Here is a 56,540-nt window from a genome sequence, read left to right as displayed (position 1 = left end):
GCGAGCGACTTTCGGCAACGCCTTCATCAGGTACTCCATGTACACGGTGCGGAACGGACCGAACACCGGCGTGGAGAATTCCGAGACGACGAGCCTGCCGCCGGGCTTGGTGACGCGGGCGATCTCGCGCAGGCCTGCGTCGAAGTCGGAGACGTTACGGAGGCCGAAAGAGATGGTGGCGGCGTCGAAGCTGGCGTCGGCGTAGGGCAGTGCCATCGCGTCGCCTGCAACCATCGGCACACCTCGCTGCAGTCCGGCTTGCAGCATGCCCTTGGAGAAATCGGTGGCCACACACCAGGCTCCGCTGCGACCGAGTTCGACGGTGGAGACGCCGGTGCCTGCAGCGAGATCGAGTACCCGCTCACCGGGTTTGAGATCCAACGCTCGACGCGTCAGCTTGCGCCAACTGCGGTCCTGCCCGAACGACAGAACCGTGTTGGTGATGTCGTATCGACGGGCGACGCCGTCGAACATCGACGCCACCTCGTGGGGCTCTTTTGCCAGGGTTGCGCGTGATGTCTGGGCCACACGGTCCAGACTACTCAGGCAATCTTTTGCACCCGCGGCGCTGTGATGCCTTGCACGTCGTAGTAGTGCGAGATCAGCTCGTCGCAGATTGCGGGCCACGTGCGGTGCAGCACCGATTTGCGGGCTGCGTCGCCGAATCGTGCCCGAGTGGTGGGTTCGGCGAGGGCTCCGACGGCACTGGGCAGCAATTCGGTGAACTTGTCGACCGGCAACAGGTAGCCGTTGCGGCAGTGCGAAACGAGGTCGCGTGGGCCACCGGCGTCGGGTCCGATCACGGGAACGCCGCTGGCGAGGGCTTCTTGGACTGCCTGGCAGAAGGTTTCGTGTTCGCCGGGGTGGACGAAGATGTCGAAGCTGGCGTAGGCCCGAGCGAGTTCGTCGCCGCCGAGTTGTCCGGTGAAGATCGCGCCCGGCATCAGGGTCTGCAACGCCGCTGTGTCGGGTCCGCCGCCGACGATCACCAGCTGGATCGACGGGTCGGTGGCCAGTACGGCGAGCCGCTCGACATGCTTCTCGGGGGCGAGCCTGCCGACGAAGCCGACGATCAGCTTCTCGTCTGCTCCCCACTGACTTCTGAGCGTCTGCGACGTGGCCGAGGGCGCGAATCGGACGGCGTCGACTCCTCGCGCCCACCGGTGCACGCGCGGAATGCCGTGCAACTCCAACGCGTCGACGGCCGAGGTGGACGGCGCCAGGGTGCGGGCCGCGCCGCGGTGCAGTCTCCTGGTCCAGCGCCACGCGGCTTTCGAGGTGAGGCCCAGGCCGTAGCTGGCGGCGAAACCGGCGACGTCGGTCTGGTAGACGGCGACCGCGGGTACGTCCAGTCGGTTGGCGGCGGCGAGGCCGCCTGCTCCGAGCAGGAACGGTGACGCCAGATGCACGACGTCGGGGGCGAAGGCGCGCATCGCCGAGACCATGCCGAGGCCCGGTACACCGACGGGCAGCGAACTGACCTTGGGGACCATGATCGACGGCACCCGGTGCACCGGAACGTCGTCGTGCCACGTCGCGGCTCTGGGGCCGGACGGATTGTCCGGGGCGATGACGATGGCGTCGTGCCCCGTCTTGTCGAGGTGTTCGAGGACACGGATCACCGAGTGGGTGACGCCGTTCATGTTGGGCAAGAACGATTCCGCAACGATGGCTACTCGCACGATCCTCAGTGTGGGCGGCCCCGCAGTCGGCCAGGTATGGACAACGTTACGTGTGGGCCAACGTCACACGAATTGCGCGAGCACCCACGACGGATTCGGGTTGGTGCGGTGTTCGGAGCCCGCGAACACCGTGGGAACCGTCTCGTTGCCGTCGTTGACAGACCGCACCCGCGCGGCCGCAGCCGGATCCTGGCGGATGCTCGTCCACACGGCTTTCTTTCCGCGCAGCAACAGCGCCACCCGCAACCGCAAGCAGAAGATGCATCCCGGACGCCAGTAGACCAGCGGCACCGATCTCTCTGTCGCCTGATTGCGCGAGGCGTCCGGCCGGGTCGTTCCGCAGGCTCCACTCCCGATGTCGGACAGGGAACTCGGATACAGCACCGGCGTCATCAGAACGAGAAGGAACACCACGGCAAGCACCATCACCACGATCGAGGACGCGATGTTGCCGAAGTTCACCAACGCGAACCCGGCCACCGCGGCGAGGGCAGCGATGACCCACTGTTTGGCATTACGCATTCTTGGCCTCCTTGCGACGTAACCAGATCAGCACCGGGCCGGCAATCAGCCAGGTGACGACGATGACGGATCCGGCCGGAACGATAGCGACGGTGGCGTCGCGGCCCGCGACGCGAACCAGCTCGACGTCCGGGTCGGCCTTGTAGTACTCGACCTCGATGCGTTGACCCGCGATGAGGTTGGTGGGGTACAGCACGCCGAGCGCCGGGTTGTGTGTCACGCCGTCGGGGGTGATGAAGCTGACGGCCGAGCGCAACTTGCCCGCGGACAGCACCTCGGCTGTGGCGGTGCCCTTGTCGGAATCGATGGTGACGTCGTTGCGCCAGGCTCCGACCACAAGAAGCACGGAAAGGACCGAAATCGCAATGGCGACCACGAGCACGACCAGCCGGGCCCTGTACAGCGTTCGGCTGCCTCTGTCGGTATCGGTCACAGCGATCAGGTTACTTCGCAGCCGACGCGACTCCGCTCGGGTAACGTCTGCACTCATGTCGCGCAGCTTCGAGTTCACCGTCGAATCGTCCAATCCCCCCGCCGACGTGCATGCAGCACTCACCAGTGAAGACCAGTGGATGGCCCGCTTCGCCAAGGCGAAGAAGACAGACGGGTTCGAGCTGACCAAGCACGACGACGGTGGCCTGACCGTCGACATCACCGAAGAAGTCGGTACGTCCGAGCTCCCCGGTTTCGTCACCAAGGTCGTCAAGGGCAAGCTGATGGTCTCGCGCACCGACCACTGGGGGCCACTCGAGGGCGACCGCGCCGAGGGAACGCTGACCGGTGGAACCACCGGTTTGCCATCGAAGGTGAAGGGCACGCTCTCGCTTCGCCCAGACGGCACCGGCGCGAAGCTGATCGTCAAGGGCGAATCGACCGTCAAGATCCCCCTCGTCGGCGGCAAGATCGAGGACCTGATCAACAAGATGATCAAGGACATGATCGACCAAGAAACCGGCCAAACCCTCGAATGGGTTGCGGCGCAACAGAGCTAGCGTCCGCCCCTTGGGGTCGGAAGGCGACTCCGCCTCAGGACGCGAGTATCTGTTCACGAAGGATGTCGGCGTGGCCGCAGTGGTGGGCCAGTTCCCTCAGCACCTGAACATATACCCAGTGCACCGTACGAGGCCCGGAATGATGGCCCGTCACGATGGCATCGAGTGGCACTTCGGCTACTACAGCTCTAGCAGTTGCGCATGCCTGTCTGTGCGCCGAGACGACACCGGCGATGGTGTCACCGTCGTCGACGACGAAGGACTCCGAAGCACTACGAACCAGTCCGAGCGCAACCCTGGACCCACCCCCGACGCATTCCTCGAACCACACCCGCTGCATCCAGGTCACATGCTTGAGCAAGCCGAGTAACGTTGTCGCAGAGGGAACCAACCGTTCACGCGCCTGCTCCTCGGTGACACCATCGACTGTCGCATCGAGCGCTCTCCGGTAGTCCTCGATGAACGCCTCGAGCTGAGTGCGGTCATCGTCCAGCAGTACCTCGAACGCACCCGTCACCGGTTCTCCCCAATACGATTGTCGGCCTCCGTTGCGTGCATGCGTTCCAGACGCGCGCCCGCAGCGATCGTAAACCCCCCCAACGAAATTTCGCGGACAACAACGGCACCGGCGCGACGCTGATCGTCACGGGAGAATCGACGGTGCAGTTCCCACTCGTCGGCGGAAATATCGAAGACCTGATCGACCAGGAAACCTGCAAATGAGTTGCAGCGCAACAGAGCTAGCGGCCTACCACGCGCTACAGCCGCGCCCGAATTGCTGCGTGTAGCTCGCGCAAGCCCGATCGCTCGGTGGTCACTTCCAGCACCCTGATTCCCGTGGCATGGCCGGTGAGTTCGGTTGCCAGATCGGCCAAGTCGACCAGTCGATGCTCCACACGGTAGGCACCGCACAGCGCGCCGAGGTCCATGCCGTGGGGCGTGCCGAACACTCTCTCGAACACACCCGCGTACTGCGGGTCGCCCTGTTCGAGGAGCTCGAAGATGCCGCCGCCGTCGTCGTTGGCGACGACGATCGTCAGGTCGTCCGGACGCGGTTCACCGGTGCCGATGAGCAAGCCCGCGGCGTCGTGCAGAAACGTCAGATCACCGAGAAGCGCTATCGTGCGGCGCTTTCCGGACATCGCGGCACCGATAGCCGTCGAGACGGTGCCGTCGATACCGGCCACGCCGCGGTTGGACAGAACCTTCACGTCCGGGATCGGAGTCGAGACCAGGGCCGCGTCGCGCACGGGATTGGACGCTCCGAGCACCAGCTGGTCTCCGGGCTGCAGCGCGGACATCACCACGTCGGCCACATGCAGTCCCGTCGGCTTGGGATGCTCTCGAAGTTGTTCGTGCACAGCCAGTTCGGCTCTCTCGGACAGAGCGGCGCAACGGGCGATCCAGGCGGGGTCGGGCGCACCGGTGGTGACCGCCCGGGTGCCGGTGGCCAGGACGTTGCCGGAGACGTCGGGCCAGCGCGGTCCCGTGGTGAGCGCGATGACGTCCACTGCCGGGTCGGCGAGCAACGCCGATACCTGCCGGTGCAACGTAGGGCGTCCGGTGATGACGGCCTGCTTCGGCTTCAACTGCGCAAGAGCCAAGGGATGCAACGCGATTCCGTGTAGGGGTGCGGTTGGCTCGGCGACGGTCGGCAGCCCGGCGAGTTCCGGTCGCACGCCGCCGCCGTGACCGGAGACGACGACGGTGTCCACCGACAGGTCCAACTCCACCGGGACGTCGAGCGTCGCCTGGGTGGTCGAGGTCCACGGCAATCCATCGGGCCGACCCTCCGGACGCGCGCCGGGGTCGCCGATCGCAGGCACCAGAGGCTCACGCAACGGGATGTCGAAGTGCACCGGCCCGGCGTTGCCGGAGCGTGCGCCGCGCGCTGCGGCGATGACCCGCGAGACCGCACTGCGCCACTGACTGTTCTGCTTGGGCCCTTCCTCGGCGAGCCCGAGGCTGATCGTCGCGCGAACCTGGGATCCGAACAGGCCGAGCTGCTCGATGGTCTGGTTCGCGCCGGTGCCGAGCATCTCGTACGGGCGGTTGGCGCTGATGACGATCAGCGGAATGCGCGCGTAGTTCGCTTCGAGAACCGCAGGCCCCAGATTGGCGACCGCAGTTCCCGACGTCATCACTACAGGGACGGGCTGACCACTGCCCAGGCTCAGGCCGATGGCCAGAAAGCCGGCAGTTCGCTCGTCGATCCGCATGTGCAACCGCAGGCGGCCGGCGACGTCCGCCTCCTGCAACGCGAACGCCAACGGGGCGTTCCGCGAGCCGGGACACAACACGACGTCTCGGATCCCGCTGCGCGCCAATTCGTCGACGACTGCGGTGGCCTGTGCGGTGGACGGATTCACAGTTTCCAGAGTGTCAGACGCGTCGATAGGACGCCGCAACCGGGCTTTGACAGTATGAAGGTGTGCGTACAGTCTTTCGGCCCGACGAGGTCGCTCCCGGTCGCTTCTACCAGCTCCTGACCGCTTCGGTGGTACCTCGGCCCATCGCCTGGGTCTCCACAATCTCGGCCGACGGTGTGGCGAACCTCGCCCCCTACAGCTTTTTCACGGTCTCGTCGACTGTGCCGCCGGTCGTGCAGTTCACGTCGGTGAGCCGCAAGGACAGTCTTCGCAACATCGAGGCCACCGGCGAGTTCGTCGTGAATCTGGCGACGGCACCGTTGGTCGATCAGGTCAACAGCAGCTCGGCGAGCTTCGACCACGACGTCAGCGAATTCGAGGCCCTCGGGATCGAGAGCGAGCCCAGCACCGTCGTGACGCCACCGCGCGTCGCGGCCGCTCCGATCGCCATCGAGGCGACGCTGCATCGTGTCGTGGAGGTCGGCAACTGCTTCGTCGTCATGGGCACCGTCGTCGCCCTGTCGGTGCGTCCCGAATTTCTGGCCGAGGACGGCCTCCCCGAGTTCGACGCCATCGCCCCGCTCAGCCGCCTCGGCCGTTCCGAATGGGGGTTGCCGCCCGAGGTTCGTGAGATCGAGCGGCCTTCTTGATTCGCTGGCTCCTGCTGGTTCTCGTCACCGTCGGCCTGACCGTCGGTGCGGATGCTCTGGGGATTCCGTCGGCCGCACTGTTCGTCGCGCTGCTCGTGGCGGTGATCTTCGCTCTCGCAGGCTGGGCACCGACCACGGGCACCGAGCGCGCTCCGCTGCCACGACGGCTCGGCATGGTGGCTCAGGCGGTGCTGGGTGTCGAGATCGGGACACTGGTGCAGCGAGACACTCTCAGCTCACTGGGCGACGCCTGGTTGCCGGTGCTGCTGGCATGCGTCGGAACGCTTCTGCTGTCCATTGCCGCGGGAGCACTGCTGGGACTGCGGAAGGACATCGATTCACTGACCGGCGCGCTGGCACTGGTCGCGGGCGGCGCGTCGGGCCTGGTGGCCATTGCCCAGGAACTCGGCGGCGACGAACGCGTCGTGGCGGTGGTGCAGTACCTGCGGGTCGTTCTCGTCACCACAACCCTGCCGCTGGTGGCGACACTGGTGTTCAGTGCACAGCCCGGTCAGTCGACGATGCTCGCCGATTCCGGAGCTCCGCTGTATGTGGACCTGGCCTTCGTGCTGGTCTGCGGCGGGGTGGGAGTCCTGCTCGCACTGGCGCTGCGATTTCCCGCTCCGGCGCTGCTGGGGCCGCTGATCGCCGCCACGTGCGCCGACGTTGCCGGGGTGTCGTTCGACGCATCGGTTCCCACGTTGCTGCTGTGGGCGGCGTACATCGTGATCGGGTGGCAAGCGGGCCTGCGATTCACCGTCGCGAGCCTGAAGTCCATCTCTCGGGTGCTGCCGTCCGCATTGCTGCTCATCATCGCCGTCACCGTCGGGTGCGCGATGCTCGGCTTGTGGTTGGCCTCGGCCACGGGCACCAGCGGGTACGAGGGCTACCTGGCGACCACCCCGGGTGGGGTGTACGCGGTGTTGGCCATCGCAGCATCGACCGGAGCGAACGTGACGTTCGTCGTGGCCGCACAGATCATCCGGGTGTTCATGATGCTGTTCGCGGTGCCGATGGGAGCGAAGGTCGTCCAGCACTGTCGGCGAGAGCGACCCGAGTGAATCGACGCGACCCCATTCGAATTCAGGGTCCACTGATCTCACCGGCATGGCCAAGTACCTCAAACCCGAGCACCCGGTGTTCTACCGTCTGCATGTTCTCGCTGCCGAACGAGTAAGTTCCGGTTTCGTCAGGATCACCCTCGGGGGCGAATCGCTCTCGAACTACCGGTACATGGGCTACGACCAGTGGTTCCGACTGTTCCTTCCGCAACCCGGTCAGCGTGAACCCCGCATCCCCAGCTCGACCTCGAAACTCTGGTACGCCCAGTTATCTGACCTTCTCCAAGGACACCAAGCCGGTGGTCCGCAACTACACCGTCCGTGACTTCCGGCCCGTAGGCCAGGGCCGGTACAGCGAGGGTGCGGAGATGGATGTGGACTTCGTCGTCCACGGTGCCGAACACGGCGGCCAAGCAGGTCCAGCGTCGTCGTGGGCTGCGCACGCCGTTCCCGGGAAGCGCGTCGCGATTCTCGACGAGGGACGCATCTACAACCCGGACACGAATGCCTCGTGGCACTTGCTCGTCGGCGACGAAAGTGCAGCTCCGGCAATTCTCGGAATACTGCGATCCTCGCCCGCGGACCTGCGGGCCGTGGTGTTCCTCGAAGTCCCCACCGAGGCCGACGTCCAGCATCAGGATGTACCGCCGGGCGTCGAGCTGAACTGGATCGTGCGCCCCAACCCGCATGCCAAACCCGGTGATGCGGCACTCGCCGCAGTGCAGAAAGCCGAACTTCCCGGCGGCATCCCGTTCGTCTACGTGGCAGGCGAGCAGGGCTTGGCCACGGGCTTGCGCAGATACCTGGTGAACGACCGCGCAGTACCGAAATCCAGCATCTGCTTCACCGGATACTGGAAGTTCGGTAAGGCCGCCGGATAGCACTCGATTAGTGTCATCTCACATGTCCGGCTTGGGAAAAGGTCACACCGTCGTCACCGACTCGGTCGAGGTCGACGGTGCGTCGTTCGCCTCGCTGCGCGCCCGTCCTCTCCCCCGCGCCGAACGCTACGAACTGGGTCGACGCCTACGCGAGAAGGTACCGATCGCCTCGCTCGGCGATTGGACCCCACCGGCGGACCGACCAGACCCGGTCAAGCAGATCGAATACTCGCACCAGGGCCGGATCGAATGGCTGATACCGACGCGCCTCGAGCGGATGGTCGAGTCCCCGTACGGATTCCTGCGCGGCACGGCCATCGTCATGGCCCGGGACGTGGCGATGCTGCCGTCGACCGGTATCAACCCGGTCATCAGCGGCGACGCCCACCTGGGCAACTTCGGGTTCTACGCCTCCCCCGAACGCGACCTCGTCATCGACCTCAACGACTTCGACGAGGCCCACCCGGGAGCCTGGGAATGGGATCTGCGACGCCTCGCCGCGAGCATCTGGGTGGCCGGACGGCAGAACGGCCGCACCGAGGATCAGTGCCGCGACGCCGTCACCGCCTGCGTGTCCGCGTACCGAATCGAGGTGGCCCGACTTGCCGACGAGCCGCTGATGTCACGTTCGTTCCAGCGTCTGACGGCCGAGAAGCTGCAGCGCGACGCCACCGAGGGGTCGCTGCGCAAGGAGATCAAACGCGCCACCAAGAAGGCGCGTCGACGCACCAGTGACCGCGTTCTGCCGCGTTTCACCGAGAAGCACGACGGCAAGCGCAGAATCGTCGAGGAGCCGCCGATCACCACGCGCATCTCGGCGAGGGACGAGGAACTTCTCGCCGTCGGATTGGACGAGTATCTGCTCACCCTCACCCCGCACTGGCGTCGAGTGCTCGGTGGATACACGTTGATCGACGTGGCGCACCGCGTGGTCGGCGTCGGCAGCGTCGGGCTGCGGGCGTACGTGGCTCTGCTCGAGGGCACCAGCGAGGACGACGTCGTGTTTCTGCAGCTCAAGCAGGCCAGACGCTCGGTGCTTGCGCCGTACGTGCACGGCGAATCGGCCTGGCACGATCATCAAGGGCAACGCGTCGTCGAGTATCAGCAGGATCTGCAGACCGTCAGCGATCCGCTGTTGGGTTGGACGACCATCGCCGGACGGCAGTACTACGTGCGACAGTTCCGCAACATGAAGGGAACGATCGACCTGTCGTCGATCGATGCACCCGCACTGGTCGACTACGCACGGGTGGTGGGCCGACTGCTGGCCAAAGGACATGCGCGCACCAGTGGCGCGTCGATGATCTCGGGATACACGGGCGATTCCGATGCCCTCGAGGTGGCGTTGTGCCGTTTCGCGCAGCTGTACGCGGATCAGACGGAAGCCGACTGGGAGCGATTGAGCGCTACGCGCATGTGAGTGGAAATTCGTAGCAGACTACGAATTTCCACTCACATGCGGCGAAGCCGCTCAGGCGTGCTTGGCGACCAGGTCACCCACGCGCGGCAGCGCCTCGGTGACGTTCTTCTTCGCCGAGCCACGCAGACTGCCGTAGAACTTCTTGACGACGGACTTGTCGGTCTCCTCGATGCGAGCATCGGTGACCGAGAGCAGCGCGTCGGATGCGGCGTCGCCGTTGGCGGTGAGGTAGTCACCGAACGTGCCCTGCGGAGCAGCGTTGTACGACTGCCAGAACGGGTCCAGCTTGTCGACGAAATCGGGCCACAGGGCCGAGACCGCACTGTCGATGTACGACGGTCCGACCTTCTTCACTGCGCCGTATCCCCCCTTGACCGCGAGTCCACTCGCGCCCTTCTTGTCCGCGACCTCGGCGTCGATCAGTGCCAGAACATCGACGCGCAGAGCGTCGGCCTTCGACTCGTCGAGCAGCGAATCCTTGAGTGCAGCAACCACTTCGAACTTCCTCCCAGATGTGACAGCGGCCCCGCGCGGACCGGGCGCAAGACTACCGCAGAAGAGCGTGGCAGCGCCGAACTCGATCGATCCACCACTGCGTGCGATCGGCGTCGGCACCCAGTTCGATCAGCGCCTGAGCATCCGGTTCGAGCGCGTCCGCCGGGTAGGTCCCGTCGATCACCTCCGGCGCGGGCGCGACGTCTCGAACGAACAGGCTGCCCGTACCCAACCCGCAGGCGAATTCGAGGTGCGGCAGCGCAGCTGCTGCGGCCAGCCCGGACGAGATACCCACCGCTGAGTCCAGAGCACTCGACACCACCACCGGCACGCCGTACTCCCCCAGCTCTCCGGCCAGCTCGAGCAGAGCCCGCATCCCGCCGAGCGGGGCCACCTTGAGTACCGCGATGTCTGCTCCGCCGGCTCGAACGACCTTCATCGGGTCCTCGGCTCGGCGAATGCTCTCGTCGGCAGCCACCCGTACTCCCAGCCCGCGAGCCCGCAGCTCGACCAACTCGGGCACCGTTGCGCACGGCTGCTCCGCGTACTCGAGCGGGCCGTCGGCGGTCAGGGCCGTCAGAGCTTCCACGGCCTCGTCGACGCTCCAACCGCCGTTGGCGTCGATTCGTACCCGAGGAACGAATTCGCGGACGGCGCGCACCCGAGCGACGTCGTCGGCGAGGGTCTGGCCCTTCTCGGCCACCTTCACCTTCGCCGTCTGCGCCCCGGGAGACCGACTCAGTACGGAGGCCACCTCGGCAGCGTCCACCGCAGGAACGGTCGCGTTCACCGGGATGCGTCGGCGCAGCGGGCTCGGCGGGCCGTCCCACGCGGCCTCGATCGCCGACGCCAACCACGGAGCCGACTCGACATCGTCGTATTCGGGAAACGGCGAGAACTCGCCCCACCCGGCGGGACCGCGCAGCAGCACGACCTCACGGGTGGTGATGCCGCGAAACTTGGTCCGCATCGGCATCGAGAGCACATGCGCGCCGTCCAGAATGTCGTCCAGGGAAGGTGCCATCACTGCTGCCCGGGGAGCAGCTGCACCATCAGCGCCTCACAGTCGGCGAGCAGATTGCCGTCGAGGTCGGTGAGGCGAGCGTTGATGAACGCCTTGCGTCCCTCGACCCGATCGACCGAGCCCTCGATGATCAGCTCGGTGTTCAGCGGTGTCACCTTGCGATAGTTGATATGCAGGTAGGCCGTGCGGCTGATGGGTCTGCCGTACGCGTGCTGGATCAGGCCGAAGAGGTCGTCGAACAGCAGGGGCAGAGTGCCGCCGTGCGCGGCCGAGTTGCCACCGAGATGGAAGCGTCGAAACATCCCTCGACTGCGTACACCGTCGGCGTCGAATTTCTCGATGATCCACGGCAACAGCAGCAGCGAACCTCGGCCGGGCAGGCGCGGAACTCGTCCAGCGGTCTGGCGTCCCTCGGCCACTACGTGCGGAGTCAGCAGTTCGATCAGTTCCCGAGCCTTCGCCGCCGCTGCCTCGGTCACCTCGGCAGGCAACGAGGTGGACACCGCAAGATCTTGGACGGTCCGCAGCGCCTCGAGCAATTGCCCGTACTCGGGCCCCACCTTCGCGGGCACAAAACGTGGGAATCCCCCGTGGTGGTCGTAATCGCGGTCGAGCTCGATCGGGTCGGTCATGCCTGCACGCTAGCTGCACCAACCGGTCGGCACGGACTGAGGCCCCGCCCCTACTAGGGTGAAGATCGTGACCTTCACTCCAGAACTGTGGCGTCCCGTTCCCGGCTTCGAGGATCTGACCGACATCACGTATCACCGCCATGTGTCCGACGCGACCGTGCGGGTTGCGTTCGATCGTCCCGAGATTCGCAATGCGTTCAGGCCGCACACCGTCGACGAGCTCTACCGCGCCCTCGAACACGCCCGCGTCAGCTCGGACGTGGGAACGGTGTTGCTCACCGGCAACGGTCCGAGCAGTAAGGACGGCGGCTGGGCGTTCTGTTCCGGTGGCGATCAGCGCATTCGCGGTCGCAGCGGCTACCAGTATGCGGACGGGGAGACGGCCGACACCGTCGACAAGGCCCGCGCTGGGCGCCTGCACATCCTCGAAGTACAGCGGCTGATTCGGTTCATGCCCAAGGTGGTCATCTGCTTGGTCAACGGCTGGGCAGCAGGCGGCGGACACAGCCTGCACGTGGTGTGCGATCTGACTCTCGCGAGCCGCGAACATGCCCGGTTCAAGCAGACCGACGCGGACGTCGGCAGCTTCGACGGTGGTTACGGCAGTGCGTATTTGGCGAAGATGGTCGGCCAGAAGTTCGCCCGGGAGATATTCTTTCTCGGCGAGACGTACTCGGCCGAGGAGATGCACCTGATGGGCGCAGTGAACAGGGTGGTCGATCACGCAGAACTCGAGAACACGGCCATCGAGTGGGCTGCGAAGATCAACGCGAAATCACCTCAGGCCCAACGAATGTTGAAGTACGCCTTCAATTTGCAGGACGACGGCCTGGTGGGCCAGCAACTGTTCGCCGGCGAGGCAACGCGTCTGGCCTATATGACCGACGAGGCAGTGGAGGGGCGCGACTCCTTCCTGGAAAAGCGCGAGCCCGACTGGTCACCGTTCCCTCGATATTTCTGAGTCCTCGATGAACACGCCCCAGCAGCGCGGCCCCCTCGGTACCGCCGCGCATGCACTCCGGGCGTGGTTCGTTCAGCCCTACGATTACCACTGGATGGCGGACTTCCAGAACTCTCGGCCCAGCGGAAAAATGGTTCGCTGGGTGCTGGGAATCCTGACCTTCGATTTCGGTTTGCTGGCCTTGGCGGCGTTCTTCTCTCCGGACACCAGACACAGCCCCATAGCTCTTGTGTGGAGGGCGTTACTGCTCATCTCGGTCGTCGTGGTGAGCGCGGCGTGGTTCACCAGACCGTTCCCGGGCCGACGCGGGGTGGTTGCGTTCGCCATCTTCGCCGATGTCGGCAGTGCATCCGCGATCGTGATCAACCCGCCCGCCGAGGCACTCCTCACGTGCGCTGTGTTTGCGGTGATCGGCACCTTCTGCACATTTTTTCTCAGCGCCCGCTGGCTGCTTGCACACTTGATGTTCGCAGTGACATGCACCCTCGTCGCCGCGGCGGTGACTTACGGCTCGGAGGAGATGCACATCGCGACGTTGATCTTCCGGATCATGGTCGTACTCCTGGCCATTTCCGCAGTACCGCTGGTCTCGCACCTGATCGTCACCATGCTGACCGACGATGCCCGCACGTCGTTGCTCGATCCACTGACAGGACTGCTCAACAGACGCGGACTCGGCGCGGCGATGGACGAGGTATGGATATCGGGTCGGCAAGCCGAGCGTTGCACGGCGGTCCTGGTGGTGGACATCGACGGGTTCAAGTCCATCAACGACGAGCACGGCCACGTGGAAGGCGATGCGGTCATCGTCCGGATCGCCGACCGGCTCGGTTCGCACCTGGGCGAATACGGCGTACTGGCGCGCACCGGCGGTGAGGAATACCTCGCCGTGGTGTCGACGTCGCAACTGCACATCGACACGCTGATCCATGGCGTGCGCACAGCTCAGTGCAACCCGGCGGACACCGTCGCGGTGACCGTCAGCATCGGAGCCGCGATCGTGCACTGGAACTCGTCGCTGTGGGACGAGGACATCGACATCGTGCCGCGCGCAATACGAGTGGCAGATTCGGTGATGTACAAGGCCAAAGCCGCCGGCGGCGATCGGATCGTCACGACCGTGCTGTGATCGTAGCCGTGGTATTCATGCGTGGTGGACATCCTCGCTTCTCGGACAATTCTCCGGCCGGTCGACTACGAGAGGACTCTTGCGTTCTACCGTGACGGTCTCTCGTTGGCCGTGTGTCGCGAATACCCCGGCGGGACGGTGTTCTTCGCGGGTCAGGGTCTGCTCGAGGTCGCTGCGCACCATCGCGGCGACGAATCGGGGTCGTTCTCCGGCGCTCTCTGGTTACAGGTACGCGATATCGACTCTGCCACAGAGGAATTGACGGCTGCCGGCATCGAAATTTTGCGTGAGGCCCGGACGGAGCCGTGGGGCTTGATCGAGATGTGGATCGAGGATCCGGACGCGATTCCCATCGTGCTGGTGCAGATCCCGCAGGATCATCCGCTTCGGCGGGACAACCGCTAGCCCTTCGACGCGTCGTCGGCGATCGCGCGCAGCACCGCCGTTGCCGACTGCGGGCGCGACCACAGATACCCCTGAGCCAGAGTGCAGCCGAGCTCGAGCGCAGCGTCGGCTTGTTCGCGGCTCTCGATGCCTTCCACGATCATCGTCAGATCGAGGTCCTTCGCCACTCCGGCCAACGACTTGATCATCGCCCGTCCGGCCACGGTGTCGACGAACCGCGTCAGATGCCCGTCGATCTTGATCCCGTCGGGCTGCAACGTCACCAGTCGTTCGAGTGAGGACCAGCCCGAACCGAAATCGTCCAGCAGCACCCGAAAGCCCAGCCGATGCACGTCGTCGATGTGCCTGCGCAGCAGCGGCCCCGGCGTCACGGCAGTGGTCTCGGTGAGCTCGAGCGAGATCGACGACGGCGACACCCCGGAGGACGCGATGGCACGCTGCAGCTGACTGACGCCGTCGGGATGCGCGAGGTGGCGTCCCGAGATGTTGACGGTCAGCCGCAGGTCCGGACGATGGACGTGCCACTTCTTCATCTCCGCGGCGGCCTGCGCGAGGACACTGAGGTCGACGTCGATGATCAGTTCGCTGGCCTCGGCGAACGGTACGAAATCCGCAGGCACCACCATCCCGCGGGTGGGGTGGTGCCAACGCGCCAACGCCTCGAAGCCGACGATCTCCTCCGTCCGTAGATCCACGATCGACTGGAACCAGGGGACGATGTGACCGTCGGCGATGGAGTCGGCGATGTCGTTGTCGCTACCGAGCCGGATGACGCCCGATCCGACACGACGATGTAGGTCGAGTTGCTCCTCGAGTACCGACGCGAACTGTTCGAGTTCCTGCATCTGCTCACCCGACAGCGAGCGCGGCGTGCGATCGAGCAGGCAGAGGGTACCGATCACCAGGCCCTCTCGCCCGCGCAGCGGAACCGACGCGTAGGACGCGATGCCGTTGTCGTCGAGGATGGCGCGCTGTCGGGTGGTGGCGTGGACGCGTCCGTGCGCCACGACTGCGGGTTCGCCGGAGCGCACCACGTCGTCGCAGAGGGTGTCGGCTCGCACGACCGTGGACACCGGCGGTCCGCCGACGTTGACCAGCGTGTACTGAGTGTCCTCGTCGAGCACGTTGAGTTGGGCGATGGCGAATCCGACGCTGCGTGCGGCGAATTCGACCGTCGATCGCAGAGCAGGCGTCGTCGCCTCGACATCGAGGTATCGACGAGCGGAGTCGCTCTGCCGGCGAGACTGGGAGCGCGCGGTGTCCGCGACCTCACCGTCCACCGGCATCACCTCGCAACGAACAGCCGGGCCCGTTCTGGAACCGGATCCAGGTGAGCTTAACCGTGCCGGATCTCCAGTTTCGACCGATAGCCCATCCGAGAGCGGTCACAACGACGGATAGCGCGTGTGCAGGAGCCGATGCCGCAGTACCGCTGCGGCGAGTCGCTTGCCTTCATCGGTCGCGACCGAGCCGGACGACTGTGATCCGGACGCGTGGCCCGGTTCCGACAACTCGAACGCGCCGAGTGCGCTCAGTTCGGCAACCAGGGTCCGAGCGAGCGGCTCGGCGTGCTCGGCAGCGGGCTCTTCGCCGGAATGGGTCCATCCCTCGGCGCGCAGCAGACGCGCCAGGTCGTCTGCTGTCGCTTCCACGTCGGCGACATCGTGACCGACGATCATGCGCGCCAGAACGACCTCCGCGGCAATCGTGTCCGGATGATATTCGGTGCCGACGATGCCTGCGGTGAGCACGCGCCAGAGCCCGTCGGAGCTGAGCTGCCGAGTTCGGGCTGTCGGTACCAACCGCCCGGCGGAACGACGCAGCAGACGCACCCTCATCAGGAGGCGTCGGACGATCAGCACTTTCTCCGTGTCGAGTTCGCGGCCGACATGCGAGGGACGTTCGGCCGGAGGAAACACGGTGTTCGCGATGCTCGCCACCAGCTCGTCCGGCAGGTACCCGGCGTCGGTCAACGCGACGCCGTCCCCGATGCATCCGATGAAGCTCTCGAGCCTGCGTACACAGCCGTACACCGGCCGGGCGGCCTCGTGCAACGTCTCGCGCAGCCCCAGATACAGCTCGGCCCGCGGTGCGCTGTAGTTGCTCCACAACTCGATGCGGTGGTCGAGAAGCTGTTCGAGCAGGACGGCCTCGGAGTCGTCCTTGCCTCGATCGGTCGTCAGCACAGCATCGGTGACGCCGCGTCGACGCATGGCCTGCGCGTTGGCTCCGAGCGGTCGCCCACCGGGCTTCGACGGCTCGAACTCGCCGGCGATGGTCGCGACTTCCAGTGTCTCGCCGATCTTTTCGACGATAGCCCGCTCGACGCCGGTCGGGGCGTCCTGCCAGGTGACGAGCTCGGTATCGACGGCACCGATGCCCGATTGTTCGGTGGCGGCGCGATAGTGCTGCAACCAGACGGCGTCGTCGGATGTTCGCACGAGCTCCTCGGTGACAGCGCTTCGGGCGATCTCCGCGTATCCGACGCGTCCGAGCCGGTCGAGTAGGTCGCCGAGCGCACGGGCGATGTCGACCGCGCGATCGGGCCCCTCGGCCGCGTGGCGCAGGTACACCCACAGGTAGGTCTGCACGGAATGTTGCGTCGGGCCCGCGGGAGGAGACACGTCGACCAGACCGTCCCACCCCAGGCGCGCATCGGCGGCGAGCGCGGGATCGACGGCATCGAAGTACGACAGAGCCGCCCACGCCGCGTCGTCCATGCCCGATCCCTTCACGATGTTCCACTGTTCCACAGCGACTCGATGTCGGGTGACAACCGCGGGACCGGTAGGTGCGCCCGTCCGCGATCGATCCCGACGACTAGCCTCGAGTCCGTGCTCGAGAGCGTATCCATTCCATCGGGACCGGGAGCGGCGGACATCATGCCGCGGCTGAGCCGCATGCTCGCCGGCGACGGCCCGGCCCTGCTTCCCGTGCCCACCGACGATCCGCGTGAGACCGAGCGCCTGCACGACGCATTGGCACCGGGAACCCCCATCGACGACGGCGTCGCCCTGGTCGTCGCGACCTCCGGGACGACGGGTGTCCCCAAGGGAGCCATGCTCTCCGCGTCCGCACTGGTGGCCTCCGCAACGGCCACCGAGGAGCGACTCGGCGGACCAGGGTCGTGGCTGCTGGCGTTGCCCGCGCACCACATCGCCGGAATGCAGGTGCTGCTACGCAGTGTGCTCGCCGGAACCTCGCCCGTCGTCATGGACGTGTCCGGTGGTTTCGATCCCACCGTTCTGATCGACGCGATTGGCCTGATGTCGGGACCCCTGCGCTACACCTCGCTGGTCCCCGGGCAGTTGGTGAAGGCATTCGAGATCCCCGAGGCGGTCGCGGCCCTTGCCTCGCTGGACGCAGTGCTGCTCGGCGGGGCCGCGACGCCGGTTCCGCTGCGAGAGAAGGCACACGACGCGGGAATCCGGTTGGTGCGAACCTACGGAATGAGCGAAACGGCCGGCGGCTGCGTGTACGACGGGGTTCCGCTGCACAGCACCGTCGTACGCATCGACGACGGCAGGGTCGTGTTGGGTGGAAAGACCCTGGCCTCGGGATACCGCGGGCTGCCCGATCATCCGGCCTTCGCCGAACCGGGCTGGTTCCGCACCGACGACGCCGGAACCATCGTCGACGGGGTTCTGAGCATCTCGGGGCGACTCGACGAGGCAATCTCGACCGGTGGATTGACCGTCGTTCCGCAGGTCGTCGAGGCTGCACTGGCAACACACCCGGCAATACGAGAATGCGCCGTCGTGGGGTTGCCCGACGAGCGACTGGGCCAGAAAGTGGTGGTCGCAGTCGTCGCCTCCGCTCCGGTGACATTGGCGGACTTGCGCTCCCACGTTGCTGCTTCGCTGGACATCACCGCAGCGCCACGAGAGTTGTTTCTACTCGATTCCCTACCGACACGAGGTCCGGGAAAACTGAATCGGGCGGAACTGCGAACCGTGTTGGAGAAGCGCTGAGTTACTGGGGACTCCCATTCGACGCTGCGGCCCTCGGTTGACCGCAAACGCGCGCGCAATTGTCAGGTGCCGCGCGGAATAGTCAGCGAACACGTGGCGAACGTGCGCGCGTTCAGCAAACGCGCGCGCGTTTGCGCCCGAGTGGTCACCCGATCGGCGTGCCTTGGTGGTGCACCAGTTCCCATCCGGTGTCCGTACGCCGCCACAGCGAGGTTCGCCGAGCGCGCAGCTCCGCTGTTCTCGAAATCCATTGCACCAGAACACAATTGGATCCGATCACCCGTCCACTCAGTTCTATCACCTCGATCTCGACGGAGCTTTCGCTGCCGAGCATGTCGAGTATCGACGACTTGTCCCACACCGTGCCCGAGGCTCCGACTTCGGTGAAGTCGTCGGCGAGCAGACTGGCCAGTCTCTCGCGATCGCGTCGACATTCCGCAGTCTGCAGCTCTCGTTCGAGCTCGAGAACCGTCGACAGGTCGTCGTCAGCGCTGAGTCGACCAGCAGAGGAAGGCGGCATGGGGTGCACTGTCTCACGCACGAATGCGCGCGCGTTTGTCAGGTGCGCGCGAATTGGTCGACGAACAGGTCGCGAACCTGAGCGCGTCCGGCAAACGCGCGCGCGTTTGCGGCGGAGTGGTCACCCGAGCAACCGACCAGCCGACGCCTCAGCCCGCCATCTTCTCGTACAACCGCTCCACATCGGCGTCCGTCCAGCCCGGCGGCTCGAGGATGTCGGCCCACATGTTCACCGCGTCGGCTCCGTAGCTGTGGCCGTGTCCGTCGTCGACGTTCGTGGAGAAGACCTGATCGAACGTCAACTGCCAGAAGGTCACGAACGGGAACCACTGCACTCCGGGGTCGACGTCGGCACCGCGCGGTTCTCGTAGCCAGTCGGGCCGGTTCAGGATCAAATCCGGCGACCACCACACGATGGGATCGGATGCGTGCTGCCAGTACACGATTCGGGGCTCCTCCCACGACCCACCGATGTCGAGGTCACCGGAAGAGCTGGCGAATCGAACGTGCTCTGCGCCGTCGACGACGGGCAGGATCTCCCGGGAACCGGCGTCGCGTCCGGCAGTGATGCGCGCCCACTGGGGCGTGAAGTTCGGATTGCCGACCCAGAGGGCACCGTCGATGCGCGCGATCATGTCCTGCGCGCCGCTGAACGCATCCTGCCCGCCGTACGCACCGAGGCTCTCGCCGAACAACACCAGCTTCGGTCGCGAATCCTCGGGGAGCTCGCTCCACACCTCGTACACCGCCTCGAAGAGAGCCCGTCCGGCATCCTGCGGAGTCTGCCGGTCGGCCAGAAATGCCATCGGGCTCGGCAGGAACGAGTACTGCATCGACGCGATCGCCGAATTGCCGTCGTACAGGTATTCCAAAGGGCGAGCGACGTTTTCGTTCACCCACCCCCGTCCGGTGGTCGTCGCGACCGCGAGCACTGCGCGCGAAAATGCGCCGGTACGGTCGAGCTCTGCCACCACCCGCTCGGCAACGCCCTCGACGGTGTCCGCGGACTCCACGCCCGCGTAAGCACGGATCGGTTGCACCGCAGGCCTTCCGGTGAACTCAGTGATCTCGTCCGGCGATACCCCGGACACGACGAAGCGTCGACCCTCCTGCCCCAGGGAATCCCACTCCTCGTTCGAGGCGTCCGAACCCGACAGTTCGGCCGCGGTGGGCTTCTCGACGCCCTCATGGTTGCCGCGGTCTGCAGTCGAGGCCGAACTCTCCGCGACCGCCACGATGCCGCGGATGAGCGCGCCGTTGACGGCGAACACCACCAACAGGGCCACGACAATCACGCTGGCGATCCTCGCGACCGGCTTCGGCACGTACTGCTTGCCCCACCGCGTCAACGCCTGAGATGCCCGCCGCAGCAGACGACCCAACGCCAACACGGCCACGGCAACCACCAGGGAGACCACCAGCACCGCGATGTACAGCGGCCTGCCGGAATCTTCCACACCGACGAGCTTGCGGACGATCTGCTGCCACCACGATCCCAGGATCAGAAACAGCGGAATCGCCACTGCCGCAGCAACAGCCAACGCCCACCACCCGCGTCGACGCCACTGCTCGGACCAATCCGGCGACACCCCACAGAGTCGCACCACCCACGCGATGAGGCATCCGACGCCGTATCCGATCGCGACGCTGATTCCGGTGGCAACAGACTGTAGGTACCAGACGCGGGGCAACAACGATGGAGTCATCGACAGCGCAAAGAACACAACGGCGAACAGCAGGCCGACGGGATGCAGCGCGCGGCAGTACCGATCCCCTCGCGAGCCCCGCCACAACGAACCGATCCTGGCCGTCTGCCGTGTAGTCACTACCCGATCGTATTTCTCCGCCGACTGGGCTGCACCCACTTCGACGTGCAAGCATTCAGTACATGAGTGTCCTGGTTTGCTTTCACGCACATCCCGACGACGAGGTGTTCGGCACCGGTGGCGTGATGCGCCTCGCCGCCGATGCCGGCCACCGCGTCGTCCTGGTCACCGCGACCGACGGTGCCCTCGGCGAGTTCCCCGACGGAATCCTCACGGACGGCGAATCGTTGGCCGAGCGCAGACGCGTCGAGCTGGATCGTTCGGCCGCCGTTCTCGGGGTCTCCCGCATCGTGCGGCTGCACTACGCCGATTCCGGAATGGCCGGTACTCCGGAGAACGCCAACCCCGACGCGTTCTGCAACGTCGACGTCGACGCCGCAGCGCAACGCCTGGCCGACGTCCTGCTCGAGGAGCAGGCCGACGTCGTCACCATCTACGACCCGAACGGTGGCTACGGCCACCCCGACCACATCCAGGTTCACGTCGTCGGCAAGCGCGCCACCGAGATCGCCGAGACTCGTTTCGTGTACGAGACCACCACCAACCGCGATCACATGCGCAAGCTGATGGAAGCCAATCCGCACTGGGGCGAGGAAGCGTCACCGCCGGACATGGAGACCTTCGGCCTGCCGGAGACCGAGATCACGACGGTGGTCGACGTGTCCAGCGTGATGGACGCCAAACGGGGAGCAATGGAAGCCCACGAAACACAGGTCGGCGATTTCGGACCGTTTCTGCAGATGTCTCTCGAGGACCTCGCCACCACGTTCGGCACCGAATGGTTCAGAAAGCTACGCGGCACCGGGGGCGTCGGACTCACGGAGACCTCGCTCCCGCTCTGACCTGGCCGGACAGCGGACGCAAGCGCGACGTACGCGTCGTGCAAGCGCCCGGGGCGATCGTTGGCCCCATGACCACACCAGCAATCGAGGCCCAGAACCTCGTCAAGACATTCGGTAAGCAACGCGCCGTCGACGGCGTCAGCCTGACCGTTCCCACCGGGGCGGTCTACGGCGTCCTCGGTCCCAACGGCGCGGGCAAGACCACGACGGTCCGCATGCTCGCCACCCTCCTGCGACCCGACGGCGGGTCGGCCCGCGTCTTCGGCCACGATGTCGTCGCCGACGCCACCGCCGTCCGGTCACTCGTCGGCGTCACCGGCCAGTACGCGTCGGTCGACGAGGACCTCACGGCAACCGAGAATCTCGTCGTCTTCTCCCGCCTACTCGGGCTCGGTCGCCGCGAGAGCAAGGCCAAAGCCGTCGACCTCCTCGAGGAATTCGGGCTGACCGAGGCGGCGTCGAGACCGTTGAAGATGTTCTCCGGCGGCATGCGTCGACGCCTCGATCTGGCCGCGAGCCTGATCTCGGCACCACCGCTGCTGTTCCTCGACGAGCCGACCACCGGGCTCGACCCCCGCACCCGAGCGCAGATGTGGGACACCATCCGCCGCCTCGTCGCCGAGGGCTCGACCGTCCTTCTCACCACCCAGTACCTCGACGAGGCCGACCAACTGTGCGATCGAATCGCCGTCATCGACCACGGCCGCGTCATCGCCGACGACACCGCCGACGGGCTCAAGTCCTCGGTGGGTACATCCGCTCTCGCACTGACTCTGACCGACCGACACCGGATCGACGATGCACGAGCATTGGTTGCCGAACAGCTGGGCGTCGAGGTGGCCACCAGCCCCGAGTCGGCTCGACTCACCGCACCGATGACCGACACGTCGATGACCCCCGACATCTTGATTCGCCTGCGCGACTTCGGAATCGACGTCAATGAAATCACCGTCACCAAACCCAGCCTGGACGAGGTCTTCTTGACCCTCACCGGCAAGAGCGCAGACGAGGACGCAGCATGACCACCACACTCACCCCGCAGTCTTCGACATACATCGACCCCGCCGACCGACCGGTCGTGCGACACATCGGCCTGGCCCGCACCGCCGCACAGTCCGCCACCATGGGATATCGCGGACTGCTCAAGCTCCGCCACAATCCGGAACAACTCACCGATGTGGTGCTGCTGCCGATCATCTTCACGCTGATGTTCAGCTACATCTTCGGCGGCGCGGTCGCAGGCGACGTCACCTCGTACCTGCCCTTGATCGTGCCGGGAATCCTGGTGCAAACGGTCATCACCGGTTCCGTCGTCACCGGCGTACAGCTACGCGAAGACATGGACAAGGGCGTCTTCGACCGCTTCCGATCGCTCCCGATCGCTCGAATTTCCCCGCTTGCAGGCGTATTGATGGCCGACGCCATCCGCTACCTCATCGCCGCGGTCGTCTGCTTTCTCACCGGATTCGCGATGGGCTATCACCCGGTGGGCGGAGCACTCGGTCTCCTCGGGGCGGTGCTGCTGGTGATGTTCTGCGCCTGGGCGATCAGCTGGATCTTCGCGCTCCTGGGCACCCTGATGAGCAAAGCCTCCTCGGTCCAGGGCATCTCGATGTTGGTGATGTTCCCACTGACGTTCCTGTCCAACGCCTTCGTCGACACCAGCACGATGCCGAGTTGGCTGCGCGCCTTCGCCGACGTCAACCCCGTCTCACACCTGGTGACGGCCGTTCGTGAACTGGCAAACAACGGGCACTTCGGAATTCACGTCGTGTACTCACTCGTCGGAGCCGCAGTCATCGTCGCGATCTTCGCCCCACTGACCGTCAGAATGTACATGCGCAAGGCCTAGACCAACGGAAGCAACCGCAGAATCTCCTGCAGCGCACCATTCCTGGTGAATACAGCGGCCCGAGCGAGCCCGGCATCGACCTCGCGGTCACCGGCGATCGCTCGGGCCGCACTCAGATGCCGATCGATCCGCATCGTCGGGAAGTCCTGCCGACCCACCGCCTTCTTCGACACCGCCAACAACTGCGCCCCCAACGCCCGGTCTCCACTGTGAATCTCGAACGAACCCACCGCACACGCAACCGCGCCGAGCATCGGAATGTCGTAGAAACCACCCGGAACCAATACGTTCCACGGCTTGCGCGTCAACGCGGCCACCGCATCGGCCATGTCCTCGGCACGACCGTGCAAAACGTGCGCACCGACGCCCGCACACACCAGAATGGTCATGAACGGATCACTCGGATCCTCCGACGGCCACCCACCCAACGCCAATGCGCCGCGAAAACCCTCGAGACCCTGCTCGACGGCACCGTCCTCGATATCCGCCGCAGCCCGCGCCGCCGTCAGCGACGCGGAACTCGACCTCTGCTGAGCGCGATCCCAGCGGGCACCGATGTCGTTGTCCGAGGGCGGATCGAGGGTGATCTCCTGCCCCTGCGCCACGGCCTCCAACTCGTCGATCAGTCCGCGTCCCTCGTCCACGCGACCGGCTCCGATCAACGCCATCGCCAGAAAAGTGCGCGTCTGCATGCTCTCCTCGAACGCGTGCATCTCCCACATGACGTCGGCCGAGATTCGGTAGTACTCCACGGCCCTCGCGTGATCACCCGCCAGTCCGTACGAGCTGGCCAGCGTCTGCGACGTCGAGCCAACGGCCCACAGGTCGCCCCGACGCCGTGCGATGACGAGCGCCTGCTCGCCGTCTCGGATCGACTCGTACAGGCGGCCCGAGTTCTGAGCCAGCATCGAGCGAACGACGTACGCGTTGCAGCGAACGTCGTCGTGTTCGGATCGAATGGCAAGGGCCAGTTTTCGGGCCACACCTCGACCCCCGGCGTGGTGGACCAGAACCTCCGAGTTGAAGCGCAGCCCCGGCGATATCCCCGCCCGTCCGTGCAGCAGGCGCCGGAGGTCCACTCGGATGCGAGCTATCCGACGTAGATTCCCGCCGTAGGCGTAGTGCGCCGCCAGCACCAGCAGGGTCATCGCGGCATTGTCGTCGGGCGTGCCGAGCATCCCGCCACGCATACTGGTCTGGACTCTGTCTGCCCAGTTGAGCACCTCCGAATGCGCCCCACGCATGGCCCAGAAGTAGCCCAGTACCGAGAACAACGTGCACACGTTGTCCGAAAACTGTTGCTCGAGCGAATGTCTCATCACCGACAGCAGGTTGTCGTGTTCGGCTTCCATGAGCGCCACCATCTCGGCCGGACGCCCACCGGAGTAGCCGGCGGATACCCGAACCGCGACGGACGTGGACCACTCGCGCAGTCGAGCTGCGACGGCTCGGGCCTCGCCACTGGCGTCGAGCTGCTCCTCGCCGTACTCGCGCACTGTCTCGAGCATGTGGTAACGAATACCGATCGGCGTCTCGACCACGCTGAGCATGGACTGATTCACCAGACCGTCGAGCGCAGCCGAAACATCCTCCACTGCAGCCCATTGCGCCACTCGCCTCGCTGCGTCGAGATCGAATCCCGCTGGAAACCGACACAGCCGACGCAGCGCCGCCTGCTCGGTGGCGTCGAGCAGATTCCAACTCCAGTCGATGACGGCATGCAACGTCCGATGCCGTTCCGGCCTGGTTCGATCCGCCGATCGCAGTAGCGTGAAGCGACGGTCGAGCCTCGCGTCGATCTCCTCGACGCTCATCGACTTGACCCGCGCCGCAGCCAGTTCGATCGCCAACGGCAATCCGTCCAACGTACGGCACAGGCGGGCCACCGCGTCGGGTTCGAGGCGCGCCGACGGTCGGACCGCCCGCGCCCTGATGCAGAACAGTTCCGTTGCAGGCGAATTCGAGCCGGTGACGCCCAATGACGGCAGCGGGAAGACCGACTCGGCCGTGATCCCCATCGGGGAACGCGACGTCGCCAGCACAGTCACCGCGTCGGTCGACGCCACCAGGGCGTCGACCACCACCGCGACCTCGTCGATCACGTGCTCGCAATTGTCGAGAATCAGCAAACCCCGCCGCGTCGAGAAGACATCGACCAGCCGTTCCCGAATCGAATGGATCCGGGTGACCTGAAGCCCACCGACCTTGACGTCGGCCTCGGTGAGCCCGAGGGTCGCTCCGATCGCCGACGCGACGTCCTCCTCGCTGCGCAGCGATGCCAGTTCGACGAAAGCTACCGACATGTGGGCCGCAGCGCGGCGACCGAGTTCGTGTGCGATCCGCGTCTTGCCCGCGCCGCCGGGACCGAGGACAGTGGTGACGCGAGAACTGCCGAGCAGTGCCTCGATCGCGTCGACGTCGTCGCCTCGTCCGATGAGTGCGTTCGGTGCGGCACGCAGACCGATGGTCTGCAGCATCTTCGGTGCGGTGTGTCCCAGGATCTCGGTGTTCAACGCGGTCACGGCCGGCGAGGGGTCCGTTCCCAGACGTTCGGCGAGTTCGGTTCGCAACACCACGAAGACCGTGAGGGCATCGTTCGATCTGCCTGCGCCGTGCAATGCACGCATGAGGTCGGCGGTAGCGAATTCGTCGGTTGGATCTGCGGTGACTCTCGCTCGTGCGAGCGGGATGGCGTCATCGAAACGGCGCAACCCGAGCAGCGCCGCAATCTGTACGGACCTCAGCGCGACCTCGAGCAATTCGGCCTGCACTCGGACCGATTCTGCTGGCTCCCCTCGCCACAGGCTCAGGGCGTCGAGCACACCATCGAGGGCGTCCTGCCACTCCGAAGAAGCGAGTCGACCCTCCGCAGCGCGAGTGTGGACACGCGCGCGGCCGAGGTCGGTGTCCTCGGCGTCGAGAGCCAACCGATAGCCCCCGCGGTCGCTCTCGACAACGCCCGCGGGCAACACCGACCGCAGCCGAGAGATCTGCGTCTGCAGAGCATTCTTCGGCGAGCGGGGAGGCTCGCCGGGCCACACCTCGTCGATGAGGGCCTGCGCCGCCCGCCTCCGCCCCGGTGCCAGCGCCAAGGCCACCAGCAGGGTCTGCGCCCGCGCACCCGGCACCGGAACGAGATTGCTGCCGATTCGGGTCGCGACCACGCCGAGGATCCCCACCACCGGGAGGTCGGTCGTGAGGTGCTTCCTCCGAGGATGCGCGATGTCGATGGGCACTGCCACCAGATCGTAGGCCGATGATGGGACCCCATCGACCTGACCTTCGGATTGTTTCGAGCCTCTAACCAAACCGCGAGACGGTACAGTGTTCACGTCGCCTGTCATGAGGGCGAGTTCTTCAGACCCGAACACCGTCACCGAAATGGAGAGGCCGGAGAAGCGATGCGTTCGTCAGTGGGTGTGTCCCTGGGCACGTGCGGCATTCGTACGGCGCGGACCACCGAAGACGGCGCATGGACCGACGGCACCCAGTTCGACGACTGGCAGCTCTCCCCCACCGCATCCGACGTCGCGCGCGTCGTCCGCGGCATCGTCGACAGTCCGGACGCGCCCCAATCACTCGGCGTCGCCTATCGCACCCCCGAGGAACGCACCGAGATCGCCGACGCGCTGGCCGAGGAGTACGTCTCCGACGTCCACCTCATCGACAAGACCGGCGCGGCAATGGAGTACCTGCGCCCAGGGCTCCCTTCCCACCACCGAACGATCGCGCTGTTCGACGCGGGCGAGACCGGAGTCGACGTCGACATCGTGGACGTCGAATCCGGCCGCTCCTACGGTTCGGCGCGGTCCACCGCCGTGAGCGGTGCCTCCTTCGACGCAGTGGTCCGTGAACACATACTCGGACTCGGCATAGTGCGTCCGCCCCAATCTCCGGACGAAGACAGTGCGCTGACGGCCTTCTGCCGTGGAATCAAGGAAGCACTGTCCTCGCACCTGACCACCAGCACACCCGATGGCGAGCACATCCTGCTCGAGCGGCACATCTTCGAGTTGTCCATTGCGCGCTCCACCGAGGAGGCCGCCGAGACAGTGCGCCGACTCGGCCTCGAAGCCGAGTTCTATCCCGACGCAGTCGTCGCCATCGGCGGCACGTCCAACGTTCCGTTGGTCCGGGCCACCCTCGAACGCTTCCTGCAGCTGCCGGTCATCGTCCCGGACAGGCCCGAGCTGGTCGTCGCCGGTGGTGCCGCGGTGCACGCCACTCATGTCGATGCGACCCACGTGCCGCCCGTCGTCTCGCACCGTCCCGCCCTGGCGCGCCTGGGCATGATCGCGCTACCGATCGCAGGCGTCATCGCCGCCATCGGACTGTTCACCGCACTCGGATCCAGCGACGAGAGTCAACCGCTGAGCACCCCCGCCAGCGTCGGTGAGTCGGTTCCGCACACCACCACGCCTGCCGACACCAGCACCACGACGGCCACATCGTCACCGCTCCCCGACATCCCACCTCCCCCACCGACCACCACCGCACCTCCGCCTGCTGCCGCCGATGCAGCGCCCTACGTGCAGTACCAGCAGCCGCACTACTACCCGCCGGCACCTCCACCTGTCCCTACGGTGCCCCTGCCACAGATTCCTGGTGTCCAGATGCCCGTCATCCCGTTGCCGGTATTGCCGCGCCTGCCGTTCTGACCGGCCGCGTTCTCACCCGTCGGACAGATACGGAAAGATCGTCGCTCATGGCCACCACAGCGCAATGGATCGAAGGTGCGCGACCGCGCACACTCCCGAATGCGATCGCCCCCGTCCTCGTCGGCACCGGTGCGGCCGTGTCGCTGGATGGAGGAGTGTGGTGGAAGGCGCTGCTGGCGTTGATCGTGTCGTTGGCCCTCATCATCGGTGTCAATTTCGCCAACGACTACTCCGACGGAATCCGCGGCACCGACGACGATCGAGTCGGGCCCCTGAGACTGGTCGGCTCGAAGGCCGCGTCCGCCGGGGCCGTCAAGAAGGCCGCCGTCGGTTGCTTCGCAGTAGGCGCAGTGGCCGGACTGGTCCTGGCCGCGACCAGCGCGTGGTGGCTGGTCATCGTCGGACTCGTCTGCATCGCCGGTGCCTGGTATTACACCGGCGGCTCGAAGCCGTACGGCTACAGTGGTTTCGGCGAGATCGCCGTATTCGTGTTCTTCGGTCTCGTTGCGGTTCTCGGCACCCAGTTCGTGCAGTCCGAACAGATCGATTGGGCGGGAGTGTTGGCAGCGGTGGCTGTCGGATCGTTCTCGAGTGCAGTCCTGGTTGCCAACAACCTTCGCGATATCCCCACCGACACCGAGTCCGGAAAGCTCACGCTCGCAGTGCGATTGGGAGACACCCGCACTCGCTACCTGCATCTCGCGCTACTGGTGGTGCCGTTCGCGATGACCGTCGTTCTGATCGCTCGCACCCCGTGGGCACTGGTCGGCCTGCTCGCGCTTCCCCTCGCCGCTCGCGCGAATTCCCCGGTGCGCAAGGGAGCTCACGGATTCGAGCTGATTCCGGCACTGCGCGATTCAGGTCTGGCAATGCTCGTCTGGGGCGCGAGCACCGGCGTGGCGTTGGCCTTCGCCTAACGCTTGTCGGGAACGAACGCGCCCAACAGGAAGTTCACGATCGAGATGATGATCGCGCCCCAGAACGCGGCGGCGAACCCGACGATCTCGAGGCCGTAGCCGGTCTGCGACGACAGCCAACCCGTCAACAACAGCATCAACGCGTTGATCACGAGAGTGAACAGCCCGAGAGTCAGAATCAGCAACGGCAGCGACAGCAGCTTCACCATCGGCTTGATGAACGCATTGACGACCGTCAACACGGCCGCGATACCGAGCAGCACGACGATGTCCCACCCATCGCCGCGTCCCGAGCTGGTAACAGTGATGCCGTCCACGAATTCTTTGGCAACCCAGATGGCAACGGCATTGATCACGAGCCGAATCACAAAGTTCATGGCGCCATCGTAGGGTTCGAAAGCGCTCGGGGCTACGACGTCCGGGAGAGCGAAAGCGTCGACCGCAAGTGCTCGAGCGAACAATGCTGCTGCACCAGTTCGGTGAACCCCGGATCGGCACCGCGAACCAGACCGAGAAGAACATGCTCGACGCCTATCTCACGGTCCCGTCGTTCGACGGCCTCCTTCAAAGTCAGCTTCAACACTTCCTTTGCCGACGCGGCGAAGGGCAGGTGCGATGATCCGCCGCCCTGTACCCCCTCGAGCGCACCGGGACCGAGCGTGGAGTCGATCGTCGACACGACGGTGTCCAAATCGATTCCGAGAGACTTCAGTGCACGCGCGTCGCGGAACCGGGCGTCCGCGAGTGCACCGTCCAGGGTCAATCCCGCCTCGGCCAGCGCACTCTTCAACGGCTCCTCGGCGTACTCGAGGGCACCAACGAACAAGTGAGTGGGCTCGATCCGCGTCGAATGCAGCGCCCGTGCCTGCCCCTGAGCGCCGACGACGACAGCTCTGGCAGATTTGGTGAATCGCTCGAACATGTTGCTTACCTTCCGTTTCCGCCGTGCTTCTTGTGGACTGCCTGCCTACTGACTCCTAGCGAATCGGCTATTGCCTGCCAAGACCACCCCTGATTTCTGGCATTGCGAACCTGAACGGCCTCGAGCCGCTCGAGCAATCGACGGAGGGCCGCGACCGCACGTAGCCCCTCCCCCGGATCGGGACTGGCGGCTGCGGCTGCAAGTGCAGTGGCTTCGGTCATGATGTCAATGTAGGTTGACAGCGATCGGTTGTCAACGCTAGTTGACAGCGCGGTCCACAACTGCGACCGGAGAAATGGCATCGAGAACAGGAATCGGTGGGTGCCGCGCGCAGGCAACTCGCCCGTGCTGTGGAACGGTTGGGCGATTCGGTGGAGTCACTGCGCGTGGGATCTGCACCGGGTCTCCCTCGTCGCGACTGCGTCGAATCGTTGATCCGACGCGCCCGAGAGTCTCGTGTGGACGTCGACGTGACGAACACGATCGACATGGCCGACCTGCCCGAAGCAGCGCACACCATCCTGCTTCGCCTCCTGCAGGAAGCACTCACGAACGCGAGCAAGTACTCCCCCGGTCGCCCGATCACCGTCGAACTCTCGGAAGACGATGCGAATCTGGTAGTGCACGTGAGCAACCCGATCGCCCACCCGCCCCTCATCGATCGGAGCACCGGTATCGAATCTCTGAGAGCCCTTCTGCGCGAGAGCAACGGCGATCTGACAATCGACACGACCGAGAACTCTGATTGGCCTTTTCGTAGACTCAGCGATCCAAGTCGATGTCGACAGTCACTCGCCCACGATCGTCACGAGTCGCCATGGCAAGGCCGGAGTGATGGACGCCGCCGAGATCGACATCGACCCGACCGCCGTCGCTCTCGAAGTTTCGCCACCAGTTCTTCTTGTCCGGCACGGCCACAGCAACTTTCACGTGATTGCCCGTTCGCTTGTAGGCCACTGGCAGTGAGAACTCCTTGCCGGATTTTCGGCCGGTATAGGTCAGGATTCCCATCGACCGTCCCAGCACTCTGTCGAGCACCGGTGCCTTCATGACGACCACGAAAACCTTGTTGAACGCTGCTGCCGATCTCTGGAAGGTGTTCACTGTGCCGCCTCCGGGGTTGCCCTGCACGTGACGCCGAGCGTAGCGGCGTTGCAGCTCGATGGAGTTGTCACTGCGAGGACACACCGTCCTCCATCGACTCGGCCAGAACGTCCAGGGCTTCGAGGACTCGCTCCCGTCGCGCGCCCAATGCGTCGAACAATCGGCCGTGAGCCGCAAGCTCGCGTGGAAAGACCTCGTCCACAACATCTTTGCCCGCATCGGTCAACGTGATCGACGCAGACCTCCGATCCTCGGCATTCTGCACGCGTTCGAGAAAACCGCGGCGTTCGAGCTTCCCCAATGCCTTGCTGACTCCGGCGCGAGTCATGCCGAGCAGTTCGGCCAATCGAACTGCCGTCACAGGTTCGGTGCCGTAGCGCAGCGGCACCATCAGTTCGACCTCTGCGACCGTGACGCCGGCCTCGGCATAGATCGGTTCGACGGCCAACTCGAGGAGCGCGACGATGCGCTTGATCTGGGCAACCACCTGCATCGGCGAGGCGTCGAGGCCTGGGTTGGACTCGGCCCACCGTACGCAGGTCAGCTCACGAAGCGAAGCATCGGTCATCGTCACCACCAATATTGTTAACCAGTTGACAGTTCTGCTACGTTCGCAGCCTAGTCCATCGCATCGACCCGTTCCCGAGGAGGCATCTTGACGTACGACACAGTGGTGATAGGCGGCGGCCACGCCGGACTCAGTGCCGCAACACTGTTGGCTCGCGCACGGAGACGGGTGATCCTGGTCGACGCCGGGCGTCCACGCAATGCGCCTGCCGATCATGTTCACGGCTTTCTGTCGCGCGATGGCGCATCGCCGCACGAACTACGCGAGGTCGGCCGCGACGAGGTCATCCGATACGGCGGCGAGATTGTGCAGGGCAGCGTTACTCGCATCGAGGACGGTTTCGCAGTGCACCTCGAGAGTGGATCGGTCCTGGATTCGAGGTCGATGTTGGTGGCCACAGGTCTCCGCGACGAACTGCCCGACATTGCGGGCGTACGCGAGCACTGGGGCTCAGGGGTCTTGCATTGCCCGTATTGCCACGGCTACGAGGTGCAAGACCAACCCATTGCCGTGATCGGCGGCTCGAATCGACCGTTCACCGTCCATCAGGCCTCGCTGATTCGCCAATGGTCGTCGGACGTCATCTTCTTCACCAACGGGATCGAACTGACCGAAGACGAACGGATCGGACTCGACGCCCGATCCGTCGGAATCGTGGACGTCCCCGTCTCTCGGCTCGTCACGGAAGACGGCATCGTCGCCGGCGTCGAACTCACCGACGGCAGCGTCGTTCCCAGAGCTGTCGTCTTCGTCGGCCCGACATTCGTCCCCAACGACGGTCTGCTCACCCGGATCGGTTGCGCGCGACTGGAGAACGGATGGGTGGCAACCGACCCGACCGGCCGCACCAGCGTGGACGGCCTGTGGGCAGCGGGCAACGTCTCGGATTCGCCGGCACAGTTGATCAATTCGGCGGCAGCAGGCTCTCGGGCTGCGATCGACATCAATCATCACCTGCTGGCTCTCGATGTCGCCGTGGCTGTTCGCTCACGCTGAGTGTCTCGGAATCAGAACTTGTCGGAGGCCGGTTCTACACTTCTCGGCAACGGGTCGAATGCGTGTTCGACCATTAGTCGCTGGGGGGTGACATGGGGTTACGCGAGTCGACGTGGATGGCTGACGATCACTCTGCACTCGCCGACGTTCTCGGTGCGCGCCGGACGAGCAACGCCGCTGCCGCATCGGAACTGGCGCTCATGGACGACTACGTTCACGGCCGAACGGCATGCGCCTCGCCGTGGGACACAGGAGTGACCGAAAAGGATCTCTACAGCTCGGCGATCTGCGAGCTGGCTGCGGCAATGTCGTCCACCTTCGCCGCCATTCACAACAAGCTTCAGATGTGGCGGCAGCTGCGTCCCCTCGTACGGAGCAGTTTCATCAACGGCTCACTCGACAAAGATCGGGTCAAAACGATCCACGACCATCTGCTTCATGCGCGTCCGGAAACAGTCGTCGCCATCGAAGCCGAGGTTCTCAAAGCTGCCGGAGAAATGGCGCCGGGCACCCTGGGGCGCGAGATCGACCGACTGCTCATCGAGGCCGATGCCGAGTGGGACCGCGCAGTACGCAAGCGTGCCGCGCGCACGGAGAAGCGCATCCGGGTTCGTCGACGAGCACGAGGGCTGTCGAGCCTCACCACGGTGATGACCGACGGCGAAGCAGACGAACAGCTTTCGCGAATCGATGCCGAAGTCACCCGCTTGCACCCCGAGGATCCACGTTCGGACGATCAACGACGGGGCGACGCACAGACAGCACTGATGCGTGGCGAGACACTGGTGTGCGAGTGCTCGACGTGCCTGACCTCCCGCGGTGACGTCGCGATTCCCGAGACCGCGGAGCCGCAGCCACCCGGCGCGACCGAGACTTCCACCGCGAGTTCGGAATCCGCGCCGCAGGGGCCGGTGCGGCCGATCAGGCAACTGCCACCGGACGCAACACCACCCGAGGACACCGCGCCACCCGACGACGCACCGCGATCGAGACCGGGAGGAGGGACGCTGATCGAGCGTTGGCGGACCATCGTCGAGAGCAATCCCCTCGCCGTGCACGCGCTCCACCCGGACGGACACGGAGGCATGACGGTTCCGCCCCCGGGGGCACTGTCGTACAAGCCGAGTAGGGCACTCGCGACGCAGATTCGCGCCGACCATCCGTACTGCCTGCATCCTGGATGCGACGTGCCTTCGGACCGGTGCGACCTCGACCACATCGTCGAGTTCGATCGGCAGAATCCGGAGCGAGGGGGCTGGACGATCCCGACGAACATCGGCCCGCGCTGCCGACTCCACCACAACCTCAAAACGCGCAAACTCTGGCGCACCGAACTACTACCGGAAGGGGTGCTGCACATCGTCGACCCACTCGGACGCCACTACTTCACTGCGCCGACCCTGTGAAAACGAATCGCATAGGGTTGGTTCGGTGAGCACCGCGAATCTGACCCGGACCGAGACTCGCAGGCGATCGCGCCACATCGGCGGGGTGAACTATCGCGTTCACCTGGATCTTCTGCGCGCAAAGGACGCGGATCTCGACACCTTCGAGACCGTGACAACCATCGAATTCGACGCGACCACGGCTGCGACATGGGTGGATTTCATCGGTGCAGCAGTCGACGAAGTCACCGTCAACGGCATCGACGCGGCGGTCGATTACGACGGCTCACGGATTCAACTCGTCGGGCTCGCCGAGCACAACATCGTCCGCATTCGCGCGCGGGGACGGTACAGCCGGTCGGGTGAGGGACTGCATCGGTTCGTCGATCCCGTCGACCACAACGTCTATCTCTACACGCAGTACGAACCGGCCGATGCACGCCGGGTGTTCGCGAACTTCGAGCAACCGGACCTCAAAGCCCCGTTCACCCTGACGGTCACGGCTCCACCGACGTGGACCGTGCTGTCGAACCGTGAGGGAGTCACCGCCGACACGGTCACCACCTTCGCGCCGACCCTGCCGATATCGACCTACATCACCGCAGTTGCGGCCGGTCCGTATCATCGCGTCCAATCGTCCTGGACGCGAGGCGAACTCACCGTCCCCCTCGGCGCGTACTGCCGGGCGTCGCTCTCCGAATACTTCGATGCCGAGGACATCTTCGAGATCACGAAGCGGGGCCTGGACTTCTTTCACGACAAGTTCGACTACCCGTACCCGTTCGGAAAGTACGACCAGATCTTCGTGCCCGAATACAACCTCGGCGCGATGGAGAATCCCGGCCTCGTCACGTTCACCGAATCGTATGTATTCCGTTCTGCGGCAACCGAAGCCCAGTACGAGGCCCGCGCCAACACGATTCTGCACGAGATGGCGCACATGTGGTTCGGCGACCTCGTCACGATGCAGTGGTGGGATGACCTGTGGCTCAAGGAATCCTTCGCGGACTTCATGGGTGCGTTTGCGTCGGCCGAGGCGACCCGATTCACCGATGCCTGGGTCAGCTTCGCCAATCGACGAAAAGCGTGGGCGTACCTGCAGGACCAGCTCCCGACCACGCACCCGATCGTCGCCGACATCACCGACCTCGAGGCCGCCAAGCTCAACTTCGACGGCATCACCTACGCCAAGGGGGCGAGCGTCCTCAAGCAACTCGGGGCGTTCGTGGGTGCAGATGCCTTCTTCGCAGCGTCCCGCAACTACTTCCGCACCCATGCTTTCGGGAACACCACACTGACGGATCTGCTGAGCGAGATGTCCACTGCGAGCGGACGCGAACTCGACACCTGGGCTGCAGCATGGCTGCAGACCACCGGCGTCTCCACGCTCAGCTACACCGGCGATGCCGTCGAGCAGACAGATCCGCGGCCTCACCGAATTGCCGTCGGGCTCTACGATCTCGACGAGGCGGGGAATCTGACGAGAACCCACCGCCGAGAACTCGACATCACCGATGCTCGAACGCCGGTCGACTTTCCCGATGCCGCGCTGGTACTGCTCAACGACGACGACCTGACGTATGCCAAGATCCGATTCGACGAGCGCTCGACTACCACCGTGCGGAACCACCTCGATCGCATCGTCGATCCCCTCGCCCGGGGCCTGGTGTGGTCAGCGCTGTGGAACTCCACCCGCGACGCCGAGATGACTGCCCTCGAATACACCGACATCGCAACCAGATTCGCACCCCACGAGCCCAAGATCGGCCTACTGTCAGCGGTCACAGCCAATGTGGCGTACGCCCTCGAGCACTACCTCCCGGAGGACCGACGGGGCGAACCAACCCGGCAGTGGCTCGAGGCGTCGTGGACGCAACTGCACGCGAGCGAGCCAGGGAGCGATACCCAGCTGGTGTGGGCGCGTGCCACCGCGGCCGCGGCCCAACTCGACGGTTCCCGCGCAGCCGACCTGCGCGCACTTCTCGACGGCGCGGCGACGGTGCCAGGTCTACGTCTCGATCCCGATCAGCGCTGGTCGTTCTGGCTGGCCCTGGCCGCAACCGGGAACGCGACCTCGGCCGAGCTCGACGCCGAGCTGGCCTCCGACGACACGTCGTCGGGACGTACCTCACATACCGCGGCGTCGACGGCGATACCCGATGCCGAGGTGAAGGCGAGGGCGTGGACGGCCATCACCGAGCGCGACGACGCGTCCAACGATGTTCTCGACGCCTTCATCACCGGCTTCGGGGCCGGGCACCGACCGGACCTGACGCAGCCTTACGACAATCTGTACTTCGAGTCCATCTCTTCGTTGTGGACCTCGCGCAGCATCGAGATCGCCAGGCGAATCGTCGTCCGCCTGTTCCCGCAGCAGTCGTCGACTGAGGCCGCGGACAGCTGGCTCGTCGAGCACGAGTGGGCACCGGCTGCCCTGCGGCGCTTGGTGATCGAGCAACGTGACCACCTGGCGAGGAGCCTGCGGGCGCAGGCGCGATTAGGGTGATGATCATGCCCACCAACGACACTCGTCGCTCGCTTGCCACGTCCGCGCTCGCTGCCGGCGGTCTGCTCGGCGGCTTCGTCGTTGCCCGGCAGTCAACGCAATCGCCAGCTCGGCGGAGCGGTGCTCGCAGCCGCCGGGGTGGCATGCACGACCCGCTGGCAGAAATCCTCGGGTTCGGTCCGTGCCGGGGCCTTGCTCGGGACCTATCTCGTCGCGTTCGGTGCCTCGCACGCGCTGGCCAAGAAGATCGGTGCCTGGCCGGCGGTCGCTGCGGTGTCCGCTGCAACTGCAGCGGCATCGATGGCGGTGAGCAAGTAAGCCGCTTCAGAGCACCCCGGTACGAATGAACTGTTCCAGCGCTGCGGTCGGTTCGTCGAGATCCATTCCCTGGTTCGAGACCCAGGTGTCGTCGAAGTAGGTCTGCGAATACCGATCTCCGCCGTCGCACAGCAGTGTCACCACGCTCCCTATGCGGCCTGCGGCGATCATTTCCGCGATCAATCCGAAGGCACCCCAGATGTTGGTGCCCGTCGATCCGCCCACTCGTTTGCCGAGTGCGTCCGAGGTGAACCGTGCGGCGGCCACGGAGGCGGCGTCGGGCACTGCGATCATTCGATCGATCACCTGGCCGACGAACGAGGGTTCCACGCGCGGTCGGCCGATGCCCTCGATCCGGGACGACAGTCCTGTCTCGTAGCCCGCGTCTCCGGACTCGTAGCCGCCGATGAACGCTGAATTCTCGGGGTCCACCACTGCCAATTGTGTTGCGTGCCTGCGATATCGGATGTAGCGGCCAATGGTGGCGCTGGTTCCGCCGGTCCCCGCACCGACGACCACCCAGTCGGGAATGGGGCATTCCTCCAGCCGTAGTTGGTCGAAGATGGACTCGGCGATGTTGTTGTTTCCGCGCCAGTCGGTGGCTCGTTCAGCGTGCGTGAACTGGTCCATGTAGTGACTGTCGGGCTCGGCCGCGAGTCGATGCGCTTCGGTGTACATCTCGCCGGGCTGATCGACGAAGTGACACCTCCCGCCGTGGGACTCGATGAGTGCGACCTTGGCCGGGCTGGTGCTCCGTGGCATCACGGCGACGAATTTCAGTCCGAGTAGTCCGGCGAAATACGCTTCACTGACTGCGGTGGAGCCCGACGAGGCCTCGATCACCGTGGTGCGTTCGGTGACCCAGCCGTTGCAGATTGCGTACAGAAAGAGCGACCGAGCCAGCCGATGCTTCAGGCTGCCGGTGATGTGCGTCGACTCGTCTTTGAGGTACAGCGAGATTCCCCAGGCTGCGGGCAGCGGGTATCGCAACAAGTGCGTGTCGGCGCTGCGCTGGGAATCGGCCTCGATCAACCGGACCGCATTGTCGACCCATGCCCGTGATCCCGAGTGATCGACCGACCTGGTCATTTCTTTCCGTCTTCACCGCGCAGCTTCGACTGCAGGTCCGCGCGGGCGGTACGCCTGTCCTCGTCGACAGCTGCGATGGACTCGTTGACGCGGATGCGCATGTTCTTGAACAGCAGCAGTGACAGCGGTAGCGAGATCAGCACCGAGAAAATCGCGGCCACGAGTACCGGGACCTCGACGCCGAAGAGTAAACCGACGCCGACGATGACGGCCGCGATCAGGATGACGAGCGCCAGTCGCGCGAAGGTGTAGACACCGAGGTTGACGGCGAGGGACTTCTTCGCCGACCTATCTGGCGCGGCATTGTCGCTGGTGGGATCGTTGTTCTCGGCATTCGTCGCGTCGCTCACGGGTCCCAATCTACCGGGCTCGGCAGGCACTCCAACCCACCCCCGCCATGACCGATTTGTCCATTACCTCCCCTTTACCAACCTTGTATCAGTCGAGTACCTAGGGGTTCGAGTGCAACCATGGGGGTCGAACGCAGCAGACCGATATCTCCGGTTCGGCGCATATGCGCCGAACCGCATCGTAGGAGGACACGACAGATGAGCGCACCCACATTTCACAAGGCGCAGGACTCACTTCTCACACCGGGTCAGGTAGCCGCGCTTTTTCACGTCGACCCCAAGACAGTGACACGCTGGGCACACGCCGGCCGCCTCGGATCGCTCCGCACTCCGGGCGGGCACCGTCGATTCCGCGAGACCGAGGTCATGCAGTTGCTGACCTCTCTGACGACAGAAGCCGGCGCACACCACTGATTCGCGATCCCGAAGAGCGATCCACCCGCGGTAAATGCACCCGTACGAACTCATCGAACATTCTCAGGAATCTTCCACGCTCGACGGGTGCGGAGGTGGTTGCATCACGGCTACCCTCGCAGTAGGAGGTGCGTCGTGATTTATCTATTGGCGTTGATCGGTTTGGTGGCAGTGATCGTGCTGTTCTGGAAGGCATTCGGACCCAGCACGCAGGCTCCACCCACCCGCACTGTGGGACCCGATGACGATCCCGATTTTCTGTGGCGAATCAATCGTGAAGCTCGCCGCGGAGGGAAAGACGGGACCGAGGCCGGCACCGAACCCAGCGAATAGGGTCCGGTAGCTCTCAGTTGCGGTGGGCACCGGCGGTCGCGTCAGGGAATCCTGCCGCTACCGCCGCCGCGACTTCCAACAGTGCCTTTCGCGTGCGTCCACGAAGACGATCGAGTTCGATTTCCGCCCCCTCCTCGAGATGCGGGTCGAACGGGATCGTCCGCACCCGAGCGCACCGCTGCTCGAAGTGTTCGACAACTTTCTGCAGGTCGACTTTTCCGGCTCTCGGCCGAACCCCGTTGACCACCGCAACCGATGTGGCGACCAGCTCGCGGTAGCCGTGCGCATCGAGCCAATCCAAGGTTGCCGACGCGCTCCGCACGCCATCCACCGAGCCCGAGCTGACCACCACCAGAGTGTCGGCTCCCTTGAGAATGCTTTCCATGGCCGAGTGCATCAGACCGGTGCCGCAGTCCGTGATCACGATGCTGTAGAACTTCTCCAACAGCGACAGCGCGCGGTCGTAATCCTCACCGCTGAATGCCTCCGAGGCCGCCGGATCCGAATCGGATGCCAACACCTCCAGTCGATGCACATTCTGCGACGTGTAGGCCCTGACGTCGCTGTAGCGATCCAGAGACTGCATGTCGCGCAACAGATTACGAACGGTGGCGGTTGTCTCGGGCGGCACCTTCTGCCCCAGCGTTCCACGATCGGGGTTGGCATCGATCGCGATTACCCGATCACCTCGAATCTCGGCGAACGTCGAGCCGAGCGTGGCCGTCGTCGTGGTCTTGCCGACACCCCCCTTCAGCGACAGCACTGCGACGCGATGGCACCCGACGAGAGGCCGATCCACCTGCGCGGTCAAAGCCAGACGTCGCTGCTGGGCGGCACTGTTACCGACATCCACACGACCGCCCGACATCAGATACAGCGCCCGACGCCACCCTGCCACCGGCGGCGCATTCCCTGATCGGACCAGCAACGAACTGCCGAGATCGAGCGAGGACACCGGCTGCGGGACCGGCTGCTCACCCGACCGACTCGGGTCCACGGCCGGTACCGCTCCCGGCGCAAACACCAGCGCGTCGCCCGGGCCTTGCGGAAGCTGCTGAGGCTGACTCGGATGCTGCTGATTCTGATGCGGCTGATTCTGATGCTGCGGCCCGGGCCACTGACCGGGCTGAGGCCCCCATTGATTCTGGGCATTCCACTGATTCTGGGGATTCCATTGGCCCTCCGGCGCCAACTGCCCATGCGGGCCACCTTGGTTCTGCGGAGCCCAGTGGTTCTGCGGCCCAGCTTGATTCTGCGGCCCACCGAGATTCTGCGGAGCCCAGTGGTTCTGAGGCGGGGGCGGTCCCGACGCGACGGGCGGGCTCGGGATCGGCCTCGCTTCGGGCGGCGCGTGTGAAGGAGTTGGTTTCACAGTCGACGCCACGGGTGTCTTCGGCGGTTCGACGGATGTCGTCGGAGTTGCCGTTGTGGTCTTGTCCACCTCGGCCGGGGTCGCAGCGACCACGGCATCGTTGCCTTCACCTCCTACAGGTCCAGACCCGTCCCCCCGTTGGGCAGCGCGCGGTGCAGGAACCGGCGGTGGTGTGGGCGCGGCCTCTGGCTTCGCCGCGGGCGGGTTGTCCATGCTTTCGGGCGGCATGGTGATGGGGGTCGATCGGAAGGGCTCCCGCGGCTGTGCGGGTGTGGCCTCCGTCGCCGCTGCGACAACGACCGGCTCGGATCCCGTGGGCGGAGCTACGTGTTCTTCCGGCACGTCGTCGTCCAGTGGCCGGACGGGTTGCCAGTTGTTCTCGTGCCGATCGGCCATGACCGATTCCCCCCAGTTCGCGTCCCACATCGAAGATCCGAGCTCGGATGTGTCCCCCATCGAGCCGGATCGGACGCTACCAGCTGGAAGGCAGGAGTGGAGCCTGCGGAACGACCCGAAGATCCAGCGTGGAGCTTGTGGAAGGACCGAAGATCAGTTCAGTCCCGCGTAGCTGTGCAGTCCCGAGACCACCATGTTGATGATGAAGAGGTTGAAGAGCATGGCGGTGAATCCGGCGATGTTGATCCAGGCTGCGCGGGTGTTGCGCCAGCCGGAGGTGGCGCGAGCGTGCAGGTAGGCGGCGTAGATGATCCAGGTGATGAACGACATCGTCTCTTTGGGGTCCCAGCCCCAGAAACGTCCCCATGCGGCTTCGGCCCAGATTGCGCCGAGGATGACGCCTGCTCCGAAGAGCGGGAAGGCGACGATGGTCGTCTTGTAGGCGAGTCGGTCGAGGGCTTGGGCGTCGGGCAGCTTGGAGGCGAATTTGCCCCAGAACCCAACGCTTTCCTCTCCCAGGGGCTGCTTGATGCGCAGCAGGAACAGCAGGGAGGCGACGCCGGATACCAGCAGGATGCCGCTTCCGACGCTGACGATGCTGACGTGGATGGGCAGCCAGTACGAGCGCAGCGCGGGGACTACCGGTGCGGCGTCGGCGTAGAGCTTGGTGGCGGCGAAGAACATCAGCACGATGATCGGTGCGAGGACGAACACGAGCATCGGGCGCATCGTCTTCTTGCGCAGCACGATCACCGAGGTGAGGGCAGCAGCTGCCGTGGCCATGGTGACGAACTCGTACATGTTGCCGAGCGGGAAGCGGTGGGTGGCGAAGCCGCGGAGCACCACCGAGGCGATGTGCAGTGCGAGGGCCGGGGCGAGCAACGCGAAGCCCATGCCTGCGAGTCGATCGGAGAGCGGTCGCTTCGGGGCTTCGGCGACACGTCCGGGTCGGGTGTCGACGGCCGGGCCGCCGGCACCGACGAGTTCCTTCGCCTGCACGGCCGTCGCCTTGGCGGAGGCGTACTGGGCGATGAGCAGGACGAATGCGAGCACGTAGACGGTGAACGCTGATTCGAAGGACCAGTCGCTGTACTGCGAGAGGGTCTCGTTGATCGGCATCGGTCAGTTCTCCTGTTTCGAGGTGTCGCCGAGCAGGCGGGTGCACAGGCGGTCGAACTCTTCGCCCCACCCCGCCTGATCGGTGCGTGCAAGTCCGCCGAGGTCTACTACAGTACGTCGTGCCTGAGCGTCGGCGGTGAGTCGGACCCAGATTCTGCGACGCTTGATCACCAGTGAGACGAGCAGTCCGCCCATCATCGTCAGTGCGAAGACGAGCACCCAGGTCTGGGCGGGGTCGTGCGAGACCTGAAGGTTGACGAATTCCTTCGCGCCGTCGAACGTGACGACGGTGCCGTCGCTGAGGGTCGCGGATTCTCCCGGCATCAGGTTGACGCGGTCCTGTTTGACGAGGCGGCCCTGGGCGATCATTTCCTGGTCGAGCGAAAAGATGGACTGCGGCAGACCGGTGTCGAGTCCGGTGTCGCCCTTGTAGATGTCGATGGCGACGGCGGGGTCGTTCATGGCGGGGAAGCTCGACGACAGCAGGCTGCCGTGGAACGACGCCGTCGGCGCGAACAGCCCCTCGATGGCGATCTGGTTCTTGCGCCGGTCCAGTGCGTCGGGATACAAACCGCCGGGCGGGTCGACGCGCAGCACTCCGCTGGAGAGGAAGGTCGTCGCGTCCGTCGGCTGCCATTGGATGGTGTCGGTGCGGGTTTCGCCGTTCGGGAACGTCACGGTGAAGGTGGGTGCGTAGCCGTGGCCCTGCAGGTAGACGCGGTCTCCTGCGACGCGCAACGGGTGGTTGACCTGCAGTTGGTCATCGCGCCAGACGTTCTCGGTGAGGTCCTGGCCTGCCTGGTACTCGATGTTGGAGGTGAACATCTCGGCCTGGCCGGTGTCGAGGTAGTCGGCCTTGAAGTCCTTGACTCGCACGCACAGTGGTTCGAGGTCGGTGCCGTCGACGAGATTGCCTGCGCGGAACGAGTCGTAGTTGGCCGGGGTCGAGGTGCAGAAGCCGGGTCCGTCGTCGGCGATGACGATGCGGTTGCCCTCGTACCCGAGCAGCTTGCCCATGGCGATGGCGGCGAGCAGTCCGACAAGCGAGAGGTGGAAGACGAGGTTTCCGAGTTCACGGACGTAGCCCTTCTCCGCCGACAGAGTCACTGCTCCGCCGTCCTCGGTTCGCTGGGCGACGCGCCAGCCGCGCAACTGGGTGCGCACCTGTGCGACGACCTCCTCCGGCGTTCCGTCGACGTCGTAGCGGCTGTGGTGCGGCAGGCGGGACAGGTTGCGAGGAGCGCGAACCGGCTTGGTGCGCAATTGCTTCGCGTGCTCGATGCAGCGCGGCAGGATGCAGCCGATCAGCGAGATGAACAGCAGCGCGTAGATCGCGGTGAACCAGAAGCTGCCGAACACGTCGAACAGTTCGAGCTTGTCCATGATCGGGCCGAGGGTCGGGCGGTTGGCGATGTACTCGTCTACCTTGCCCGCGTTGAGGCTGCGCTGCGGCACCAGGGCACCGGGCACCGCGGCGAAGGCCAGCAGGAACAGCAGCACCAGCGCGGTTCGCATGCTGGTCAGGCCGCGCCAGGTGTTGCGGACCAGAGCCACTCCCCTACCCAGCAGCGACTGCTTGTGCGGGGCCCCGGTGCGCTCTTCGAGGTCGGCGGTCATATCGGCAACACCACATCGGAGACGAAGGCGTCGCGCACCCAGCCGACGAACTGATCCCAGGCACCGGTGACCAGTGCAATTCCTACTGCTATCAACATGATTCCGCCGAACACCTGTATCTGTCGTGCATGTGTACGTAGCCAGCCGACGCCTCGCAGCGCGCTGACCGAACCGAACGCGAGGATCACGAACGGTAAACCGAGACCGAGGCAGTACGCCACGATCAGGACGACGCCGCGCGCTGCCGTCGTGCCGTCGGTACCTGCGGCGAGTGAGATGACGCCTGCAAGCGTCGGCCCCAGGCACGGAGTCCATCCGAGTGCGAAGACGCCGCCGAGCAGCGGCGCGCCGGCCAGTGACCCGATTTGCTTCGGCTCGAAGCGCACGTCACGCTGCAGGGCTGGGATCAGTCCGACGAACACCAGGCCCATGGCGATGGTGACGACGCCGCCGATCCGCATGAGCAGTTCGCGGTTGATCGCCAGGGCCGTGATCGCTCCGAACACCGATGCGGTGGCGAGGACGAACACGACGGTGAATCCGAGGACGAACAGTCCCGCCGCTCCGGCCACGCGCAACCGGCCGCTGCGTACTTTCGTCTTGACCGAGGCCTCGTCGGCACTCACGGCCGGCGCGTCGGCTCCGACGACTCCGGCAAGGTAAGACAGGTAACCCGGTACCAGTGGAACGACGCACGGTGATGCGAAGGAGACGAGTCCGGCCAGGACGCAGGCACCGAGGGCCAGGATCAGCGGCCCGGAGGCCGTAGCTTCCTGGAAACTCGCGCCTATCCCGGCGAGATACATCGTCTCTGTCATGGCCGCACTGGCTCCTCGACTGCGACGCGTTCGACTACGGGTTGCAGGTCCTCGGCGAGCAGCTCACGCAGAAATACCGCGGCGACGCGATGCTGTCGGTCGAGCACGACGGTCGTCGGAATGACCGAGGTGGGGACGCCGCCGAGCGCGTTGAGGGTGCGCATCGGCGGGTCGTAGATCGAGGAGTAACTCACGTTGTTGCTGACGACGAAGTCCTGCGCGGCGGTCTGCGACTCGTCGCGCACGTTGATGCCGAGGAATTCGACGCCGAGGGACTTGGTGGCCTCGTAAACCTTTTCGAGGTCGTCGGCCTCACCGCGGCACGGACCGCACCACTGACCCCAGACGTTGAGAACGACGACGTCACCGTCGTAGTCCGACAGCGAGGTCGTCTTGCCCTCGGTCATCAGATCCGGCCCGGACAGTTCGCCGATGGTGCCGCGCTCGTCGGGCTCGTAGAAGATGTCGGTCTTGCCGCCGGGTGAGACGAACTGGAAGGTGCCGCCCTGCGCCACCGCGTCGGTGCCGGTCGAGCATCCGGCGACAAGAGCGATCGCAGACGCTGCACAGACGGCGAAGAAAAATCTACGCACCGGAGATCCTCGGATCGGACGCTCCCGCGGGCTCGGAGTAGACGAGGTCGACGAGCTGGTCCCCCTCGTAGACCAACGAGGTCAGTGACGCGAGACCGCACTGACGATTCCGCGGGTCGTGCCAGAGCCGGTCGCCCTGCAGGAATCGGCGCAGTGTCCACACCGGGAGCTGGTGGCTGACGCAGACGGCCTCGTGCCCGACGGCTTCGACGCGGGCCGCGTTGACGGCGGCGAGCATGCGGTGCGCGATCTGCAGGTACGGCTCACCCCAGGACGGGGTGAACGGGTCGCGCAGCTTCCACCAGTGCCGTGGTCGGCGCAGTGCACCGTCGCCGACGGCCACGCGCAGTCCCTCGAACTCGTTGCCTGCTTCGATGAGGTTCTCGTCCTCGGCGATCGTCAGGCCGTGGGCCGCTGCGATCGGCGCGGCGGTCTCCTGCGCGCGCAGCAACGGCGATGCCACGACGTGGGTGATGTCGTGGCCGGCGAGCGCGTTCGCGACCGACTTGGCCTGAGCCTGGCCGGTCACCGACAGCTTGAAGCCCGGCAACCGCCCATACAGGATGCCCTTGGGGTTGTGCACCTCGCCGTGCCGGAGGACGTGCACGATGGTGCGCGTCGTCGAGTGCGGATGTGTTGCGGGGGCCTCGGTCACGTCGGGGTCCTGTTTCTCGCTAGGTCGGGTGGGAGTCAGTTCGGTGCTGCAGCGGCTGCTGCGGCCTTGGCTGCAGCCGGAGCCGCATCGGCGATGATCTCGAAGGCTCGGTCGTCGAGGGCAGCGGAGACGAACCAGGCCTCGAATGCGCTCGGCGGCGGGTACACGCCGCGGGAGAGGAAGGCGTGGAAGAACGCCGGGTATCGCCACGTCTGCGCGGCCTTGGCCTGCGCATAATCGGTGACGGGTCCATCGGCGAAGAACACACTCACCATAGTGCCCGCGAACTGCACGTGATGGGTGACGCCTTCGGCGGTGAGGGCATCGCCGAGCAGTGTTCCGAGTCGCTGCGAGTTGGTCTGCAACTTCTCGTAGACGGCTGCGTCGGCCAGTTGCAGGCTCGTCAATCCGGCAGCGACAGCAACGGGGTTACCGCTGAGCGTCCCCGCCTGGTACACCGGTCCGGCGGGCGCGAGGTAGGCCATCACGTCCGCTCGACCGCCGAATGCGGCGGCCGGCAATCCGCCGGACATGACCTTGCCGAAGGTGTAGAGGTCGCCTGCGATTCCGTCGATGCCGTACCAACCGGAAGCACTGACGCGGAATCCCGTCATCACCTCGTCCATGATCAGCAGTGCGCCGTGCTCGGTCGCGAGGCGGCGCAGTCCCTCGTTGAAGCCGGTGACCGGCGGGATTGCTCCCATGTTGCCTGCGGCTGCCTCGGTGATGATGCACGCGATCTGGCCGGGGTTGGCCTCGAAGGCTGCGGTGACGGCGGCGAGGTCGTTGTAGGGAACGACGATGGTGTCCGACGCCTGTGCGCCGGTGACGCCGGGGGAGGTCGGCAGCCCGAGGGTGGCGAGACCGGAGCCCGCGTCGGCCAGTAGGGCGTCGACGTGGCCGTGGTAGCAGCCGGAGAACTTGACGATCTTGGTGCGGCCGGTGAAGCCGCGGGCCAGGCGCACCGCGCTCATGGTGGCCTCTGTGCCCGAATTCACAAGACGAACCTGCTCGACGGGGCCGACGCGACGCACGATTTCCTCGGCGAGTTCGATTTCGCGGAGAGTGGGTGCACCGAACGACAGACCGGTCGAGGCTGCCTTCTGGACGGCCTCGACGATGGCCGGGTGGGCGTGTCCGTGGATCATCGGACCCCAGGACGAGATGAGGTCGACGTACGACTTTCCGTCGGCGTCGGTCATCGTGTATCCGCTGGCCTGCGTGATGAAGCGGGGCGTTCCGCCGACCGACGCGAAGGCGCGTACCGGCGAGTTGACTCCGCCGGGAATGACCGCGCTCGCGCGGGCGAAGAGTTGAGCGGATACGGGGGCGTCGTCGCCGAGAGGAGCAGTCACGACTTCCAGTGTCCCAGGTTCGGCGAAATCACCAACTACAGGGCGTAATAATGCACTCGCCCGACGGCATCAGTCCTTGTCTGTTTTCTTGTCCTCGGGCATGAACACCATCGCGATCAGGATGATGCCCCAGATGCCGAGGGGCCACAGAGGCCAATAGGAGGTCGCCTCGCCGTCGGAGATCCACTGCACGGCCCAGATTCCGTTCATGACGACGGCACCGCCGAACCACCACCGCCACTCGTCCAGATACTCGCGCCACTCGCTCCTGGTGTGGGCGACGTCCATGGCCGTCGATTTCTCGACGGCCGGTAAGTCGCGAACGACCTCGGCCAAGTCACCGCCAGTCGTCGACGCCTATGCCGCGTAAAGGCGTTGTTCGTACTCGACCAACGTCAAGCGGCCCTCGCTCATCGCCAGGCCGAGTGTGTTCACGGCGACCTCACGTTCGTCGTTGCTCACGCGCAGGTCCAGCCGATTGTTCTTGTCGAGATTCTTTCCCATGCGCAGCCTCCCGGTACCCGTGTCCGTTTTGTCACCTCAACGGTTGAGTGAGCTGCACACCGGGTAGTTGGTTTCGATGACGAACACCGATAGAACGAACACCGACAGCTCCGCGGACGGCGTCACCAAGGTCGCTGAATTGATGTCCGAAGCCGGACTCTGCATGTTCACCACCGTCGGCCGAGACGGCCACCTCATCTCGCGTCCGATGGCGCTGCAGGAAGCCGAGTTCGACGGCGACCTGTGGTTCTTCGCTGCACACGACTCCCGCAAGGTGGCCGATATCGCGGCGAATCCGACGGTCAACGTCTCGTTTCAGTCCGGTGAAGGCTGGGTGTCCCTGTCCGGCACCGCGGCCGTCGTCGAGAACCGAACAAAGGCCGAGGAACTGTGGAACACACGGGCGGCCACGTGGTTCGAGAAGAACCCCGATTCCCGGGAGGTGGCGCTGATACACGTGGCCGCCGAAGGTGCGGAGTACTGGTCGACCCCCGGATCGAAGGTCTCGAATCTCATGGCCTACGCCAAGGCCAAGATCACCAACGAGCGGCCGAACCTCGGCGAGCACGAGGTAGTCGAGCTCGAGCTACCCCACAATTCGACCGACTAGTTCCGCTCGTGCCGGGGTGCCGTCGGGGGCACGTCCGGATCGCCCACGAAGTCCCGGTGGGCTGCGATGTTGCGGTCGTCCGGCACATTGCGGTCGCCGGCGATGTCCCGGTCATCTGTTGCATTGCGGTCCACGACGTTCCGATCGCCTGTCGCATTGCGGTCGCCTGCGACGTTACGGTCGTCTGCGACGTTCCGGTCGTCTCGCACGTTGCGGTCGTTTGTCATATTCCGGCCGTTCTTCACGTCCGGGTCGATCCGATTCGCGCGTTCGAATTCCGAGTCGACCTCGTCGCGGGACGACGCGGCGACACCCTGATGAGACTGCGCCTGCTGCGCAAGTTTCTCCGCCTCTGCGGCTTTGACGTCGGCCTCGGCCTGCGCCCGACGCGCCTTGGCCTCACTTTCGCGAGCCAGCAGCTCACGTTCCTCGACGATGGCCGCTTGGCCGGCTGCCTTCTCGCGAATATCGTTCGCTTCCAGCCTCTTTCGTTCCTTGCCTTTGCGCGCCACGACCAGGGCGACGGCAACGACCAGCACTACGACGACTACTGCAACGATGATCCACACTGTGGTACTCATAATTGGAACTCCCGATCTGTTCCGAATGCCGAAGCGGCAGACGTTCCTCGTCGGTTACCCGAGTAACGAATCAGTAAACTCGCCGAACATCGTGCGAGCGAGCGCACCGAATTCCTTCTCGTCCAATGCGCCTGCACCGTCGGGCACAGATGCGATCAGCTCGACGCCCGTCACGAGCGGTAGCTCCTCCAGGTTGACCCGCGCCGCCAGACTCGGCTCGGTCGGCCACGACCCGATGACCAGGCCGGAACACGCCACGACCGCTGCACGCACAGCTGCGACTGTAAGCGCACTGTGATTGAGCGTGCCCAGCTCGGCACCGGCCACGATCACGATCGGTGCAGACACGGCCTCGGCGATGTCGAGCACGGTGAAGCCTTCTGCGCCCAGACGCACCGCGACTCCGCCCGCGCCTTCGACCAGCACGAGGTCGTGGGCCGCGTCGAGCGCGCGCACAGCGTCGACGACGGCGTCGAGTTCGAGCATCGGCCGACCCGATCGGCGGGCTGCGACATCGGGCGCAAGCGGCTCGGGGTACCGTGCCAACTCCACTCCCCGTACACCCGAAAGGCGTTGCACCACATCGATATCGGCTTCGTCCGGACAGTCGCCTCCGACGCCGGTCTGCGCCGGCTTGCACACCGCGACGGTCCGTCCACCTGCCTGTGCTGCCGCCGCGAGTGCTGCGGTGATCACGGTCTTGCCGACGCCGGTCGACGTTCCGGTCACAAGTAGAACCGTCACCACAGAACCTCCGCGAGGACCGACGCGGCACGGTCGACATCGGAGTCGGTGAGATCGGCGCGCGCGGTCAGTCGGAGTCGAGACCCGTCGGCCGGAACCGACGGTGGCCGGAAGCATCCGACGCGGACGCCGAGCTCGAGGCAGTCCTCCGCCGCGCGCACCGCACGCTGCGCGTCGCCCAGGACCACCGGAACCACCGCCGATTTCGTCGGTTCGACGCCCGCTGCGGCGGCCAGTTGCGTTGCTCGCACGCCGATCGAATGCACCCGGTCGGGTTCGCCGCGCAGGACGGTCAGCGCGGCCGATGCCGCGCCGACGGAAGCAGGAGCGAGGCCGGTGTCGAACACGAACGTGCGCGCACCGTGCAGCACCTGCGTGCGAACCGCTGCCGGCCCGAGCACCACTCCACCCTGCGATCCGAGGGCCTTGGACAGCGTTGCGGTGATCACCAGGTCGGGCGCTCCGGCGAGGCCTGCTTCGTGGACGGCTCCCCGGCCGCCGTCCCCACGTACGCCCAATCCGTGCGCTTCGTCGACGACGAGCACCGCGTTCCGTCTCCGACACACCGCGTACAGGTCGGCCAGTGGCGCGAGATCGCCGTCGGCGCTGAACACCGAGTCGGTCACCACGAGGGCCCGCTGTTCGGGACGCTCACGCAACAGCTCGTCGACGTGCTCGGTATCGCAGTGCCGAGCGACGGCCACCCGTGCCCGCGACAGGCGGCAGGCATCGATGAGCGAGGCGTGCGACGCGGCGTCGGAGATCACCAGCGCGTCTCGGCCCGCCAGTGCCGTCACGATCCCGAGATTGGCGGTGTAGCCGGTGGAGAACACCAGTCCGGCCTCGGCCCCGACGAACTCCGCGAGGTCGCCCTCGAGGTGCTCGTGCGCCGTCGTGGTACCGGTGACCAGCCGCGATCCCGTGGATCCGCCACCCCATCGGCGCGCAGCAGCGCAGGCTCCGTCGATGACGGCCGGATGCCTGGACAGGCCGAGGTAGTCGTTCGACGCCAGATCGAGGATCGCGTCCTCGGCCGTGCGGGGGATCACGATGCGCTCGAGACCGGCCTGGCGTCGGGCGTGCGCGGTGGCGTCGAGCCAATCCAGAGCGGTCATTGCAGCACCATACTTGAACGCCGTTCAAGTATGGTGCTGCGCCACCGCCACCAGGGCTTCGGCGATGGCAGCCACCTCCGCATCGGTGCAGATGAACGGCGGCATCGCGTACACCAGACGGCCGAACGGCCGCAGCCACACTCCCGCTTCGACGGCCGCTGCCGTGGCCCGAGCCATGTCCACCGGGCTGTGCATCTCGACCACGCCGATGCCGCCGAGAACGCGAACATCGGCGACTCCCGGCAGAGACCGGGCCGGCGCGAGGCCGTCGGCCAACCCCGATGCCAGACCTGCGACCTCGGCGCGCCAGTCGCGCGAGAGCAACAGTTCGACCGAGGCCACCGCGATCGCGCACGCCAGTGGATTACCCATGAACGTCGGCCCGTGCATCAGGCCTCCAGCCTCGCCGCCCGAGACCGTTTCGGCCACCTCGGTGGTGCACAGCGTCGCCGCCAAGGTCAGATATCCGCCGGTCAACGCCTTGCCGATGCACATGATGTCGGGCGCGACACCTGCGTGGTCGGCAGCGAACAACTCCCCGGTCCGACCGAATCCGGTTGCGATCTCGTCGAAGATCAGCAGCACTCCGTACTCGTCGGCCACGCGGCGTAGTTCCTGCAGATAGCGCGCGTCGTGGAACCGCATCCCGCCCGCACCCTGGACGATCGGCTCGACGATGATCGCCGCCAGTTCGCTTGCGTGTTCGCTCAGTACCCGCTCGAATTCGGCGACGTAGCCGGCGTCGAACTCCGCGGGCGGAGCCGGAGCGAACACCTGCTTCGCCAGCACATCGGTCCACAGCGTGTGCATCCCGCCGTCCGGATCGCACACGCTCATCGGAGCGAACGTGTCTCCGTGGTATCCGCCGCGCCAGGTCAACAGCCGAGTGCGACCGTTCTCGCCGCGCGCGCGCCAGTACTGCAACGCCATCTTCACCGCGACCTCCACCGAGACCGATCCGGAATCGGCGAGGAACACCTTGTCGAGCCCCGAGGGGGTGATGTCGACCAGCAACTCGGCCAACCTGGCCGCCGGAGCGTGTGTCAGTCCGCCGAACATCACGTGACTCATCCGGTCCAGCTGATCGTGCGCGGCGGCGTCGAGCACCGGATGGCGGTAGCCGTGCACCGCCGCCCACCACGAGCTCATCCCGTCGATGAGTTGCCTGCCGTCGGCCAACGTCAGCCGCACTCCCGACGCACTGTCGACCACCAGCGGCGTCGCACCCGCCGGAAACCGGCTGTAGGGGTGCCAGAGATGATCGGAGTCGATTCGACGGACGTCTTCGGAAGTCAGCACGCCAGAGCACACTGCCACAGCACTCAGCTGGCCGTCCCGACACTGGACGGGTGGCGAAATGTCCGAATCCACTAGCATCGCAGCATGACGACGCGGACCGTGACGAGACTCGTGGGGGTGGTCGTGGCCGCAACCCTGACGCTTGCCGCCTGCGGGGGCACGTCCGCAGCGCCCGTGCCCACCACGACCGCTCCGGACTTCGTCGTCGACGCCTCCACTCCCGTCGGCGCACTCAACGACCGCATCCTGCGGTGGATCAACGCCGAGGAGGCGCCCGACCCCGCCGAGGTCGCGGCCGTCACCGGCGCCGAGCTGGCCGAGGCCGTCGCTCCGTTGGGTGGGCTCGCCGGACCACTCGAACAGTTGCGCGGCGGCGCACCGAACGTGGCTACGGGGTTCGAGGCCGGTCCCGATTCCGGCGTCCTGCGCTTCACCACCGCAGGCATCCCGGCCACGATCTCGACGTCGATCGGTGCCGACGGGAAGCTCGACGGCTTCCTGGCCCGGCCGGACACTCCCATCATCTCGTCGTTCGACGATCTCGACGCGGCACTGTCGAAGGTGGCTCCGAACTACTCCTACAGCGCGTCACGGCTCAACGGCGGTGACTGCGAATCGATCTACTCCACCAACGCGGACTCGGTGCTTCCCCTCGGGTCGGTGTTCAAGCTGTACGTCCTCGGCGCGCTCACCGACGAAATCGAGGCAGGCACCGTCCGATGGGACGAGCAGCTCACCGTTCGTGATGCGACCAAGAGCGCGCCGTCCGGCGAGCTGCAGAATCTGCCCGACGGCACGACGGTGTCGGTCCGCGATGCAGCCGAGAAGATGATCTCGTTGTCCGACAACACCGCAACGGATCTGTTGATGGATCACCTCGGCCGCGAGCGGGTCGAACGCCAACTATCGATCATGGGGCATCACGATCCGTCGGTGATGACACCGATGATGGACACACGGCAGTTCTTCGTCATCGGGTTCGGGAATCCCAACATGCGCGCCGAGTGGTCCCAGGCCGATCCCGACACCCGGGCCGAGCTGCTCGAGCAGGCGGACGCGAGGCCGCTCGAGATCGACTTCGAGAACTTCCTCGACAACCCGGCGTCGGCCGACGGGGTCGAGTGGTTCGCCAACGCGCAGGACGTCTGTGCCGCGATGGGTTACCTGGCGACGAGTGATTCGGCCGAGGAGAACCGTCGCATTCTGGCGATCACCCCGGGTGTGCAGCTCGACGCGGCGCTGTGGCCGTATTCGGGGTTCAAGGGCGGCAACGCGCCCGGCGATCTGGCGGGCGCATTCCTGGCCACCGATGCCGCCGGACAGGACTGGATCGTGACCGAGCAGTTCCGGGCCGACGGCGCGATCGATCTGATCCCGTCCAGCTACGCGTTTCTCGTTGCCCAGCAGGCGTTCGCGCTGATGAAGTGAGTGGGATTTGTAACATCGGTGTTACTGCTGCATTACACTCGCGGTCGTGGAGGCACAACACGAACCAGCCCAGTACGCGTGGCCGGCGGGCTTCAAGGAGTTCCTGGTCGGTGAGTTCACCGACTTCAGTCCCCTGGTGAACAGGGCTCTGGAGGACAACTGCGCGTCTCTGTTCCACGACGGTCCGTACGCGAAATCGGGCTTCTGGCGGACCTGCCGGGCAGTGTTCCGAGAATTCGTCTGGCCGGTCTGACTTTCCGGCCTTCACAGGCGGCCGCAAAAGGTTACCGTCGAGTATGGCAACCACAACGGATCACCTTCGGAACACTCTGGACGGCCGCTGGCGAGATGTGAAGAACCAGGCGCGTCAGCAACTTGCACGCGACGAGTTCCGTCCGCACTACACGCCGAACACCGTCATCGCCCGCACCAAGGCGATGGAGCAACTCAAGTTGCTCGCCGCTGCCGGTGCAGCCGACAACGGCTTCAGGAAGGAACACGGCGGCACCGGCGACGTCGGCGCAGCGGTGACGACGATCGAGATGCTCGCGATGAGCGATCTCTCGCTGATGGTCAAGGCCGGCGTCCAGTGGGGGCTGTTCGGCGGTGCCATCGAGAATCTCGGCACCGAACGCCACCACGAGGCCTACGTCCCCAAGATCATCAGCCTCGATCTGCTCGGCTGCTTCGCCATGACCGAGACCGGACACGGCAGCGACGTGCAGTCGCTCGAGACCACCGCCACGTACGACCCGAAGACGGACGAGTTCGTCATCAACTCCCCGACGCCGTCCTCGCGCAAGGACTACATCGGCGGTGCCGCCGAAACCGCGACCGTCGCCGCTGTGTTCGCCCAGCTCATCACTGCAGGCCCGGGCGAGGAGCCCGAAAGCCATGGCGTGCACTGCTTCTTCGTCCCGCTCCGCGACGAGAACGGCGACGATCTGCCCGGCGTCACCACCTCGGACTGTCAGTACAAGGGCGGTCTCCCCGGAGTCGACAACGGCCGCCTCATGTTCGATCACGTCCGCATCCCGCGAGACAACCTGCTCAACAAGTACGCCGACGTCTCCGACGACGGCACGTACTCCTCCCCCATCGAGAACAAGTCTCGACGGTTCTTCACGATGCTCGGCACGCTGATCCGCGGACGTGTCACGGTCGGCGGCAGTGCCGCTGCGGCGGCCCGCGTCGCCCTCGACATCGCGACGCGATACGCGTTGCAGCGCAGGCAGTTCGCCGCGCCGGATTCCGATCAGGAGGTCCTGATCATGGACTACCTGGTGCATCAGCGTCGACTGTTCCCGCTCATCGCAAAGTCCTACGCCCTGCAGTTCGCACAGAACGAACTCGTGTCGAAGATGCACGAGCTGCAGACTGCGGACAACCCCGACGCCGAGGAGCAGCGCGAGCTCGAGTCCAGGGCGGCAGGTCTCAAGGCCGCGAACACCTGGCATGCGACCGCCGCGATCCAGGAAGCACGCGAAGCGTGCGGCGGCGCAGGGTATCTCGCCGAGAACCGGTTGATCTCGCTCAAGGCCGACACCGACGTGTTCACGACGTTCGAGGGCGACAACCATGTGCTGACGCAGTTGGTCGCCAAGGAGCTGCTCACCGCGTACGCCGACGACGTCAAATCCATGAGCCCGGTCGAATGGGTCAAGTTCGCCGCCGACATGGTGGGCGACCGCGTCGTCAAACGCACTGCAGCCCAGGCGATCATGCAGACCATCCTCGATCGGCGCCAGGACAACGAGGAGGAGGGCTCGCTGTTCAACCGCGGCACCCAGGTCAAGATGTTCGAGGATCGTGAGGAGTACCTGCTCTCCACCGTCGCACGGCGGCTGCAGTCCAAGTCCAAGGAGACCAGCCCGTTCGAGGCGTTCAATGCGGTGCAGGATCACGTTCTGCATGCCGCGAGCGCGCACATCGACCGCATCATCTTCGAGGCATTCATCGCCGGCATCGAATCCTGCGAGGACCCCACCACCAAGGATCTACTGGACGAGGTCTGCGACCTGTACGCGCTGTCGGTGATCGAGAAGGACAAGGCCTGGTTCATCGAGCACCGCTACCTGTCCACCGAGCGATCCAAGGCCGTCACCCGTGCCATCAACGAGCGGTGCCGCACGCTGCGTCCGCACGCCGAACTGCTCGTCGACGGCTTCGGAGTACCCGACGCGCTGGTCGGTGCCGCGATGCTCGGTGAGCCCGGGGCCGGAACCGAGGAAGAACCGGCCGCGAACCCCAGTCACGCGCACTGACGCGTAGCCGGGTTCAGCCGGGAACTATTGCGAAGACCCGGCAGGGACCGCCGGTCGCGCCCGCGTGCTTCGGCGCGCCGACGACGACCGTCGCCCCTGCCGGGGGCACCGCATCCAGATTCGCGAGCGCTTCGACTCCGTATCGACCTGCTCCGAGAACCGCTGTGTGCGCGGGGTATTCGCGGTCGTTCATTCGGTCGAGACTGAGCGTGTCGACTCCGATTCCGACGATGTTGCGCTCGCGCACCAGCATCTGTGCCGCGTCGCCGCCGAAACCGGGTGTGGCGCGCTCGGTTAGCCGGGTCTGCCAGCCACTGTGCATCACCACCAACGCACGGTCGGGTATTCGGCCGTGCTCGCGCTCCCACCGGTCGATGTCCTCGGTCGTCACCACGGCGTCCGGATCCGACGCGGCCCGGGCCGAGATGTCCACCACGACCAGCGGGGCGATCAGATCTTCCAGCGGCAGGATGTCGGCCGTCGCGCCGCCGCGAATGCGGTGCGCCGGGGCATCGATGTGCGTGCCCGTGTGCTCCCAGTACGAGAGCTTGTTGCCCAGGAAGCCGCCCAATTCGTAGGCGGCCACCGGCCGCATCGTGAACGGTTCGCTGCCCGGCCACACCGGGAACGTCGGGCTCAGGGTGTGGGTCAGGTCGACCAGTCGGCCCGCTGGAATCGCCGACGCCACAACGGGTTCGGCACGAACCGCTCCGGCCGTCGCAACGGTCAACGCAGCGGCCCCCAACGATCCGAACAGCGCCCTACGGCCAATTTTGCGGTGAACCGTCTCGATTACCTCGGCGCCGCACATCAGTCGGCAGCGGGGGTGACGAGCAGAACCTTGTCGTCGGATCCGTTGTCGGTGGTCAGGAGGAATGCGCCGTCGTCGCCGAAGCTGGTGAGCGAGCGCAGTCGACCGTACGTACCCACCAGGGCATCGGCCTCGTCGACGTACTCCGTCCCGTCCTCGGAGAGCTTGAGAAACACGAGCTTCTCGCCCTGCTGACTCGACATCACCGCGGCCCCGTTCCAGGAACCCCATCCCGCGCCGTTCGCGAAGGTCAGACCGGGCGTGGCGATGGTGGGGCTACCCGAGCTCCACACGGCGGCGAGTGCACCGGGCACGCGGGTCGGATCGGTCATCGGTACCGACTCGTCGTAGATCAGCGGAAGTCGATCGGGGCGGTAACCGTAGTTGCCGCCGGGCACCAATAGATTCAGCTCGTCGTCTCGGGTTGTTCCCTGCTCCACCTCGTAGATCTGACCGGTACCGGGCC

Annotated in this window: 61 protein-coding genes and 1 pseudogene (2 of these 62 cut by a window edge); 26 read left to right on the top strand and 36 right to left on the bottom strand. The window is 65.6% G+C overall.

Annotated features, from left to right (window positions below; all coding sequences use genetic code 11):
- From R4P57_RS08940 to R4P57_RS08925, 4 genes are all read right to left on the bottom strand, one after another.
- Window positions 1–528, bottom strand: partial view of a demethylmenaquinone methyltransferase gene (locus R4P57_RS08940; RefSeq protein WP_269607005.1) — the 5' portion only. 168 nt of this gene lie to the left of the window's left edge; the window shows 528 of its 696 coding nt (coding positions 1–528); the start codon lies at window positions 526–528; its stop codon lies beyond the left edge, outside the window.
- Window positions 529–542: 14 nt separating this feature from the next.
- On the bottom strand, window positions 543–1,682 hold the full coding sequence (locus R4P57_RS08935) for a glycosyltransferase family 1 protein (RefSeq protein ID WP_317802494.1): 1,140 nt from the start codon (window positions 1,680–1,682) through the stop codon (window positions 543–545).
- Between the two features lie 63 nt (window positions 1,683–1,745).
- The gene (locus R4P57_RS08930; RefSeq protein ID WP_317802493.1) at window positions 1,746–2,204 is read right to left on the bottom strand and encodes a glutaredoxin domain-containing protein; all 459 of its coding nucleotides are present in this window, start codon (window positions 2,202–2,204) and stop codon (window positions 1,746–1,748) included.
- A complete protein-coding gene (locus R4P57_RS08925) occupies window positions 2,197–2,637 on the bottom strand; it encodes a DUF3592 domain-containing protein (protein ID WP_317802793.1) in 441 nt (146 codons plus the stop codon). The genes R4P57_RS08930 and R4P57_RS08925 overlap by 8 nt, the downstream gene beginning before the upstream one ends.
- A gap of 55 nt (window positions 2,638–2,692) precedes the next feature.
- Between R4P57_RS08925 and R4P57_RS08920 the strand changes: the two genes are divergently transcribed.
- Window positions 2,693–3,196, top strand: a complete 504-nt coding sequence (locus R4P57_RS08920) for a DUF2505 domain-containing protein (RefSeq protein WP_317802492.1) — start codon at window positions 2,693–2,695, stop codon at window positions 3,194–3,196.
- 34 nt (window positions 3,197–3,230) lie between these two features.
- Here R4P57_RS08920 and R4P57_RS08915 read toward each other — a convergent pair whose 3' ends face one another.
- On the bottom strand, window positions 3,231–3,713 hold the full coding sequence (locus tag R4P57_RS08915) for a DinB family protein (protein ID WP_317802491.1): 483 nt from the start codon (window positions 3,711–3,713) through the stop codon (window positions 3,231–3,233).
- A 35-nt stretch (window positions 3,714–3,748) separates the two neighbouring features.
- Between R4P57_RS08915 and R4P57_RS08910 the strand changes: the two genes are divergently transcribed.
- On the top strand, window positions 3,749–3,919 hold the full coding sequence (locus R4P57_RS08910) for a hypothetical protein (RefSeq protein WP_317802490.1): 171 nt from the start codon (window positions 3,749–3,751) through the stop codon (window positions 3,917–3,919).
- Between the two features lie 35 nt (window positions 3,920–3,954).
- Here R4P57_RS08910 and menD read toward each other — a convergent pair whose 3' ends face one another.
- Complete coding sequence (menD, locus tag R4P57_RS08905) at window positions 3,955–5,565, bottom strand: 2-succinyl-5-enolpyruvyl-6-hydroxy-3-cyclohexene-1-carboxylic-acid synthase (RefSeq protein ID WP_317802489.1); 1,611 nt, start codon at window positions 5,563–5,565, stop codon at window positions 3,955–3,957.
- A 62-nt stretch (window positions 5,566–5,627) separates the two neighbouring features.
- Between menD and R4P57_RS08900 the strand changes: the two genes are divergently transcribed.
- Genes R4P57_RS08900 through R4P57_RS08880 form a run of 5 tightly spaced genes read left to right on the top strand, consistent with a single transcriptional unit; the run spans window position 5,628 to window position 9,577 of the window.
- A complete protein-coding gene (locus tag R4P57_RS08900) occupies window positions 5,628–6,215 on the top strand; it encodes a flavin reductase family protein (RefSeq protein WP_317802488.1) in 588 nt (195 codons plus the stop codon).
- Window positions 6,212–7,276: an AbrB family transcriptional regulator gene (locus R4P57_RS08895; RefSeq protein ID WP_317802487.1), complete on the top strand. Its 1,065-nt coding sequence runs from the start codon at window positions 6,212–6,214 to the stop codon at window positions 7,274–7,276. Before R4P57_RS08900 ends, R4P57_RS08895 begins: the two co-directional genes overlap by 4 nt.
- A gap of 46 nt (window positions 7,277–7,322) precedes the next feature.
- A complete protein-coding gene (locus tag R4P57_RS08890; protein ID WP_317802486.1) occupies window positions 7,323–7,601 on the top strand; it encodes a siderophore-interacting protein in 279 nt (92 codons plus the stop codon).
- Window positions 7,576–8,157, top strand: coding sequence for a siderophore-interacting protein (locus R4P57_RS08885; protein WP_411742334.1), 582 nt, complete (start codon window positions 7,576–7,578; stop codon window positions 8,155–8,157). The genes R4P57_RS08890 and R4P57_RS08885 overlap by 26 nt, the downstream gene beginning before the upstream one ends.
- A 22-nt stretch (window positions 8,158–8,179) precedes the next feature.
- Window positions 8,180–9,577 carry a DUF2252 domain-containing protein gene (locus R4P57_RS08880; RefSeq protein WP_317802484.1) on the top strand — a complete coding sequence of 466 codons (1,398 nt, stop codon included), beginning with the start codon at window positions 8,180–8,182 and terminating at the stop codon, window positions 9,575–9,577.
- Between the two features lie 51 nt (window positions 9,578–9,628).
- On the opposite strand, the gene R4P57_RS08875 is transcribed toward R4P57_RS08880, so the two are convergent.
- Genes R4P57_RS08875 through R4P57_RS08865 form a run of 3 tightly spaced genes read right to left on the bottom strand, consistent with a single transcriptional unit; the run spans window position 9,629 to window position 11,728 of the window.
- Complete coding sequence (locus tag R4P57_RS08875; protein WP_317802483.1) at window positions 9,629–10,072, bottom strand: DUF6918 family protein; 444 nt, start codon at window positions 10,070–10,072, stop codon at window positions 9,629–9,631.
- A 52-nt stretch (window positions 10,073–10,124) separates the two neighbouring features.
- Window positions 10,125–11,096: an o-succinylbenzoate synthase gene (locus R4P57_RS08870; protein WP_317802482.1), complete on the bottom strand. Its 972-nt coding sequence runs from the start codon at window positions 11,094–11,096 to the stop codon at window positions 10,125–10,127.
- A complete protein-coding gene (locus R4P57_RS08865) occupies window positions 11,096–11,728 on the bottom strand; it encodes a PaaI family thioesterase (protein WP_317802481.1) in 633 nt (210 codons plus the stop codon). Before R4P57_RS08865 ends, R4P57_RS08870 begins: the two co-directional genes overlap by 1 nt.
- Before the next feature lie 67 nt (window positions 11,729–11,795).
- On the opposite strand from R4P57_RS08865, the gene R4P57_RS08860 reads away from it, so the two are divergent.
- The 3 genes from R4P57_RS08860 to R4P57_RS08850 are packed head-to-tail and all read left to right on the top strand — an operon-like array spanning window position 11,796 to window position 14,223.
- Entirely contained in the window at window positions 11,796–12,689 is an 894-nt protein-coding gene (locus R4P57_RS08860; protein WP_317802480.1) for a 1,4-dihydroxy-2-naphthoyl-CoA synthase, read from the top strand.
- Window positions 12,690–12,696: 7 nt separating this feature from the next.
- A complete protein-coding gene (locus R4P57_RS08855; RefSeq protein WP_317802479.1) occupies window positions 12,697–13,818 on the top strand; it encodes a GGDEF domain-containing protein in 1,122 nt (373 codons plus the stop codon).
- Window positions 13,819–13,842: 24 nt separating this feature from the next.
- Window positions 13,843–14,223, top strand: coding sequence for a VOC family protein (locus R4P57_RS08850; protein WP_317802478.1), 381 nt, complete (start codon window positions 13,843–13,845; stop codon window positions 14,221–14,223).
- Here R4P57_RS08850 and R4P57_RS08845 read toward each other — a convergent pair.
- Window positions 14,220–15,503: an EAL domain-containing protein gene (locus tag R4P57_RS08845; protein WP_317802477.1), complete on the bottom strand. Its 1,284-nt coding sequence runs from the start codon at window positions 15,501–15,503 to the stop codon at window positions 14,220–14,222. The genes R4P57_RS08850 and R4P57_RS08845 overlap by 4 nt on opposite strands.
- A gap of 105 nt (window positions 15,504–15,608) precedes the next feature.
- Entirely contained in the window at window positions 15,609–16,958 is a 1,350-nt protein-coding gene (locus R4P57_RS08840; RefSeq protein ID WP_317802476.1) for a hypothetical protein, read from the bottom strand.
- A 147-nt stretch (window positions 16,959–17,105) separates the two neighbouring features.
- Between R4P57_RS08840 and menE the strand changes: the two genes are divergently transcribed.
- Complete coding sequence (gene menE, locus R4P57_RS08835) at window positions 17,106–18,194, top strand: o-succinylbenzoate--CoA ligase (RefSeq protein WP_317802792.1); 1,089 nt, start codon at window positions 17,106–17,108, stop codon at window positions 18,192–18,194.
- Window positions 18,195–18,339: 145 nt separating this feature from the next.
- Here the strand turns inward: menE and R4P57_RS08830 are convergent, their stop codons facing one another.
- Window positions 18,340–18,714, bottom strand: a complete 375-nt coding sequence (locus R4P57_RS08830) for a nuclear transport factor 2 family protein (RefSeq protein WP_317802475.1) — start codon at window positions 18,712–18,714, stop codon at window positions 18,340–18,342.
- A 148-nt stretch (window positions 18,715–18,862) separates the two neighbouring features.
- Window positions 18,863–20,539, bottom strand: coding sequence for an alpha/beta hydrolase (locus R4P57_RS08825; protein WP_411742333.1), 1,677 nt, complete (start codon window positions 20,537–20,539; stop codon window positions 18,863–18,865).
- 62 nt (window positions 20,540–20,601) lie between these two features.
- On the opposite strand from R4P57_RS08825, the gene R4P57_RS08820 reads away from it, so the two are divergent.
- From R4P57_RS08820 to R4P57_RS08810, 3 genes are all read left to right on the top strand, one after another.
- The gene (locus R4P57_RS08820; protein WP_317802474.1) at window positions 20,602–21,381 is read left to right on the top strand and encodes a PIG-L family deacetylase; all 780 of its coding nucleotides are present in this window, start codon (window positions 20,602–20,604) and stop codon (window positions 21,379–21,381) included.
- 68 nt (window positions 21,382–21,449) lie between these two features.
- Window positions 21,450–22,403: an ATP-binding cassette domain-containing protein gene (locus tag R4P57_RS08815; protein ID WP_317802473.1), complete on the top strand. Its 954-nt coding sequence runs from the start codon at window positions 21,450–21,452 to the stop codon at window positions 22,401–22,403.
- A complete protein-coding gene (locus R4P57_RS08810; protein ID WP_317802472.1) occupies window positions 22,400–23,233 on the top strand; it encodes an ABC transporter permease in 834 nt (277 codons plus the stop codon). The genes R4P57_RS08815 and R4P57_RS08810 overlap by 4 nt, the downstream gene beginning before the upstream one ends.
- Here the strand turns inward: R4P57_RS08810 and R4P57_RS08805 are convergent.
- Complete coding sequence (locus tag R4P57_RS08805; protein WP_317802471.1) at window positions 23,230–26,469, bottom strand: BTAD domain-containing putative transcriptional regulator; 3,240 nt, start codon at window positions 26,467–26,469, stop codon at window positions 23,230–23,232. The two genes, R4P57_RS08810 and R4P57_RS08805, sit on opposite strands and share 4 nt — an antisense overlap.
- 165 nt (window positions 26,470–26,634) lie before the next feature.
- Between R4P57_RS08805 and R4P57_RS08800 the strand changes: the two genes are divergently transcribed.
- Both R4P57_RS08800 and R4P57_RS08795 read left to right on the top strand, forming a co-directional pair.
- The gene (locus R4P57_RS08800) at window positions 26,635–27,891 is read left to right on the top strand and encodes an Hsp70 family protein (RefSeq protein WP_317802470.1); all 1,257 of its coding nucleotides are present in this window, start codon (window positions 26,635–26,637) and stop codon (window positions 27,889–27,891) included.
- 47 nt (window positions 27,892–27,938) lie between these two features.
- Window positions 27,939–28,808 carry a 1,4-dihydroxy-2-naphthoate polyprenyltransferase gene (locus R4P57_RS08795; protein ID WP_317802469.1) on the top strand — a complete coding sequence of 290 codons (870 nt, stop codon included), beginning with the start codon at window positions 27,939–27,941 and terminating at the stop codon, window positions 28,806–28,808.
- Here R4P57_RS08795 and R4P57_RS08790 read toward each other — a convergent pair.
- From R4P57_RS08790 to R4P57_RS08770, 5 genes are all read right to left on the bottom strand, one after another.
- Window positions 28,805–29,185, bottom strand: a complete 381-nt coding sequence (locus R4P57_RS08790; protein WP_317802468.1) for a phage holin family protein — start codon at window positions 29,183–29,185, stop codon at window positions 28,805–28,807. The genes R4P57_RS08795 and R4P57_RS08790 overlap by 4 nt on opposite strands.
- A 32-nt stretch (window positions 29,186–29,217) precedes the next feature.
- On the bottom strand, window positions 29,218–29,730 hold the full coding sequence (locus tag R4P57_RS08785) for a Clp protease N-terminal domain-containing protein (RefSeq protein ID WP_317802467.1): 513 nt from the start codon (window positions 29,728–29,730) through the stop codon (window positions 29,218–29,220).
- A 5-nt stretch (window positions 29,731–29,735) separates the two neighbouring features.
- Window positions 29,736–29,951 carry a helix-turn-helix domain-containing protein gene (locus tag R4P57_RS08780; protein WP_317802466.1) on the bottom strand — a complete coding sequence of 72 codons (216 nt, stop codon included), beginning with the start codon at window positions 29,949–29,951 and terminating at the stop codon, window positions 29,736–29,738.
- A gap of 541 nt (window positions 29,952–30,492) precedes the next feature.
- Window positions 30,493–30,918, bottom strand: coding sequence for a nitroreductase/quinone reductase family protein (locus tag R4P57_RS08775; RefSeq protein ID WP_317802465.1), 426 nt, complete (start codon window positions 30,916–30,918; stop codon window positions 30,493–30,495).
- Window positions 30,902–31,402: a MarR family winged helix-turn-helix transcriptional regulator gene (locus R4P57_RS08770; RefSeq protein ID WP_317802464.1), complete on the bottom strand. Its 501-nt coding sequence runs from the start codon at window positions 31,400–31,402 to the stop codon at window positions 30,902–30,904. Before R4P57_RS08770 ends, R4P57_RS08775 begins: the two co-directional genes overlap by 17 nt.
- Before the next feature lie 87 nt (window positions 31,403–31,489).
- On the opposite strand from R4P57_RS08770, the gene R4P57_RS08765 reads away from it, so the two are divergent.
- The 4 genes and pseudogenes from R4P57_RS08765 to R4P57_RS08750 all read left to right on the top strand — a co-directional run bounded on the left by R4P57_RS08765 (window position 31,490) and on the right by R4P57_RS08750 (window position 36,607).
- The gene (locus R4P57_RS08765) at window positions 31,490–32,398 is read left to right on the top strand and encodes an NAD(P)/FAD-dependent oxidoreductase (protein WP_317802463.1); all 909 of its coding nucleotides are present in this window, start codon (window positions 31,490–31,492) and stop codon (window positions 32,396–32,398) included.
- Window positions 32,399–32,514: 116 nt separating this feature from the next.
- Window positions 32,515–33,804: an HNH endonuclease signature motif containing protein gene (locus tag R4P57_RS08760; protein WP_317802462.1), complete on the top strand. Its 1,290-nt coding sequence runs from the start codon at window positions 32,515–32,517 to the stop codon at window positions 33,802–33,804.
- Between the two features lie 25 nt (window positions 33,805–33,829).
- Window positions 33,830–36,289, top strand: coding sequence for an aminopeptidase N (gene pepN, locus R4P57_RS08755; protein WP_317802461.1), 2,460 nt, complete (start codon window positions 33,830–33,832; stop codon window positions 36,287–36,289).
- 5 nt (window positions 36,290–36,294) lie between these two features.
- A pseudogene (locus R4P57_RS08750) lies at window positions 36,295–36,607 on the top strand (hypothetical protein).
- A 6-nt stretch (window positions 36,608–36,613) separates the two neighbouring features.
- On the opposite strand, the gene R4P57_RS08745 reads toward R4P57_RS08750, so the two are convergent.
- Window positions 36,614–37,696, bottom strand: coding sequence for a PLP-dependent cysteine synthase family protein (locus R4P57_RS08745; RefSeq protein WP_317802460.1), 1,083 nt, complete (start codon window positions 37,694–37,696; stop codon window positions 36,614–36,616).
- A complete protein-coding gene (locus tag R4P57_RS08740) occupies window positions 37,693–38,046 on the bottom strand; it encodes a DUF4229 domain-containing protein (protein WP_317802459.1) in 354 nt (117 codons plus the stop codon). Before R4P57_RS08740 ends, R4P57_RS08745 begins: the two co-directional genes overlap by 4 nt.
- Before the next feature lie 198 nt (window positions 38,047–38,244).
- Here R4P57_RS08740 and R4P57_RS08735 point away from each other — a divergent pair, with 198 nt between their 5' ends.
- A complete protein-coding gene (locus R4P57_RS08735; RefSeq protein WP_037187021.1) occupies window positions 38,245–38,460 on the top strand; it encodes a BldC family transcriptional regulator in 216 nt (71 codons plus the stop codon).
- Between the two features lie 135 nt (window positions 38,461–38,595).
- Entirely contained in the window at window positions 38,596–38,793 is a 198-nt protein-coding gene (locus tag R4P57_RS08730) for a hypothetical protein (RefSeq protein ID WP_032393904.1), read from the top strand.
- Between the two features lie 13 nt (window positions 38,794–38,806).
- Here R4P57_RS08730 and R4P57_RS08725 read toward each other — a convergent pair whose 3' ends face one another.
- From R4P57_RS08725 to R4P57_RS08685, 9 genes are all read right to left on the bottom strand, one after another.
- A complete protein-coding gene (locus R4P57_RS08725) occupies window positions 38,807–39,820 on the bottom strand; it encodes a MinD/ParA family protein (RefSeq protein WP_411742343.1) in 1,014 nt (337 codons plus the stop codon).
- Window positions 39,821–40,714: 894 nt separating this feature from the next.
- A complete protein-coding gene (ccsB, locus tag R4P57_RS08720; RefSeq protein WP_317802458.1) occupies window positions 40,715–41,680 on the bottom strand; it encodes a c-type cytochrome biogenesis protein CcsB in 966 nt (321 codons plus the stop codon).
- A 3-nt stretch (window positions 41,681–41,683) separates the two neighbouring features.
- Window positions 41,684–43,297: a cytochrome c biogenesis protein ResB gene (locus tag R4P57_RS08715; protein ID WP_317802457.1), complete on the bottom strand. Its 1,614-nt coding sequence runs from the start codon at window positions 43,295–43,297 to the stop codon at window positions 41,684–41,686.
- The gene (locus tag R4P57_RS08710; RefSeq protein ID WP_317802456.1) at window positions 43,294–44,115 is read right to left on the bottom strand and encodes a cytochrome c biogenesis CcdA family protein; all 822 of its coding nucleotides are present in this window, start codon (window positions 44,113–44,115) and stop codon (window positions 43,294–43,296) included. Before R4P57_RS08710 ends, R4P57_RS08715 begins: the two co-directional genes overlap by 4 nt.
- Window positions 44,112–44,708, bottom strand: coding sequence for a TlpA disulfide reductase family protein (locus R4P57_RS08705; protein ID WP_317802455.1), 597 nt, complete (start codon window positions 44,706–44,708; stop codon window positions 44,112–44,114). The genes R4P57_RS08710 and R4P57_RS08705 overlap by 4 nt, the downstream gene beginning before the upstream one ends.
- A complete protein-coding gene (locus R4P57_RS08700) occupies window positions 44,701–45,363 on the bottom strand; it encodes a histidine phosphatase family protein (RefSeq protein ID WP_317802454.1) in 663 nt (220 codons plus the stop codon). Before R4P57_RS08700 ends, R4P57_RS08705 begins: the two co-directional genes overlap by 8 nt.
- A 35-nt stretch (window positions 45,364–45,398) precedes the next feature.
- Window positions 45,399–46,718 (bottom strand): glutamate-1-semialdehyde 2,1-aminomutase, encoded by a 1,320-nt coding sequence (gene hemL, locus R4P57_RS08695; RefSeq protein ID WP_317802453.1) that lies wholly within the window; start codon window positions 46,716–46,718, stop codon window positions 45,399–45,401.
- A gap of 69 nt (window positions 46,719–46,787) precedes the next feature.
- Window positions 46,788–47,054 (bottom strand): hypothetical protein, encoded by a 267-nt coding sequence (locus R4P57_RS08690; protein WP_317802452.1) that lies wholly within the window; start codon window positions 47,052–47,054, stop codon window positions 46,788–46,790.
- 21 nt (window positions 47,055–47,075) lie between these two features.
- Window positions 47,076–47,222 carry a DUF1707 domain-containing protein gene (locus tag R4P57_RS08685; RefSeq protein WP_317802450.1) on the bottom strand — a complete coding sequence of 49 codons (147 nt, stop codon included), beginning with the start codon at window positions 47,220–47,222 and terminating at the stop codon, window positions 47,076–47,078.
- A 76-nt stretch (window positions 47,223–47,298) separates the two neighbouring features.
- On the opposite strand from R4P57_RS08685, the gene R4P57_RS08680 reads away from it, so the two are divergent.
- Window positions 47,299–47,832 (top strand): pyridoxamine 5'-phosphate oxidase family protein, encoded by a 534-nt coding sequence (locus tag R4P57_RS08680; protein ID WP_317802449.1) that lies wholly within the window; start codon window positions 47,299–47,301, stop codon window positions 47,830–47,832.
- On the opposite strand, the gene R4P57_RS08675 is transcribed toward R4P57_RS08680, so the two are convergent.
- The 4 genes from R4P57_RS08675 to R4P57_RS08660 are packed head-to-tail and all read right to left on the bottom strand — an operon-like array spanning window position 47,829 to window position 51,571.
- Window positions 47,829–48,413, bottom strand: a complete 585-nt coding sequence (locus R4P57_RS08675) for a hypothetical protein (protein WP_317802448.1) — start codon at window positions 48,411–48,413, stop codon at window positions 47,829–47,831. The two genes, R4P57_RS08680 and R4P57_RS08675, sit on opposite strands and share 4 nt — an antisense overlap.
- 54 nt (window positions 48,414–48,467) lie before the next feature.
- Window positions 48,468–49,157 (bottom strand): dethiobiotin synthase, encoded by a 690-nt coding sequence (bioD, locus tag R4P57_RS08670; protein WP_317802447.1) that lies wholly within the window; start codon window positions 49,155–49,157, stop codon window positions 48,468–48,470.
- Window positions 49,154–50,272, bottom strand: coding sequence for an 8-amino-7-oxononanoate synthase (locus R4P57_RS08665; protein ID WP_317802446.1), 1,119 nt, complete (start codon window positions 50,270–50,272; stop codon window positions 49,154–49,156). Before R4P57_RS08665 ends, bioD begins: the two co-directional genes overlap by 4 nt.
- Before the next feature lie 24 nt (window positions 50,273–50,296).
- A complete protein-coding gene (locus tag R4P57_RS08660) occupies window positions 50,297–51,571 on the bottom strand; it encodes an adenosylmethionine--8-amino-7-oxononanoate transaminase (RefSeq protein ID WP_411742332.1) in 1,275 nt (424 codons plus the stop codon).
- Between the two features lie 84 nt (window positions 51,572–51,655).
- Here R4P57_RS08660 and R4P57_RS08655 point away from each other — a divergent pair, with 84 nt between their 5' ends.
- From R4P57_RS08655 to R4P57_RS08645, 3 genes are read left to right on the top strand one after another with little or no spacing between them, the layout of a single operon-like run.
- A complete protein-coding gene (locus R4P57_RS08655) occupies window positions 51,656–52,999 on the top strand; it encodes a serine hydrolase (protein ID WP_317802445.1) in 1,344 nt (447 codons plus the stop codon).
- A 46-nt stretch (window positions 53,000–53,045) separates the two neighbouring features.
- Window positions 53,046–53,252: an inositol 2-dehydrogenase gene (locus R4P57_RS08650; RefSeq protein WP_317802444.1), complete on the top strand. Its 207-nt coding sequence runs from the start codon at window positions 53,046–53,048 to the stop codon at window positions 53,250–53,252.
- A gap of 43 nt (window positions 53,253–53,295) precedes the next feature.
- Window positions 53,296–55,263, top strand: coding sequence for an acyl-CoA dehydrogenase (locus R4P57_RS08645; RefSeq protein WP_317802443.1), 1,968 nt, complete (start codon window positions 53,296–53,298; stop codon window positions 55,261–55,263).
- 13 nt (window positions 55,264–55,276) lie between these two features.
- On the opposite strand, the gene R4P57_RS08640 is transcribed toward R4P57_RS08645, so the two are convergent.
- Together R4P57_RS08640 and R4P57_RS08635 are read right to left on the bottom strand one after the other, a co-directional pair.
- Entirely contained in the window at window positions 55,277–56,074 is a 798-nt protein-coding gene (locus R4P57_RS08640; RefSeq protein WP_317802442.1) for a cyclase family protein, read from the bottom strand.
- Window positions 56,074–56,540, bottom strand: the final stretch of a protein-coding gene (locus tag R4P57_RS08635; protein WP_317802441.1) for a PQQ-dependent sugar dehydrogenase. The gene runs 709 nt beyond the window's last position; only the last 467 of its 1,176 coding nucleotides appear in the window; its start codon lies beyond the right edge, outside the window; the stop codon is at window positions 56,074–56,076. The genes R4P57_RS08640 and R4P57_RS08635 overlap by 1 nt, the downstream gene beginning before the upstream one ends.

Source organism: Rhodococcus sp. IEGM 1330, from assembly GCF_033142445.1.
Taxonomy (GTDB): domain Bacteria; phylum Actinomycetota; class Actinomycetes; order Mycobacteriales; family Mycobacteriaceae; genus Rhodococcoides.
The sequence above is the reverse complement of the archived record's forward strand: the minus strand, read 5'-3'. Positions and strand labels throughout refer to the sequence as shown.

Coding starts and splice junctions, on each gene's coding strand:
- R4P57_RS08930 (WP_317802493.1), bottom strand. CDS start 2,204: ATGCGTAATGCCAAACAGTGGGTCATCGCTGCCCTCGCCGCGGTGGCC.
- R4P57_RS08920 (WP_317802492.1), top strand. CDS start 2,693: ATGTCGCGCAGCTTCGAGTTCACCGTCGAATCGTCCAATCCCCCCGCC.
- R4P57_RS08890 (WP_317802486.1), top strand. CDS start 7,323: ATGGCCAAGTACCTCAAACCCGAGCACCCGGTGTTCTACCGTCTGCAT.
- R4P57_RS08880 (WP_317802484.1), top strand. CDS start 8,180: ATGTCCGGCTTGGGAAAAGGTCACACCGTCGTCACCGACTCGGTCGAG.
- R4P57_RS08870 (WP_317802482.1), bottom strand. CDS start 11,096: ATGGCACCTTCCCTGGACGACATTCTGGACGGCGCGCATGTGCTCTCG.
- R4P57_RS08865 (WP_317802481.1), bottom strand. CDS start 11,728: ATGACCGACCCGATCGAGCTCGACCGCGATTACGACCACCACGGGGGA.
- R4P57_RS08855 (WP_317802479.1), top strand. CDS start 12,697: ATGAACACGCCCCAGCAGCGCGGCCCCCTCGGTACCGCCGCGCATGCA.
- menE (WP_317802792.1), top strand. CDS start 17,106: ATGCCGCGGCTGAGCCGCATGCTCGCCGGCGACGGCCCGGCCCTGCTT.
- R4P57_RS08830 (WP_317802475.1), bottom strand. CDS start 18,714: ATGCCGCCTTCCTCTGCTGGTCGACTCAGCGCTGACGACGACCTGTCG.
- R4P57_RS08820 (WP_317802474.1), top strand. CDS start 20,602: ATGAGTGTCCTGGTTTGCTTTCACGCACATCCCGACGACGAGGTGTTC.
- R4P57_RS08815 (WP_317802473.1), top strand. CDS start 21,450: ATGACCACACCAGCAATCGAGGCCCAGAACCTCGTCAAGACATTCGGT.
- R4P57_RS08810 (WP_317802472.1), top strand. CDS start 22,400: ATGACCACCACACTCACCCCGCAGTCTTCGACATACATCGACCCCGCC.
- R4P57_RS08800 (WP_317802470.1), top strand. CDS start 26,635: ATGCGTTCGTCAGTGGGTGTGTCCCTGGGCACGTGCGGCATTCGTACG.
- R4P57_RS08795 (WP_317802469.1), top strand. CDS start 27,939: ATGGCCACCACAGCGCAATGGATCGAAGGTGCGCGACCGCGCACACTC.
- R4P57_RS08790 (WP_317802468.1), bottom strand. CDS start 29,185: ATGAACTTTGTGATTCGGCTCGTGATCAATGCCGTTGCCATCTGGGTT.
- R4P57_RS08785 (WP_317802467.1), bottom strand. CDS start 29,730: ATGTTCGAGCGATTCACCAAATCTGCCAGAGCTGTCGTCGTCGGCGCT.
- R4P57_RS08780 (WP_317802466.1), bottom strand. CDS start 29,951: ATGACCGAAGCCACTGCACTTGCAGCCGCAGCCGCCAGTCCCGATCCG.
- R4P57_RS08770 (WP_317802464.1), bottom strand. CDS start 31,402: ATGACCGATGCTTCGCTTCGTGAGCTGACCTGCGTACGGTGGGCCGAG.
- R4P57_RS08760 (WP_317802462.1), top strand. CDS start 32,515: ATGGCTGACGATCACTCTGCACTCGCCGACGTTCTCGGTGCGCGCCGG.
- R4P57_RS08745 (WP_317802460.1), bottom strand. CDS start 37,696: ATGACCAGGTCGGTCGATCACTCGGGATCACGGGCATGGGTCGACAAT.
- R4P57_RS08735 (WP_037187021.1), top strand. CDS start 38,245: ATGAGCGCACCCACATTTCACAAGGCGCAGGACTCACTTCTCACACCG.
- ccsB (WP_317802458.1), bottom strand. CDS start 41,680: ATGCCGATCAACGAGACCCTCTCGCAGTACAGCGACTGGTCCTTCGAA.
- R4P57_RS08715 (WP_317802457.1), bottom strand. CDS start 43,297: ATGACCGCCGACCTCGAAGAGCGCACCGGGGCCCCGCACAAGCAGTCG.
- R4P57_RS08710 (WP_317802456.1), bottom strand. CDS start 44,115: ATGACAGAGACGATGTATCTCGCCGGGATAGGCGCGAGTTTCCAGGAA.
- R4P57_RS08685 (WP_317802450.1), bottom strand. CDS start 47,222: ATGGGAAAGAATCTCGACAAGAACAATCGGCTGGACCTGCGCGTGAGC.
- R4P57_RS08680 (WP_317802449.1), top strand. CDS start 47,299: ATGACGAACACCGATAGAACGAACACCGACAGCTCCGCGGACGGCGTC.
- R4P57_RS08675 (WP_317802448.1), bottom strand. CDS start 48,413: ATGAGTACCACAGTGTGGATCATCGTTGCAGTAGTCGTCGTAGTGCTG.
- R4P57_RS08665 (WP_317802446.1), bottom strand. CDS start 50,272: ATGACCGCTCTGGATTGGCTCGACGCCACCGCGCACGCCCGACGCCAG.
- R4P57_RS08655 (WP_317802445.1), top strand. CDS start 51,656: ATGACGACGCGGACCGTGACGAGACTCGTGGGGGTGGTCGTGGCCGCA.
- R4P57_RS08645 (WP_317802443.1), top strand. CDS start 53,296: ATGGCAACCACAACGGATCACCTTCGGAACACTCTGGACGGCCGCTGG.
- R4P57_RS08640 (WP_317802442.1), bottom strand. CDS start 56,074: ATGTGCGGCGCCGAGGTAATCGAGACGGTTCACCGCAAAATTGGCCGT.